This is a genomic window from Salinivibrio sp. HTSP (assembly GCF_003390965.1).
Classification (GTDB): Bacteria; Pseudomonadota; Gammaproteobacteria; order Enterobacterales; family Vibrionaceae; genus Salinivibrio; species Salinivibrio kushneri.
Genome location: NZ_PXUD01000037.1, coordinates 1 through 57,218, shown reverse-complemented (window position 1 = coordinate 57,218; position 57,218 = coordinate 1). Strand labels below are relative to the sequence as shown.

Genomic DNA, 57,218 nt, shown 5'->3' with positions numbered 1-57,218 from the left:
GATAAATATATCGAATTAAATTTAAAAATGGTGCAGTTTTTATACAAAAACGCACAAGCAACGAGGCTTGTGCGTGAGTCGTGTCGCCATGGGGCGCTAGCTATCCGGGTGAGAGAAGCGGTCTCTTACGTGGCGCGCGAAGCCGCTGCCCGCCTCTTGGTAGATATTAAAGGCTTCATCCACGCCAAGTGCTTTAAGTTGATCAAGCTCGTCTTGGTACTTAGCAATGGCGGCAACCTTGCCATTAAATCCCGTTTGCCGAATTTGCTCGAGCGCCAGTGTATTGGCATGGCTATGAGGCATGGCGAGCAGAATGAGCGAGATATTGCCATCAGACACCGCCCGCGACCAAAAGTCGGGGTCGGTTGCATCGCCTAAAATGACACGTCGTCCTTCTTGCTGATGACGCGTCACCGAGTCTTCTCGTGTGTCAATCCCTACAATCGGTTGGTGGTGTGTGGTGGCAAGTTCGTCGTAGGCACCTGAGCCAATGCGTCCCATCCCGAGTACCAATATATTGGCATCACCGAGATTGATTTGTTGATCACTGGGGTGAAGCTTGTCGGGGGCACGTTCAGGCAGCCAACGTGACGCCCACCCATACAGCTGGTTACTAAAGGTATTGAGGGGAGCGGAAAAGGCAAAACTGAGTGATACCGCAATGGCGATGGAAACCAGGATCGGGCCGGGCATCAGTCCTGTTTTATACGCCAAGCCACCCACTATAAGTCCAAACTCGCTGAAGTTGAATAAGGTGAGCGTGGTGAATAAGGCCGTACGAACGCGATATCGAAAGCCGCTGACGATCCAGTAGTAGAGTACGCCCTTGATGGGCAGTAATAACATCAAGATCAGTGCAAAACTAAAGCTCTGCCAGGTAGGCTGCTCGGATAAGCCAATGTTGAGGAAAAAGCAAACCAGAAACAGCTCTTTCATATTAAACAGTGATTTGGCCATTTCGGATGCACGTGGGTGACTGGCAAGCAGCATACCGAGAATAAGCGCGCCCAAGTCGGGCTTTATGCCGACGGCCTCAAACAGCCCCGCACCAGCTACAAGGGCCAGGAACACGGCATAAAGAACCAAGATTTCACCGTGACCTGCCTTGTCCAAAAGCTTACCCAATAGCGGTTTTAGCAGAGGTAAACCAAAGAGGAGGAGGGCGGACAGTTCGGGGGTTTTGCCCGATGTAGTGGTGAGGAAAATCACGGCAAAGATATCTTGCATGATCAGCATACCGATGGCCAAGGTGCCATAGGTGGCATTCAGCTCCCCTTTTTCTTGCAGCGCTTTGATGGCAAAGACGGTGCTAGAAAATGAAAGCGCGAAGCCAAGCAGCAGCATCTCAGATAGACTCATGCCTGACAGCATAGGAATGCTCAGTGCTTTAAGGCCCATTAGCGCGAGGGTAAAAAAGGCGGTTGTCAGGACATTATGGGCCGTGGCCCCAAACCAGATTTCTTTGGCAAGCAAGGTTTTGACATCAAGCTTTAAGCCGATAGTAAACAGCAGCAAGGTGACACCCAGATCGGCCAACTGCGTGATCACCGGTGTCGACTGGTAGCCCATGGCATGCAGGACAAAGCCCGCGATAAGAAAGCCAACCAATGGCGGGAGATGACAGCGCATTAATGCATAGCCACTGATAAATGCGGCGGAAATAAAAACCAGTTCCATATCTTGTACTTATTCTAAAGTTGAGTGAGACAAGGCGTTGTCGCTAACGTGGCTATAATGTACACGTTTTGTGGTCAGTATGTGAATGTAAAATCAGGAAGCGTGAGAACCGACAGCATAGTGACAGTGGCGGTGAAGCGCCGATCGACGAAAGCTTCCAGCCTTTTGCTGCATGGGTGACATAAACAGATTGACTTAAAAAAGGTGACTCAAGACAGGGTGCTGACTGAGTGATTAGAGGCGTGATGCAATAGGCGGGATGGAAAAAGAGGGGAGTGCTCGACTCCCAGTGAGTATGCCGGTGTATCAGCGAGGCTTTATGCGTACGCTCATCGCAGGTAGATAAAGCCTGACTGGTGTCAGCCAGGCAATTTCGGCTTTCTGACTAACGCCTTACTCTTCTAGCAACTCTTGTAGGAGCTCACCGTTAAGCATTGCGCGTTTAACCAAGGAAAACGCGGCCATTGTCGGCTGAGCCTCTAGGTCGGCGCTAACAATCGCCAGCTTTTCGTGGAAACTTGGCAATGATTGATTCTCGACACAGCGCTCAATGGCAGGGAAGACCACACTTTTTGCTGCAGTAATCTTGCCCGCAATGACCACCAGCTGTGGGTTAAATAGATTGACGGTCATCGCGATCGCTTTACCCAGATGATTACCGACTTTCACCAATACTTGGCGCGCCAACTCATCACCTTGTTCTGCGGCTTGGCAAATCGCTTCGATAGTCAGACTTTGATCATAACTGAGGCTACTGGGATGCCCTTGTGCAAGCAGCTGTTGCGCGTGTTCAATGATCGCTTCGTTCGACGCCACGGTTTCTAAGCAGCCAAAGTTGCCACACTGACACTTTTTACCCAGTGGATCGATCTGTACATGACCAAGTTCACCCACATTCCGGTTCTGGCCAAGAAAAATTTGCCCATTGACGATGATCCCCGCGCCAGTACCATGATGCACACTGACTAGCATAGAGTCGTAATAGTCTTGGCTCGCCCCAAAGTAGTGCTCCGCTAATGCTTGTCCGCGGATATCGTTGCCAACGAAAGCCTGCACACCAAATTCTTCGCGCAAGGTATCAGCAAGCGCAAGTTGTTTAATATTGATGTTGGGCATGTATTCGACCACCCCTGAATCAGGGTCAACCAGGCCAGGCATCACTACGGATATCGCAATCAGTTCTCGGAGTGCGTGTTGGTGCGTTTCCAAAAACTGACTAACGATATGAATCAAGCCTTGAACAAGCTCGTCTTGATCATGGTACTGGAAGGTTTCGCCGTGTTCAGCCAACGAGGCACCACTTAAGTCATACAAAGACAACTCAATAAAGTGACGACCCAGTCGTACCGCAAGGGTATGAAAGGGCGCACACTCGGTGGTGAGAGAAATGGCACGACGTCCGCCTGTCGACGCTTGTTGTGCCACTTCTTTAATCAGACCTCTTTCTAACAGTTGGCGGGTAATTTTGGTCACACTTGCCGGCGCCAATCGGCTTACATCGGCAATTTGTATGCGTGAAATAGGCCCTTGTTGATCAATTAATCGATAAACGGCAGCTCCGTTAAGTTGCTTTACAAGATCGACATTCCCGATTTTTCCGCCAGTCATAGGTGTCCTAGCTTTGTAGATATTGTCCGTTTACGATCGTCGCTTGAACGTTGATTGCTCGGTCGAAAATGGCAAGATTCGCAACTTTCCCCGGACGAATGCTGCCATAGTGTTGTTCGATACCGATTGCGCGAGCGGGATAGAGCGTAGCCATCCGCAAAGCTTCATCCAAGGCGATCCCTACATGCTCAACACTGTTATAAATCGCTTGATCCATCGTCAGAGCCGAGCCGCCAAGCGTGCCATTTTCATCAACACACTTACCGTCACGGTAATATACTTTCTTACCTACAAAAATAAAGTGATCCATGTCGGCTCCTGCTGGTGCAACCGCATCCGTAACCAACACTAATTTCTCACCTTTTACTTTATGTGCGAGACGAATGTTAGGGTATGAAACGTGAAAGCCGTCAGCAATCACGCCAGTGTAAACATCCGGTGTATCGTAGATAGCACCGACGACGCCTGGCTCACGGCCTGATATAGAGGTCATCGCGTTAAACAGGTGCGTGGCAAAGGAAATGCCATGGGTAAAGCCTTGCTTAGCTTGTGCGTAAGTGGCATTGGTATGGCCAGCAGAAACCACGATACCAGCTTGCTTAAGGGCTTGAATATGTGACGCAGGTGCCAATTCAGGCGCGAGGGTGACTTTAGCAATCACATCCGCATTGTCGCACAAGTAGTTGATCATCTGATCGTTGCTTGGACGAATATAGTCAGCACTGTGTATCCCCTTTTTTTCGATATTCAAATAAGGGCCTTCAAGGTGTAACCCCAGCGCCTGATGGGGGTGCTGTTGTTGGTACGTCCGCATGGCGCTGATGGCGGCTTGCATATCGGCATCAGAGCTAGTGATCAGGGTGGGGAGAAAATTGGTGCAACCTGACTTAAGGTTAGCCTGATGCATGGTCGCGATGGTGTCAGGCGTAATGGCATCATTAAACATCACCCCGCCACAGCCATTAAGCTGAAGGTCAATGAAGCCTGGGCTGACTAATGCACCGTTGAGCGCACGCGTGGCAATATTATTGGGTAGGGCGTCTTGTCGACAGACGGCGTCAATCAGGCCTTCTCGAATCACGATGGCATGATCATCCAACACCTCATGGCCGGTAAAAATCCGGCAGTGAGTTAACGCATACATGCTTCAATTCCTTATAAATGGTGTATATTTTGGGCTTCAAGCTCTTGAAAATACTTCACAGTTTTTACTTTTAGTTCTGCTGTTGAAGGCGCATCACACACAATCATCGCTTTTGGGTGCAGTTGTAGCGCTGATACTGTCCATAAGTGGTTCACTGAGCCTTCCACCGCGGCCTCAAGTGCCTGGGCTTTATTGTGTCCTGTCACCAAGATCATGACTTCTTCTGCATCTAATAAGGTGCCGACACCAATAGTGAGCGCATGCTTAGGTACTTGATTGATATCATTATCAAAAAAGCGAGAGTTTGCCACACGGGTATCCTCGGTCAAGGTTTTGATCCGTGTTCTTGAGGCTAATGATGACGCAGGTTCATTAAACGCAATATGACCATCGTTACCCACACCACCCATAAAGAGATGGATTTTGCCGTATGCCTTGATTTTTTCTTCATAGCGTTGGCACTCGGCATCGACATCGGTCGCATTGCCATCAAGCAAGTTGATGTTTTTTTCTTGAATATCAATATGGTTAAAAAAGTTTTGGTACATAAAGGTACGATAGGCTTGTGGGTGATCAGCAGGGATCCCACAGTATTCGTCCATATTAAAGGTCACCACGTGCTTGAAGCTGACTTCACCTTGCTGGTGGAGTTTTATGAGTTGCTTATAGGTGTTGAGTGGCGTCCCACCCGTGGGTAAGCCCAGAACAAAGGGGTTATCGGCAGTCGGCGAAAACGTGTTGATGGTATCAACGATATAGCGAGCCGACCATAGGCCGACTTGTTGGCTGGTTTGTAAAGGAATGAGTCGCATGGGTCACCTCGTTCTATCAATGCGCAGTTCTTGGCCATAGCATAACGGATATGTTTATTTATTTTCATCATAAAATAAGTTTTATGATCAGGCTAACAATTTTCTCTGTATATGGGGTGGTTTGGTGATGATTCTCACAAATAATGCGGGTTTAATTTGCGAGGCGAATTTATTGACATAAACTGCAATTGACTAACATTGCTTTACAAAAGAAGTGATTTAAAAAAGTCCTTGGACAAGCGTTCAAGTTAGATGTCTAACCGCGTAGCGAGCGCTAGCGTGGTGGACACAGAAGAATATAAAGGGGGAACGACGGTGAATATTCTTGGTTATGCACAACGTATAGGTCGTGCGCTGATGGTACCGGTTGCGGTATTGCCAGCAGCTGCGATCTTGATGGGGGTTGGCTACTGGCTTGACCCAACTGGATGGGGTGGAAACAACGCCTTAGCTGCTTTCTTGATTAAATCAGGGGCAGCGATTATCGACAATATGTCAGTGTTATTTGCCATTGGTGTGGCGTATGGCATGTCAAAAGATAAAGACGGCGCCGCCGCTCTGGCAGGGTTTGTTGGCTTTATGGTTATCACTACACTCTGTGCGCCTGATGCGGTGAGTCAAATTGGCTTGGTCGATATTTCAGTCGGCAACAATGAGCTTGCTTTTAGCAAAATCAACAACCAGTTTATCGGTATCTTGATCGGCGTGGTGTCCGCTGAGCTGTATAACCGCTACAGCGGGGTTGAATTGCCAAAAGCGTTGGCGTTCTTTAGCGGCAAGCGTTTGGTGCCGATCTTAGTCTCAGTGGTGGCGATCATCATCTCATTTGTATTGATGTTTGTCTGGCCTGTTCTTTTTGGTGGCTTGGTTCACTTTGGCGAAAGCATCACCAATCTGGGTGCGGCGGGTGCCGGTGTGTATGGCTTCTTTAACCGCCTACTTATCCCTGTTGGTCTGCACCACGCGCTTAACGCCGTGTTCTGGTTCGATACCGTCGGTATTAACGACTTGGGCCGCTTCTGGATGGGAGCACAAGGCCTTGAAACAGGCGAAGCGATTAAAGGGACCACAGGCATGTACATGGCAGGCTTCTTCCCCGTCATGATGTTTGGTCTTCCAGGTGCTGCACTTGCAATTTATCATACTGCGCGTCCTGAGAATAAAGCGCGTGTTGCGTCTATCATGATTGCCGCTGGCTTTGCGTCTTTCTTTACTGGGGTGACTGAGCCGCTCGAATTCTCATTCTTGTTTGTCGCACCTTTGTTGTTTGTGTTGCATGCGCTGTTAACGGGTATTTCACTGTTCATCGCCGCCACTTTCGACTGGACGGCAGGCTTCGGCTTCTCGGCAGGGTTAGTTGACTTGGTGTTGTCATCGAAAAACCCGGTGGCTAACCAGTGGTACATGCTACCTATTTTGGGCCTTGTGTTCTTTGCGCTCTACTATGTGTCATTCCGTGCCGCGATTTCAGCCTTGAACCTGAAAACGCCAGGCCGAGAAGATGACGCAGTAGAAAGTGCACCGGCGAGCGCCAATACGGGTGAAGCGAGCGATAATCGCGAACTGGCACGTAAGTACCTTAAAGCCCTTGGTGGTCATCAAAACCTCACATCAATTGATGCTTGTATTACCCGTCTGCGTCTGTCGGTTGCCGACCGCGAGGTGGTTGATGAAGCGAAATTGAAAGCGATTGGGGCGATGGGGGTCGTCAAGCTTGGCGAGAATAACTTGCAGGTCATTCTTGGCCCCCTAGCAGAAATCATTGCCGGTGAACTGAAACAAATCCCAGAAGATGAAGATTTGTCAAAAGTCGCGCTGCCTTAAATGGGGTACAGCACCACAATAATCTGAACAACGCGCCCAGCTAACAGCTGGGCGCTTTTTTAGGTGCGCTGTCACCATTTTCGAGCAAAAAAGTAACAAATAGGCCTGCACCGCGATGACAATGACAACAACGGGTTGAGTCGCAGCGCGGAATAGGAGATCATAGTGCCTATGTAGCTTTAAAATTCGCATTTTTGATACGAGGTAACCTTGATGAGTGATGCTGAAGCTCGTCCCACCAACTTTATTCGCCAAATCATTGATAAAGACTTGGCGGAAGGGAAACACACAGCGGTCGTGACACGTTTCCCGCCTGAGCCGAATGGCTATTTGCACATCGGCCATGCCAAATCAATTTGTTTGAACTTCGGGATCGCACAAGACTATCAGGGTGAATGTAACCTGCGTTTTGATGATACCAATCCAGAAAAAGAAAACGTGGAATACGTTGAATCTATCAAGCGTGACGTCCAATGGTTGGGCTTTGACTGGGCAGGAGAGGTGCGTTACTCCTCAAACTATTTTGACAAGCTTTATGGCTACGCGGTTGAGCTGATTGAAAAAGGGTTGGCATACGTTGAAGAGCTGACGCCCGACGAGATCAGAGAGTATCGTGGCACATTGACCGAGCCGGGCAAGCACAGCCCTTATCGTGAACGCTCGGTTGAAGAGAATTTGGCACTGTTTGAAAAAATGCGAGCGGGTGAGTTTGCCGAAGGTAAGGCCTGTTTGCGTGCTAAAATCGATATGGCGTCCCCCTTTATGGTGATGCGGGATCCGGTTTTATACCGTGTTCGTTTTGCGCACCATCATCAGACTGGCGACAAGTGGTGCATTTATCCAATGTACGACTTTACTCATTGCATTTCAGATGCACTGGAAGGGATCACGCATTCTTTATGTACCCTCGAATTTCAAGATAACCGACGCCTATACGATTGGGTATTGGAAAACATCACTATCGACTGTACGCCGCACCAATATGAGTTCAGCCGCTTGAATCTCGAGTATACCGTGATGTCTAAACGTAAGCTGAACCAACTGGTGGAGGAGCAGTTAGTGAACGGTTGGGATGACCCGCGTATGCTGACTATTTCAGGCTTGCGTCGTCGGGGTTACACGCCTGCCTCCATTCGTGAGTTTTGTCAGCGTATTGGTGTGACTAAGCAAGATAACACCATTGAAATGAGTGCGCTTGAATCTTGCGTGCGTGATGACTTAAACGAAAATGCACCACGCGCCATGGCGGTGCTCGATCCCATTAAACTGGTGATTGAAAACAAAGCCGATGACGTGGAGTGGCTTGATGCACCCAACCATCCCAATCAGCCAGAGATGGGGACGCGCCAGGTGCCATTTTCGCGTGAGATCTGGATTGAGCGAGAAGACTTCCGTGAATCAGCCAACAAGAAGTACAAGCGACTGGTACTGGAGAAGGAAGTACGTTTGCGCAATGCCTATGTGGTAAAAGCGGAGCGTTGTGAAAAAGACGATGAGGGCAATATTACCACTGTATATTGCAGCTATGATCCAGACACCCTCGGTAAAGATCCTGCCGATGGGCGAAAAGTGAAAGGCGTGATCCATTGGGTTTCTGCGGCTGAGGCGTTACCCGCTGAATTCCGTTTGTATGACCGCTTATTTACGGTGCCAAATCCGGCCAGCGCAGACAACTTCGCGGAAACCATTAATCCTGAGTCGTTACAGGTACAGCATGGCTTTGTCGAGCCAAGCATGCAAAATGCGCCTGTCGAAAAGGGCTATCAGTTTGAGCGTACAGGCTATTTTTGTATAGATAATAAAGATAGCCGTAAGGATGCGCTTGTCTTCAACCGGACGGTGAGCCTACGTGATACCTGGGCGAAGATAGAAGGTAAATAATAAAAAGCCGGCGTGATTATCACGCCGGCTTTTTTAAGACACATATTACTGATTTAGTCAGCGTTGTGAATGGATGGATCGGCTTTGCAGTCACCTTCCTGACAGTGGCCATACAAATACAAACTATGATTTGTTAGTTGCACATTAAAGCGCGCGGCGATTTCTTTCTGACGCTCTTCAATCAAATCATCAGAAAATTCAATCACTTTACCGCAGTCAAGGCAGACCAGATGGTCATGATGATGCTGGGTCGCCAGTTCAAATACGGACTTGCCGCCCTCAAAGTGGTGACGCGTGACAATGCCTGCATCATCAAATTGGTTCAGTACGCGGTACACGGTCGCTAGGCCAATTTCTTCACCTAGGTCGATTAATTTCTTATACAGGTCTTCGGCACTGATGTGCTGGCAATCTGGCTGTTGCAGCACTTCTAGGATCTTGAGCCGTGGAAGGGTGACTTTGAGCCCAGCTTGCTTCAACGCCTGGTTATTGTCTGACATGTGTATCTACCTGTTTTCTGCCTGAGTTAAGACAGTTGGATTAGCAAGGAAAATATCTTATAAGCCTATCAAAATTGCACTGCTCTCGCTACTCTCGACATGCGTTCTTAGGGGGAAAATTGATCATTTGTGGTTGCATCAATGTTTACGAGATGTGAATATTATCTGGTTAGACCAGATAAGGATGTCAACTTACATGTATCGCTTCTACAAACCACGTATTGTTAAGTGGGCACTTAACAGCTGGCCACCATTTTGGGGCGCAGGGATCCATATTGATGCCATTAGCCAGGATTTTAAACGTGTCAATATGCGCTTGAAACTCCGCTGGTGGAATAAAAATGCTAACCGTACCCAGTATGGCGGTAGTATCTTCTCCTTGACTGATCCTGTCTATGCGCTGATGTTAATGGGCATTCTCGGTCCTCAGTACCATGTGTGGGACAAGCAAGCTGATATCAATTTTATTAAGCCGGGAACCACGGACTTGTACGCAGATTTTGTGATCAGCGATGCGGTGTTAACCGATATCCAACAACAAGCAGGACGGGGCGATAAGGTGTTGCCAGAGTTCGTGGTACATGTGAAAGATGCAAATGGTGACGTGGTCGCGGAAGTAAAGCGCACCCTATACGTGAGGAAGAAACGTCAGTATCGAGATGCAGCCAGCAAACAAGCTGCATGACCGACCCGTTTGCGTTGAATTAGACAAAAAACGCCAAGGTTGAGCATCCTTGGCGTTTGATAAGCAAAACTTAGTCTTCAAGCTCTGCTAAACACATTTCTTCATAAACTTGTTTTACCCACTTGCTTACACGCTCGTCGGTCAGTTCAGGTTGGCGATCTTCATCCACACACAAGCCGACAAAGTGGTTGTCATCAACCAACGCTTGCGACGCTTCAAATTCATACCCTTCAGTTGGCCAGTGACCAATGATGGTAGCGCCTTTCGCTTCAATGATGTCGCGGACGGTGCCCATGGCATCACAGAAGTATTCTGCGTAATCTTCCTGGTCGCCACAGCCGAAAATAGCCACGAGTTTTGTTGAGAAGTCAATTTGCTCTAACTCTGGGAAAAAGTCATCCCAGTCGCACTGTGCTTCACCGTAATACCATGTCGGAATACCGATCAGCAGCAAATCGAAGTTATCAATATCTTCTTTGCTGCTTTTCGCGATATCCTGCACGTGAACCATTTGTTTGCCTAACTGCTTTTGAATGGTTTTTGCAATTGCTTCCGTGTTTCCCGTGTCACTACCAAAGAAGAGACCTACACTCGCCATATAAAAAACACCCGTTTTGTCAGTGGGTTGCTGTTTGCAACTAACTCGAATTAAAGAAAAAGCGTCGCTTTTTCAAACCTATATGATTAACCAGTGACTTCAGTGCTAGGGTTAGCCGATGCCGACCCCCTCCCAAACCAACTGAATCACACCTTTTACGATAAAGCCGACACAGCCTAGTGTGAGCACAAACCAGACGATCCGTCGGCCGAATACTGGCACATTGCCCTCACGTAACACGTCTTTAATTGCCATGCCGATAAAAAAGAAAATCGCGGCGAAGACGAGATCTAGACCTATTTTCTCGAGCAATTGAAAGTGCTCGTAAAGCATGCGTGCCTCCATTGAGCACCGACTTATGCGGCGCAATATATCACAAGGGTCACTTAACTGTTAACGCTCGCTCGGCATTAAAAAACGTTCGATGACGTTGGCAACCACCGCTGGCTTTTCAGCATGTAGCCAGTGACCCGTGCCTGCCACCATATGTGCTTTTGAATGCGGAAACTGAGCGATAATGGCCTCGCGGTGGTCTGGCAGAATGTATTCAGAGTTCTGCCCTTTGACAAACAGAGTGGGGCCTGCATATTGGCCAAAATCTGTCCACCCCATGATGTCACGATAGCCGTGATAAAGATTATCAATATTGAAGCGCCAGGCGTAGTGACCGTGATCGGTTTTATAGAGTGATTTCAATAAAAATTGGCTCACACCTGGATTTTCGATCGTTTCATTCATGATGGTTTGCGCTTGCTGACGGCTTTTCAGTGTCACCCTTTGCGTCTGATGTAATGCCTTGAACACGTTGTCATGGCGGTTAACTTGATAATCGACTGGGGCAATATCCATCACCACCAGTTGTTCGACGCGCTCAGGGAAGCGCTGAGCGACGGCCATCGCCACTTTGCCACCCATTGAATGGCCGACGATAATGGCTGACTCAAGCTGTTGTGCATCCATCCACGCGATCACGGCATCGGACTGGCTTCGATAATCTGTGTCCTGTGTATGATAGGAGCGACCATGGTTAGGTAGATCAATTTGATAGACACAAAAATGCTCGGATAGTGTCTTGGCGAGCCCGCCTAAATTATCGAGATCACCAAATAAACCGTGGATCAATACAAGCGGTGAGCCCTCACCGCGAGACTTTCCGTTTAATAACACGTTGCTTTTCTCTCAGATTACTGGCTTTAACGTAGAGTATACCTATCTATCTCTGTATAATCGCCCCGTTAAACGATAAACAGGACGCGATGAAAAACAATGAAGACGATAGAGGTTGACGACGATCTATACCGGTATATTGCCAGCCAAACTCAGCATATTGGCGAAAGCGCATCAGACATCCTGCGTCGCTTATTGCTGTCGGACTCGGCACCGCAGCCCACTCAGGCTGCGCCGACGACGCCCTCTCGTTCTAGCGGTATTGTTGTCAGTAAAGATGCTGGGCGCAGTGCGTCCGTCGATCGTGTCAAAGCGATGCGAACGTTATTGATTTCAGATGAGTTTGCGGCCCAAGAACGAGCGATTGGTCGTTTCATGCTGATCCTCACCACCTTATACCGTGTTGACCAACAAGGATTCGCAGATGGTATGGCGCTAAAAGGGCGTACCCGTCTGTATTTTGCCGATAATCCACAAACTTTATTAGAAAGCGGCAAAACCACCAAACCCAAGCAGATTCCAGAAACACCTTTTTGGGTCATCACCAACACGAATACTGGCCGTAAGCGTCAGATGGTGGAGCAGCTTATGGAAAAAATGCAGTTCCCGAGTGATTTGACTGAGAAGGTTGTGAACGCGATTTAATCTATGCCACTCATGGGAGAAGAGAATTATGGCAGTGCATCCTCAAGCCGGACAGCGCGCGAACCCGCAAGATTTGTGTGATATTCCGGCGCTTGTGACGCGTTTTTTCCAGACTCAACCACGTCCAGGTCATCCGTCGCAACGTGTTGCGTTTGGGACGTCAGGCCACCGTGGAAGCGCGTTGAACACCACATTTAATCGCGACCATATTCTCGCGATTGCACAAGCAATTTGTGATGAGCGCAGCGCGCGCGGTATTTCTGGCCCTGTCTTTGTAGGAAAAGACACTCATGCGCTTTCCGAGCCCGCCTTCGGTGCCGTGGTTGAAGTATTGACGGCCAATCAGGTACAGGTTATTGCGCAAGCCGAGCAGGGCTATACGCCAACGCCGGGCATTTCTCAACAAATTCTGGCTTATAACCGTGATCATGCTGAGCAAGCGGATGGGATTGTGATCACCCCTTCACACAATCCGCCGCAAGATGGTGGCATCAAATACAACCCGCCCCATGGTGGCCCAGCAGAAGGCGAAATCACAAAATCGATTGAAGCACGCGCCAACGACTATATTGATGCTGGCTTAGAAGGCGTTCAACGATTGGCTATCGACGAAGCACGGGCAAGCGCTTACTACCAAGAGCAAGACTTAGTGACGCCTTATGTCGCAGGGCTGGAGCGTGTCGTTGATATCAAGACCATTCAGGCGGCAGGATTAAAACTTGCCGTCGACCCTTTGGGGGGAGCCGGGATCCGCTATTGGCAGCAAATTGCCGCGCATTATCAACTCGATATTACCCTGATTAATGATCATGTCGACCCAACCTTTGGCTTTATGCCTCGCGATGGTGATGGTGTGATTCGTATGGATTGCTCTTCAGCATACGCCATGGCTGGACTCCTAGCGTACAAGGACGATTATGATTTGGCATTTGGTAATGATCCAGATTTCGATCGCCATGGCATTGTGACTCCGGCTGGCTTGATGAATCCTAACCACTATTTAGCGGTGTGCATCGATTATTTATTCCGTCACCGTCCGCAGTGGTCAGCCGATTTAGGCGTGGGTAAGACCCTAGTGTCCAGTGCGATCATTGATAAGGTGGTTGGCGATCTCGCCCGTCCGCTGGTTGAAGTGCCCGTCGGCTTTAAATGGTTTGTGCCTGGTTTGAGTGAAGGAACGCTTGGCTTTGGCGGAGAAGAAAGTGCTGGCGCCTCATTCTTAACCTTTGATGGGCAGCCATGGTCAACGGATAAAGATGGTATCATTCTTTGCTTACTGGCGGCAGAAATTCTGGCGGTAACAGGACTTACACCGCAGGCGTACTATCAAAAACTCGCCGGCAAGCATGGCGATCCAGCCTATAACCGATTACAAGCGGTTGCCAATGCAGCGCAAAAGCAGGTGCTCAGTCAGCTCAATCCCGCTATGGTGACGGCAGAGACCTTAGCCGGTGATCCCATTACCGCCAAACTGACGCATGCGCCGGGCAATGGCGCTGCTATTGGCGGTTTGAAAGTGGTCACAGAATTTGGCTGGTTCGCAGCGCGCCCCTCCGGGACAGAAGATATTTACAAAATCTACTGTGAAAGTTTTAAAGGCGATGAGCATTTGCGTTTGATTGAACAAGAAGCGCAACAAATTGTTGATCGTGTGTTCAATGAGCAAGGTGTTTAGCGAGCCGCTTCTGTGTTTCGCGGCGAGCAAAACGACGCGCACTGGCAAAGTGCGCGTTTTTTTTAGCGAGAGGGCGGTGGCGGCATATTGGCGGGCCAGTCATTTGGCACCACGAACCAAGGGGTGAGTGAGTCGTCTAATAAGTGACAGGTTCGAGAGAGTCCCTTAAGTGAAGCGCGCTCTAGCTTGGGTAGATCCGCAAAGTCGGGCAGTGATAGCCATTGATCGCGGGCTAGTACGGCAAATTCCCTATCTGTTGGTAATGCTTCTGGCCAACACCACCATCCCCCAATGCTGTCATGATTGACGGGGGGCCACTCTGGCAGGAGCCGCTCGCTGTGATAATGGCGGTACAACCTTCCTTGCACCATCAAACGCTTCTCACTCGGTTGCCAGTGTGGATATTGCTGACAAAAGCTTGGGTGGCTGGATAGCGCCAATTGGTGGTCAAGCATTCGTGCCACTTTGATATCCAATGCATCCTTGGCATTGGGGCCTAACCAACGGTTGTCATAGGCGAGGTAGAATTTTACCGCCACCTCCCAGTGCTCTAGTCGCCCCTGATATCTGACTAAAAAGTCGATGGCACCTCGCGTCTTGCCACCTTCATTAATTTGTATTTCCTCAGCTTCTAACCCCAAATACGGGTGACAACCAATGAGCTGATTGAGCAGCCACTGATAATAAAAGCCGATACGCTTTGGCCCCTTATAGGGAGAGGGAGATGGCAGTAATTTGTGTTGCCAAAGATGATGAGGCACAACCGGGAAGTGCTTGTCGCTGAGTAGTGAGAGCTGATTTTGTAACCAGCTAAAATCGGCGTTAATTTGGGCTCGGTTACTAAATAAGGGATAGGTGTCACTCATGATGTAATTTTATTACCTTGTTAAAAGACTGTTAAAGCTGAATCTGGTAATTTTTGGGTGAAAAATCACCATTTATGTAGTAAAAAAACAAAACGGGTGGTACACTACGTCCATACTTGCAAACTGGTCAGATGAGTGAGGTAGATTATGTATACACCGTTCGATAAAACCCGTGTTGTGTTACGCCGCTGTGCGGTTGTGATCGCGGGCATCACTTGCCTGCCAACACTGATTGCGCCGCCAATGGCATCGCGTTTATATAGCCATTTACACCAAGTCTGGCTTAAAGACAGTACCAAGCCTGTTTGGTTGGCTGAATCGGAAAAAGCCGGCGGGTTTTTCTAGTCCGTCACTGATGAGTGGCCATATACCCGCGGAACAAATTCGTGATATTCAGTCAGCGGTGAGACACGGTCTCACCGCTTTTTTTATGTTTGCTTGTCAGGTTACACTGTTGCCATTGTCTCGCAAGTGAATGTGAATGCTATGAATAATTTTGAACTGGAAGCATTGCTCAACGCCGAACTAAAACCGGATAGCATTAAAGACTACAGCCCGAATGGTCTACAAGTGCAAGGGCGTGATGAGATAAAAACAATCGTCACCGGGGTGACGGCCTGCCAAGATTTGATTGACGCAGCGATTGAGCAGAACGCGGATGCCATCTTGGTGCACCATGGTTACTTCTGGCGCGGCGAACCACAGCAAATTCGCGGCATGAAGTACCAACGGATCAAGAAGTTGATTGAATACGGTATCAATCTTTACGGTTATCACTTGCCGTTGGATATTCACCCGACGCTGGGTAACAACGCGCAACTTGCCAAGCGTTTAGGCATTGAGCTGCTTGGGGGACTGGAGCCTGACAATCCTGTCTCGATTCCTGTTTATGGAAAGCTTTCAACCCCTATGACGTTGGCACAGTTTGAGCAACAAGTGGCCACGGTGCTTAACCGGGCGCCCCTTGTGATTGACGGTGGCCAACAAACGCGGATTGAAACCGTCGGTCTGTGTACCGGTGGCGCGCAAGATTTTATCGACTTGGCCGCTTCACAAGGGATGGATGCGTATCTGTCGGGTGAGATTTCTGAGCGCACGACCTTTTCGGCGCGCGAGCAGGGTGTGCATTACATCGCGGCAGGGCATCATGCAACGGAACGGTATGGTGTGAAAGCGCTAGGGGAGTGGCTGGCAGACCAGCATGGTTTGAATGTGCACTTTATTGATATCGACAATCCAGCATGACGCCTCGGCATTGAGGCTAAGTGCGATGAAAGGTAGACGCAGCCATGTGATAAACTGCCGATGATAAACAAAAAGCCGCCTGTTGGCGGCTTTGTTATATGAAATTCGCGCTTTAGCTGCGCTTATCCATTGGGGTAAATTCGCGTTGCGTATACCCAGTGTAAAGTTGACGCGGGCGTCCGATTCGCTTGTGCGGGTCGGTATGCATCTCATTCCAGTGGGCAATCCAGCCTATGGTACGAGACATCGCGAAGATCACTGTAAACATCGATGTAGGGATCCCGATTGCTTTCAGGATAATGCCTGAATAGAAATCAACGTTCGGGTAGAGTTTCTTATCGATAAAGTAATCATCTGACAATGCGATACGTTCCAGCTCCATCGCTACATCTAGTAGTGGATCCTGAATTTGCAACTCGTTAAGCACCTCATGGCAGGCTTCACGCATCACAGTTGCGCGTGGGTCATAGTTCTTGTAAACGCGATGACCAAAGCCCATCAGACGGAACGGATCGTCTTTGTCTTTCGCGCGAGCAATATACTCAGGAATGTTATCCACATGCCCAATTTGCTCAAACATACGCAAGCACGCTTCATTCGCACCGCCGTGGGCGGGTCCCCATAACGAGGCGATCCCAGCCGCAATACAAGCAAATGGGTTAGCCCCTGAAGAGCCTGCCAGACGTACCGTTGACGTTGATGCGTTTTGTTCGTGATCGGCATGCAGGGTAAAGATCTTATCCATTGCGCGCGCGACCACTGGGTTCACTTCATATTCCTCGCATGGGGTGGCGAACATCATATGAAGGAAGTTTTCCGCGTAATCGAGATCATTACGTGGGTAGATAAATGGCTGTCCGATTGAGTATTTGTAACACATTGCAGCCAGTGTCGGCATTTTCGACAACAGACGGAACGCCGTGATCTCACGGTGTTGGTCGTTATTGATGTCGAGAGAGTCGTGATAGAACGCGGCCAGAGCACCTACAACCCCGACCATAACGGCCATTGGGTGAGCGTCACGGCGAAAGCCGTGGAAGAAGCTCGCAATTTGCTCATGCACCATGGTGTGGCGCACGATCATTGAGCGAAACTCATCATATTGCTTCGTTGTAGGGACTTCACCGTAGAGCAGGATATAACAGACTTCTAAATAATCAGCGTTATTGGCAAGTTGATCTATCGGGTAACCGCGGTGCAGCAATACGCCAGCGGCGCCATCGATGTAAGTGATCTGCGAGTCGCATGACCCCGTTGCGACAAAACCAGGATCAAAGGTGAAATAGCCTTCGTTTACCAGCTTGCGCACATCAATGACTTCTGGACCGACGGTGCCCTCGATAATCGGCAGTTCGATTGGTGCTTTCCCTTCAATGTGTAGGGTAGCTTTCTTCTCTGCCATAACAATCTCCTTTGTTATTTTATAATCCCATCCAGGATACGGACTCGACTGTTGTACCGATCGGCCCCAATGATGTCAATTTTTAACCTATCGATGTGTGCGTCAGTTAATAACTTATTTGCAATGCGCGTTAAATATCTGTTGTGAGATTCCGGTCAATTTTGTACGTTTGTAATTGTCTGTTACGCCACGTATACTTTTTCGAGGTCTCTGGGCAGATCAGTATCCTAGAGCGTTTAGGGACTCAAACACCTTTCCTAACTGACGTGATCCATTCGCCAAGAATTGCAGTTATAAGCAATAAGGTACATGAAGCGCGTTACGCAGATGTTGCAGGTCTTACGCTTTGAGTACTGAGGTTCAGAGAGTGTAATAACTATAAATGCTCAATGGAGCTGAGTGGGCAATATCGTGAAAGAAAGAAAGTCAAGACCCGTAAACCTCGACCTCCAGACGATTCGTTTTCCGATAACAGCGATTGCGTCTATATTGCATCGAGTGGCAGGTGTCATCACCTTTGTCTCGATCGCCGTCCTCCTATGGCTGCTTAGCCTGTCTCTCTCTTCTCCTGATGGATTTCAATCCGCTGCTGCCATTGTCGATAGCTTTTTCGTCAAATTGATCCTCTGGGGCATTTTGACGGCGCTGGCTTATCACATTGTCGGTGGGATCCGTCATTTGATCCAAGACATGGGTTATTTTGAAGAACTGGAGTCTGGCGTGCAAAGTGCGCAGGTTGCATTTGTTATCACTGGCGTGTTGTCTGTGTTGGCGGGGGTTTTAGTATGGTAACGAAAAACATCTCATCGGTCGGGCGCAATGGCGTGCACGACTATGTGCTGATTCGCGCCACTGCGATTCTCATCACACTTTACACACTTTATATGGTCGGTTTTGCCGTTTTTGGCCCTGAGATTACGTATACCTCATGGACAGCGTTTTTCGGCCAGACCAGTACCAAAGTCTTTACCATGTTAGCCCTGGTCTCCGTGCTGATTCACGGCTGGATCGGAATGTGGCAAGTATTGACTGACTATATTAAGCCAGCCTTGCTGCGTGGCATGTTGCAACTTGGCGTTGTGGCCGTGCTACTGATCTACGTTTTTGCCGGTTTCTTTGTATTGTGGGGTGTGTAAGTGAGTATTCCAGTTCGCGAATTTGACGCAATTGTCATTGGCGCAGGCGGCGCAGGTATGCGCGCCGCACTGCAAATATCAGAGCAGGGCCTAACCTGTGCGCTGTTATCTAAAGTGTTTCCAACCCGCTCTCACACCGTGTCGGCGCAGGGTGGTATTACGGTAGCACTGGGTAACTCCCACCAAGATAACTGGCAGTGGCACATGTACGACACGGTAAAAGGCTCAGACTACATTGGTGACCAAGACGCCATTGAGTACATGTGTAAGACGGGCCCGCAATCAGTGATTGAGCTAGAGAAGATGGGGTTACCCTTTTCTCGGTTTGAGAATGGGTCCATTTATCAGCGTCCGTTTGGTGGCCAGTCTAAAGAGTTTGGTGGCGAGCAAGCTGCACGCACCGCGGCGGCAGCTGACCGAACCGGGCACGCACTGCTGCACACCCTGTATCAGCAAAACATTAAAAATAAGACCACCATCTTCTCTGAATGGTATGCGCTTGATTTGGTGAAAAACCAAGATGGTGTGATTGTTGGTGCGACCGCCATGTGTATGGAAACGGGCGAGATTTGCTACTTTAAGTCCAAGGCAACGGTGCTGGCGACAGGGGGAGCAGGTCGTATCTATCAGTCAACCACCAATGCGCACATCAATACCGGTGATGGCGTGGGTATGGCGCTGCGCGCGGGCGTGCCCATGCAAGACATGGAAATGTGGCAATTTCACCCAACCGGCATTGCAGGCGCGGGTGTATTGGTGACAGAAGGTTGCCGCGGTGAAGGCGGTTACTTGCTCAATAAAGATGGTGAGCGTTTTATGGAACGTTATGCGCCTAATGTTAAAGACCTCGCAGGTCGTGACGTTGTGGCGCGCTCGATGATGATCGAAATTCGAGAAGGGCGTGGTTGTGATGGGCCATGGGGACCGCACCTGAAGCTCAAGCTGGATCACTTGGGTAAAGACGTGCTTGAGTCTCGTCTTCCCGGTATTCTCGACTTGTCTCGCACCTTTGCGCATGTTGATCCTATCAAAGAGCCGATTCCGGTAATCCCAACCTGTCACTACATGATGGGAGGCATTCCAACGCAGGTGTCTGGTCAAGCGATCAAGCAAGACCCACTTGGCAATGACATTGAAGTACAAGGTTTGTTCGCCTGTGGTGAGATTGCGAGTGTGTCTGTGCATGGTGCGAACCGCTTGGGCGGCAACTCACTGCTGGACTTGGTTGTCTTTGGCCGCGCGACAGGCCTTCATCTCGGGGAGACACTCGCCGCACAAGTAGAAGCGCGCGATGCGAGTGAGTCAGACATCGAGGCGTCCCTGGCGCGTGTTAATCGTTGGAATAGCACTCAACAGGGTGAAGATCCGGTTGAGATCCGCAAAGACTTGCAAGCTTGTATGCAAGAAAACTTCTCCGTGTTCCGAGAAGGCGAGGCCATGGAAAAAGGGCTGAAAGAGCTGAAGGAAATTCGTGAGCGACTCAAGTCGGCGCGTCTTGATGACACGTCAACCGAGTTCAACACCCAGCGCGTCGAATGTTTGGAGCTGGAGAATTTGATGGAAACCGCGTACTCAACAGCGGTGTCAGCCCATTATCGTACTGAAAGCCGTGGCGCACATGCGCGTTTCGACTATCAAGATCGCGATGATGAGAACTGGCTATGCCACTCCATCTATAACCCAGAAACCGAAGCTATGTCGAAGCGCGACGTCAATATGGCGCCAGTGCACCGCGAGGCTTTCCCACCGAAAGTCCGCAGTTACTAAGGGGGTCGAGAACGATGAATGTTAAGTTTTCTATCTATCGCTACAACCCAGATGTAGATAATGCGCCATACATGAAAGACTACACGCTGGATGTGCCTGAAGGGTCTGACATGATGCTGCTGGATGCGCTCATCCAGCTGAAAGAGCAAGATCCTACGTTGGCTTTCCGCCGCTCGTGCCGAGAAGGTGTCTGTGGCTCTGACGGCGTCAATATGAACGGTAAAAATGGCCTTGCGTGTATCACGCCGCTGTCGTCACTGATGGACAAGTCGGAAATTGTGATTCGCCCGCTACCTGGTCTACCGGTCGTGCGAGATCTCATCATTGATATGGGACAGTTCTATGAAAACTACGAGCGTGTCAAACCCTATCTGATGAATGATGAAACGCCACCGTCGCGAGAGAACCTGCAAGCGCCGGAAGATCGCGCTGAATTAGACGGTTTGTATGAGTGCATCATGTGTGCATGCTGTAGTACCGCATGCCCTTCATTTTGGTGGAACCCTGACAAGTTTGTCGGGCCAGCGGGCTTGCTTGCTGCGTACCGCTGGTTGGCGGATAGCCGTGATACAGCAACCGAAGAGCGGTTATCTGATCTAGACGACGCTTTTAGTGTCTTCCGTTGCCACGGGATCATGAACTGTGTCAGTGTATGTCCGAAGGGGCTGAACCCAACGAAGGCAATTGGGCATATCAAGTCTATGCTGATTCAGCGCGGCGTTTAAAACGCACAACCAATAACGTAGATAAAAAATGCCCCGTCCTTGGACGGGGCTTAATAACAGGTAACCCGGCCTCAGACCGGTGTTTGGATAAATAACTAGTGGTTAAGGGATAACAATGCAAAATGGCGTGATGAAGGCTTGGATAGAGTCTTCTCATTTGGCTGGCGCCAATGCAACGTACGTAGAAGATCTCTACGAAATGTACCTCAGTGACCCGGAGTTAGTTGATCAAGAATGGAGAGCGGTCTTCGACCAGCTACCAGTGGTGAGTGACACCGCGGTAGAACAACCCCACTCTCGTGTTCGTGATTACTTTCGACGCTTAGCTACCGATACATCGCGTGCAAGTGCTTCAGTCAATGATCCAGACGTAGACGCGAAACAAGTTAAAGTTCTCCAACTGATTAATGCTTTCCGTTTCCGCGGCCACCAACAGGCCAGCCTAGATCCGCTCGGACTATGGAAACGTAAACCCGTACCAGATCTGTCGCCTGCTTTTCACTCTCTTAATGAGCAGGACTTCAACGAAACCTTCAACGTCGGCTCATTTGCGATTGGTAAAGACAATATGCAATTGGGTGAGCTGTATGATGCACTTGAAAAGACCTATTGTGGGTCGATCGGTGCAGAATACATGCACATTACCGATACCGAAGAAAAGCGCTGGATCCAAGGTCGCCTGGAGTCTGTGGTTGGACAGCCGCAGTTTACCGAGCAAGAGAAACTGACCTTTTTGGAAGAGCTCACCGCAGCTGAAGGCCTCGAACGTTATCTGGGGGCCAAATTCCCCGGCGCTAAGCGGTTCTCTCTTGAGGGCGGTGATTCGCTGATCCCGATGCTGAAAGAGCTGATTCGCCACGCAGGTAGCGAAGGCGCACGAGAAGTCGTGGTCGGTATGGCTCACCGTGGCCGTCTCAACGTGCTGGTGAATGTGCTAGGCAAAAAACCCTCTGAGTTGTTCGACGAGTTCGCGGGTAAGCAAGACGATACCTGGGGCACGGGCGATGTGAAGTATCACCAGGGCTTTTCATCTGACTTCGCGACACCGGGCGGTGATGTGCACCTTGCCTTGGCGTTTAACCCTTCACACCTTGAAATTGTCAATCCAGTGGTGATGGGGTCTGTGCGTGCTCGTCAAGACCGATTAGAAGACAATACTGGGTCGAGTGTCCTCCCGATCACCATCCACGGTGATGCGTCTATTGCTGGGCAAGGGGTGGTACAAGAGACCTTCAACATGTCGCAAGCGCGAGGCTTCCAAGTCGGCGGCACTGTGCGCATCGTGGTCAATAACCAAATTGGGTTTACCACGTCGAATCCGGCTGATTCACGCTCGACGCAATACTGTACAGATATCGCTAAGATGGTGCAGGCGCCTATTTTCCACGTCAATGCCGACGATCCCGAAGCGGTGGCTTTTGTCTCGCGCTTGGCACTCGATTTTCGCAATGAGTTTAAGCGTGATGTGGTCATTGATTTGGTTTGTTACCGTCGCCACGGCCACAACGAAGCGGATGAGCCCAATGCGACTCAGCCGATGATGTACCAAAAGATCAAAAAGCATCCCACTCCGCGTAAGCTGTATGCTGATGTATTGGATCAACAAGGTGTCGCTAACCTCGAAAAAGCCACGGAGATGATCAATGAGTATCGTGATCTTCTCGACAGTGGTGAGTGCGTGGTGAAAGAGTGGCGACCCATGGTGTTGCATTCTGTCGACTGGACGCCTTATCTAGGCCACGATTGGACGGTAGAGTGGGCCAATAAGTTCGATGCTAAGCGCCTGAAAGAACTGGGCCATCGTATTTGCCAACTGCCAGACAGTCATAAGCTCCACAGCCGTGTTGCCAAGCTCTACAAAGATCGCAAAGCGATGGTAGAAGGCGAAAAGATGGTTGATTGGGGGATGGCTGAGACCCTTGCTTATGCCACCTTGGTCGATGATGGCAAACGTATCCGGATTACGGGTCAAGATTCAGGCCGCGGTACCTTCTTCCACCGTCATGCGGTGCTTCATAATCAAGAAGATGGCAGCACGTATTTGCCACTTGCGAATATCCATGACAAACAAGGGCCATTCGAGATCTTCGATTCCGTGTTATCGGAAGAAGCGGTACTGGCATTTGAGTACGGTTACGCAACGGCAGAGCCAGGCGGTTTAACCGTGTGGGAAGCGCAGTTTGGTGATTTCGGCAATGGTGCGCAAGTAGTGATTGACCAGTTCATCAGTTCCGGTGAACAAAAATGGCGCCGGATGTGTGGCCTGACCATGCTGCTTCCTCATGGCTATGAAGGGCAGGGACCTGAGCACTCGTCAGCACGTTTGGAGCGTTACTTGCAACTGTGTGCTGAGCAAAACATGCAAGTCGTTGTGCCATCGAGCCCCGCGCAGGTCTACCATATGTTGCGTCGGCAAGTGGTGCGCCCCATGCGTCGTCCTTTGATCGTGATGTCACCCAAATCGCTGTTACGTCACCCACTGTGTGTGTCTAACTTGGAAGATCTGACCGAGGGCGACTTCATGCCTGCCATTGGCGAGATGGATGACCTTGAGCCAAGCAAAGTGAAACGCGTGGTGATGTGCTCGGGCAAAGTCTATTATGATTTGCTACAAGCACGCCGAGAGCAAGAGATTGATAATGTTGCCATTATCCGTATTGAGCAGCTTTATCCATTCCCTCTAGAAGCGGTAAAAAATGCGATTGCGCCTTATAGCAATGCGAAAGACTTTGTATGGTGTCAAGAAGAGCCACAAAACCAAGGGGCGTGGTACAGCAGCCAGCACAACTTCCGTGCAGCCTTACCCAAAGATGCCACGTTAACCTATGCCGGACGCTCGGCATCGGCATCACCTGCGGTAGGTTATATGTCTGTACACCAGAAACAACAAAAAGCGTTAGTTCAAGACGCTCTGACCCTAAAGTAAGAACTAGAACATTAAGGATAAATACGATATGACAATCGACATTCTGGTTCCCGATTTACCCGAATCTGTGGCTGACGCAACCATTGCCACATGGCACAAACAGCCAGGTGACTCGGTAACCCGTGACGAAGTACTGGTTGATATTGAAACAGATAAGGTCGTGCTGGAAGTGCCTGCCCCTGCTGATGGGGTGTTGGAGTCCATCATTGAAGATGAAGGGTCAACCGTATTAGCGAAACAGGCCATCGCTAAGATCAAAGAAGGTGCTGTCGCAGGTGAGCCAACCAAAGACGTTCCTGCACAATCAGAGTCTTCACCTGATAAGCGCCATACGGCTTCTCTTGAGGAGGAGACGAACGACGCGTTAAGTCCCGCGGTACGTCGTTTGCTCGCGGAGCATGATCTCTCAGCAGACGCAGTGAAAGGCACAGGCGTGGGTGGACGCATTACGCGAGAAGATGTTGAAGCACACCTTAAGAGCCAGCCAGAGCAGAGTGAGCAAAAAGCACAAAGCCAAGACGTGCCACCGGTGGCGGAACGCGGCGAGAAGCGTGTGCCAATGACGCGTCTGCGTAAGCGTGTCGCTGAGCGCTTGTTAGAAGCGAAAAACAGTACCGCGATGCTCACCACGTTCAACGAAGTGAACATGAAGCCAATCATGGATCTGCGTAAGCAATACCGTGACAGCTTCGAAGAGCGTCACGATATTCGCCTCGGCTTTATGTCTTTCTATGTCAAAGCGGTGGTAGAGGCCTTGAAGCGTTACCCAGAAGTCAACGCGTCCATCGATGGTGATGATATCGTTTATCATAACTATTTTGATGTCAGCATGGCGGTATCCACACCACGTGGCTTGGTCACACCAGTGCTGCGCGATTGCGACAAGCTGGGCTTTGCGGATATTGAAAAGGGCATTCGCGATTTGGCGATTAAAGGCCGTGATGGCAAGCTCACCGTTGATGAACTGACAGGCGGTAACTTCACGCTCACCAATGGCGGTGTGTTTGGCTCATTAATGTCAACGCCGATCATTAACCCTCCTCAAGCAGCCATTCTTGGCATGCACAAGATCCAAGACCGCCCGATGGCGGTGGATGGCAAGGTCGAAATCTTGCCGATGATGTACCTCGCGCTTTCTTATGATCACCGTTTGATTGACGGTCGTGAATCGGTAGGCTTCTTGGTGACCATCAAAGAACTTCTAGAAGACCCAACACGTCTGCTTCTGGACGTTTAATGGCGTTTCCCCGTGTTGGCGGGGGCGTCATTTTGAGGGGACGGAGGTCCCCTCACTTGGAAAGCAAAAAGACACAATAATGGACACTAACACGGATAGAACATCATGAATCTGCACGAATATCAGTCAAAGCAGCTGTTCGCTGAATATGGTCTACCAGTTTCAGAGGGCTATGCTTGCGATACTCCACAAGAAGCTGCCGAAGCAGCCGATAAAATTGGCGGAAACAAATGGGTAGTAAAATGCCAAGTCCACGCCGGTGGCCGTGGTAAAGCGGGTGGTGTAAAACTGGCCAACTCCAAAGAAGAAATCCGCGAGTTTGCGCAACAATGGCTAGGTAAAAACCTGGTGACCTTTCAAACCGACGAAAACGGTCAACCCGTAAGCAAAATTTTGGTTGAGTCATGCACTGATATTGCCAAAGAGCTTTATCTGGGTGCGGTTGTCGATCGCGGCTCTCGTCGTGTTGTCTTTATGGCATCGACTGAAGGCGGTGTTGAAATCGAGAAGGTGGCGGAAGAAACCCCTGAGCTAATCCATAAAGCATCGATCGATCCGCTCGTGGGTCCTCAGCCATACCAGGGCCGTCAACTGGCGTTTAAATTGGGCCTAGAAGGTGAACAAATTAAGCAGTTTACCAAAATCTTTGTGGGTATCGGCCAGCTATTTTTGGATAAAGATATCGCATTGGTTGAGGTTAACCCTCTGGTTATTACTGACCAAGGTAACTTGCACTGCTTGGATGCGAAATTGGCCATTGATAGCAACGCTGTTTATCGCCAGCCAAAGGTACGTGCAATGCACGACCCGAGCCAAGATGATGAGCGAGAGGCCCACGCCGCACAGTGGGAGCTTAACTATGTTGCGCTCGACGGCAACATTGGCTGCATGGTTAACGGCGCGGGCTTGGCCATGGGCACCATGGACATTGTTAATTTACACGGTGGCAGCCCAGCTAACTTCCTCGATGTGGGCGGTGGCGCGACCAAAGAGCGCGTAACAGAAGCGTTTAAAATCATTCTGTCTGACAGCAACGTCAAGGCTGTCTTGGTGAATATCTTCGGCGGTATTGTGCGCTGCGATCTTATCGCAGATGGCATCATTGGTGCGGTCGAAGAAGTTGGCGTTAAAGTTCCTGTGGTGGTTCGCCTCGAGGGAAATAATGCTGATGTCGGTGCCAAGAAACTGGCCGATAGTGGTTTGAATATCATTGCGGCAACATCGCTAACCGAAGCCGCTCAAAAAGTCGTTGCTGCCGCGGAGGGTAAATAACAATGTCAGTGCTGATTAATAAAGATACCAAGGTGATCTGCCAAGGTTTTACAGGTGGACAAGGTACGTTTCATTCAGAGCAAGCGATTGAGTATGGAACACAAATGGTCGGCGGTGTATCACCGGGTAAAGGCGGTACGACGCACCTAGGTTTGCCGGTGTTTAACACGGTGGCCGATGCGGTCGAGGCGACAGGTGCGACCGCATCAGTGATTTATGTCCCTGCCCCTTTCTGTAAAGACGCGATCCTAGAAGCGATCGATGCCGGTATCGAGCTGATTGTATGTATTACCGAAGGTATCCCAACGCTGGATATGCTGGAAGTAAAAGTGAAGCTAGATCAAGCAGGCGTGCGGATGATTGGCCCTAACTGTCCAGGTGTGATCACCCCGGATGAGTCTAAGATCGGCATTATGCCAGGCCACATTCATCAGTCTGGCAAAGTGGGTATTGTGTCACGCTCAGGCACATTGACCTATGAAGCCGTCAAACAAACCACTGACGAAGGCTTTGGCCAGTCTACCTGTGTCGGCATTGGTGGGGACCCTATCCCAGGCTCAAACTTTATCGACATTTTAGAAATGTTCGAAAAGGATCCGGCGACCGAGGCGATCGTGATGATCGGTGAGATTGGCGGGACAGCAGAAGAGGAAGCGGCGGCTTACATTAAAGCCAATGTGACCAAGCCCGTTGTGGCTTATATTGCTGGGGTAACGGCACCTCCAGGTAAGCGCATGGGTCATGCGGGAGCAATTATTTCTGGTGGTAAAGGAACCGCAGACGATAAATTTGCTGCCCTAGAAGCAGCGGGCGTTACGACCGTTAAAAGCCTGGCTGATATTGGTAAAGCATTGCGCGAAAAAACAAGCTGGTAAGCCAGACAAGGTAATCGCATCAATTAAAGCCGCTCTGATGAGCGGCTTTGTTATGCAATCAACTTTGTTGTTATGAGTTTGAACGACTGGGTAGTAGTTGAGCCAACATAAAGACACTGGCTGCTGCCACCACCACAGACGGGCCTGCAGGCGTGTCATAAAACCAAGAGCCTGCCATGCCTAGCATCACTGCAGCCATCCCAATGAGACTAGCAAACGAGGCCATTTGCTCTGGGGTTGACGCGATGCGCCGTGCCGTTGCCGCCGGGATGATTAACATGGAGGTAATAATCAATGCCCCGACAAATTTCATCGCCAGCGCAATCACCAAGCCAATGAGTAGCATCAATAACAGCCGCAGCTTTTCTACCGCAATACCTTCTACCTTGGCAAGCTCTTCGCTGACGGTCATCGATAGCAGTTGCTCCCAGTAATAGGCCAACACCCCCAGTGTTAGGCAGGCACCGATCGCTAACCATGTAAGATCAGCAAACGAGACCGCCAACAGGTCGCCAAACAAATAAGCCATGAGATCGACGCGCATATTGTCTAAAAAACTCACCGAGACCAGCCCCAGTGACAGGGCACTGTGAGCCAATATACCGAGCAAGGTATCAGTAGAGACCAGATGTTGGCGCTGTAGTCCCACCAATAAAACCGCTAGGAGTAAACAGGTGATCACGAGTGCGAGGTTTAAGTCGATTTGTAGCAAAAAGCCTAACGCTAACCCGAGCAGTGAGGCGTGAGCGAGGGTATCGCCAAAGTACGCCATCCGCCGCCAGACCACAAATGAGCCCAAAGGGCCGGCAATGGCGGCGATCAATAAGCCGCCCATGATAGGGGCAAGTAAGAACTCAATCATGATGATGCTCTTGGTGTTCGCAGCTTACAGGTTGCCCTGCAAGATCATGTTTATGATGATGATGGTGGTGGTAGAGCGCAAGTTGCTCACTGGTTTGGCGACCAAACATTGCCACATAAGAAGGGTGCTGCGAGATAGCATCGGGCTCACCGGAGCAGCAGACATGATGCTGCAAACAAATCACTTCATCGGTTTTGGCCATGACTAAATGCAAGTCATGTGAGACCATGAGTACTGCGCACCCAAGGCTATCGCGCAACTGGCTAATCAGGCTATACATCTCCAACTGACCACTGACATCAACCCCTTGTACTGGTTCATCTAACACGAGCACATCAGGGTGCTTTAAAATCGCGCGGGCGAGCAGCACGCGTTGGGTTTCACCGCCAGAGAGAGTATGCATATTCGCATATTGCAAGGATTCGGCATTGACTGTTTGTAGCGCGTGGCTAATCTGCGCATTGGTATAACGTGTGCCGAGACGAATAAAGCGATCAACCGTGAGTGGCAGGGTTTGATTCAACTGCAACTTCTGAGGCACATAACCGATTTTTACGTCTCGGGCTATCTGTACTTTGCCAGCGCTCGGCTTAACTAAACCGATCAGTGCTTTAACAAGCGTTGATTTTCCTGCGCCATTGGGGCCAATTAGCGTGGTAATTTGCCCACGCTTTAGTTGCATTGAAACCTTGTCCAGCACATGGCGGCCATTGAAGGTCACCGTCACCGCATCGAGCGAGACTAGCGAGTCAGTCATAGTGAAAAAAGCATTGTGAATTAGAATTGTTATATTATAACATTTATCGCCAGTGAGAAAACATAAGAATGAGAGGAAAGATGACTGCGCGTATTATTGGGGTATTTATTGCACTACTACTGGCATTGCCCGCGCAAGCCACTTCGGTAATGACATCGGTCAAGCCATTACAGCTGATCGCGGCAGGGCTTGTGACACAAGACGATACCGTCGATGTGTTGTTGCCGCCGGGAGCGTCACCGCATAGCTATGCCCTAAAGCCATCGGACATACGCGGTTTAAACCAAGCGGATGTGATGGTTTGGGTGGGACCCGAGCTAGAGCTTTTTCTGTCTAAATTGTTGGAAGATAAACCGTCGGTATTGACCTTGACGCAGGTCGAGAATATGCCTTTGCGCCATTTTGATGGCGGGCACCATCATCATCATGGTCACGATCATGGCGAGCACAATATTGACCCGCACCTTTGGTTGGGACCAAAAACGACCCGAGTCGCGGCGCAAGCCATTACAGACGCACTGATTGAGGCCGCGCCTGATAAAGCAGAGCAATATCAGGCCAACCTGACTCGCTTTAATGAACAGCTTGATCAAACCGTTGCCGATATTCAGCAAGATCTCGCCAGCCGTATTCAATCAGGGTATTTTGTCTTCCATGATGCCTATGGTTATTTTGAGGATGCTTTTGGCCTCGAAAAAACAGGCCATTTTACGGTTGATCCCAGTCAAAAGCCTGGGGCGAAAACCCTGGTGACGATTCGCCGAGGTTTGCTTAATCATGATGCGACCTGTATCTTCACTGAGCCGCAGTTTAATCCCGCACTGATTGATGCTGTGACACGACATAATGACGTCAGTGTACTTGCCTTAGATCCATTGGCGACATCCATTCCGGTAGCGCCTGATAGCTATCAGGTGTTTTTAAAAGATTTAGGAAATCGTTTCACACGTTGTTTAAAGCATGAAACTACTGACTAACTGGCTCGCTGTGACAGCCAGACTTCCTCGCCAGCACAAGCTGGCCCTTGCGTCATTATCTCTTTTGGTTGGCGCTGCCCTCATGTGGCAGCCCCATCCTTTTTCTCCCAAAGAACGGCAACCGTTGCCGGCGGTCAATCAACACCAAGCGCCGGCGACAGTGGATCACAGTGAACCGATTGAGCAAAGCATGGATGCAAACGATCCTGCTTTGAGTGTGCCTGAAGACGCACTCGAGCAAGACATCACATCTGAGGCGCCCCGTGTTCATCATCACACCGTCGCGGCAGGGGATACACTCGGCGAGATTTTCTCACAGTATGGTCTGTCTATCGGTCAGCTTTACCAAATGCTGGATGTGAACGATAAAGCTGGCGATATTCGCCGCGGACAAAAAATGGAATGGCAAGTTGACGAGGAAGGTCGACTGCTGACGTTCACCGTTTATCAATCGATTAAATACCGCGACTATTACCAGTTCGAACAAGGTACCGTTGACTATCAGCGCTTGGAAACCAAAGGCGAGTTTGAGAGTGTGACCTTGATAGGACGGGTGAACAGTAGCTTTTATCAGCAGGCGCGCCAAGCTGGGCTCACACCTAATCAGATTCAAAATCTGGTCTCGGCGTTACAGTGGCGTTTTGACTTTGGACGTCAATCTCGTCGCGGCGATCAGTTTGCGGTACAAGTAAACAGAGAGTTCATCGACAATAAACCCGTGTCATCGGGTAAGGTCACGGCCATGCTCTACAAATCGGGAGGTCGAGACATTTTTGTCTATCGTCATCATGATGGACGCTTTTATGATCAGCAAGGGCAGAGTCTGGATCGCGCGCTCCGTCGTTATCCCACCGCGAAGCGCTATCGTATTAGCTCATCGTTCAACCCACATCGTAAACACCCGATCACCGGGCGTATTTCACCGCATAATGGCACTGACTTCGCGACGCCAGTCGGTACCTCAGTATTGGCCGCCGGTGATGGTGTTGTCGTTAAAGCACGCAAACATCGGTTAGCAGGTAATTACGTGGTGATCAAACACGGGCGTGAGTATTCTACCCGATACTTACATTTAAACCGGATTTTAGTGAAGCCGGGCGATCATGTGTCGATGGGGCAGAGAATTGGTTTGAGTGGTAATACCGGTCGCTCAACGGGGCCTCATCTTCATTTCGAATTGCTCAAATATGGCCACCCAGTCAATGCGATGAAGGTGCCGCTGCCTGAAGCGCACCCGGTTCCTAATGACGAGCGTAGGGCGTTTCAGCGTCAAGCTAAACGTGCCCATCAGGCGTTGGCGCAGCGATTAAATGGGTAATGAGTGTCAATTATGTGAGGCCTAGCTCACATTTAGGGTTGCAGGGTTTTATTTAGAGGCAGGTCGCACGACACTACGTCACTGAATCCTGCAACCTGTCTCTCTTCTCGTACATGAAACGCCAATGTCTCTGTTTGTTATGGCTGGCTCTCATCTTTCCTTGCCTACCTTTGCAGGCGCATGATGCGTTGCTCTCATCGTTTCAGTCATACGGCGGTCTTAATGGCCTCGGTGATGTCCGTGATGTGGCGGTGCAGTCATCTGGCGGTATGTGGCTGTTGGATAACCAAGGACGCATTCATTTTTTTGATGGCCATCAGCGCCATCCACTCAACGATGCCCTGACCTTGCCTGATGAAAAGATACTGACCATTGCGTATGCTCACCAGGCGCTTTGGATGGCAGGGAGAGAACATGTTTATCGTTTCCAGCCAAGTACCAATACGCTTACCGCTTTCCCATTGCCCGATGCCGTTGCCCAGACGCGCACTGATTCTGCGCCTCACCCCCGCCAATCGCCACGACTGGCGACGATCAATAATACGCTATGGCACATTCAAAGCGGCCAGATAAGCGTCTATCAACGGGAAGATAAGGCATTTCACGTGTGGCGAACGGGTCCGTGGCGTGCTGATAACGTTTGGTTCACTGCGGGCCATCGACTATTTGCGGTCGGGACAAGCTTATACCAACTCAGTGACGCGGGTGTGCGTCAACTGACACGCTTTTCTACGCCGATTACAGCGATCACGGCGAAACAAGACAGAGCCTGGATCAGTACCGAAAAGCGTGTTTATCTACTAGCATTGTCGGGCGATCAAGTAAAAGCACAACACGTGTTGAATACTCGTGGAGGCTACCAAAGAATGACGGTCGGCTCGGGCGGGTTGTGGGCCGCTAATCACAATGGGTTATTTCGACTTTCCCTCGATGGCGTCGCGACGCCGGCTTGGCAGCCAGGCGATCAGCGCATTGCTGGCCAAAGCATCACGTTTTTATGGGCAGATTTTGAGGGGGGAATTTGGTTTTCAACCGATCAGGCGACACGTTATCGTGCGCCGGGCCAGCGTTGGATCACGCATCAACACCGCGTCTTTCCCAGCGTGTTTACCCATGGTTTTATGGCGCAAAGTAACCCTTGGGCGCTAGAGGGGGACAGTTGGCGCGATTTAAGTGGGTATCGCACTCTACCGTCGCCCTCGGTCGTACCAAGCGACAAATACCTCAGTGCTACCCGAGACGCTCAGCGCCTTTGGTGGTCAACACCGTCAGGTACGCAAGGGATTAATACGCTAACAGGGGCAAGCATCGTCATCCCCGATCGGTTGGCAACCTTGCCCGCTGAGCATTTATATACTGATGCCGAGGGCACAATCTGGTTATCGGTTGACGACCAGGTGATGCGCTATTGGCCGGACACACAGACGTTGGTTAGTTATGGCACACGATGGCAGACTCATCACGCGGGTAAGGTGTTAGGCTTTTACGATGATGGTCGCGGCAGTGTTTGGATCCGTGATCAGCATGGGTTAACACGGTATCGAGAGGGGCAGTTTAAGTCGATACCTTTGGCAAAAGACCGGCTGCCTGTGCAGGATATGTATACCGATGAACGAGGTCGTTTATGGTTCACCAGTGCGCGCGGTGTATATCAATACGATCCTAGCGCTGCAGACGCCGCATCATTGGTTTATTTATCGCTACCCGATGAGCGATTCCACTGTGTCACGGGTAACCGCGATGGCATATGGGCCTACAGTAACCAAGCATTGGTACACATTGCTCCGCGAGGGTTTGTGCGCACATTTCGTCTCCCCTCTGAGGCAGAAAAAGTAGCCTGTTACGCGACCCAAGCCCATCAGCTCACGCTGCTGGCAGGGGATTATATCTACCAGGTAGATACTGACCAATTGGCGTTTTCTTTGCGTAAACCGCCAAACGTCGTGATTGGCGCTGTTTGGCAGCAACGTAAGCGTTGGCGTATTGGCCCTCGACAGCAAACGGCGGTGACATTACTCGAGCAAAGCCCCGCCTATCTCGCGTGGGGGAGTTGGCCACCAGAACGACAAGTGACACGCGTACATTATCAGCTCGTGCCTTATCAGCACGCTGGGCAGCCAATGGCTGATAAACTGGCTGCTTGGCAGCAAACCGGTAGTGATACGATTTCCTTGGCCAATATGGTGGGCGGGCACTATCAATTACGTATTGCTATCCCGCGTGATGGCGCCTCCCATACTGTGTTAGACATCTCTGTCTCTCTGCCTCTATTGCCTCACATTATCAATGGCATGGTCCTGGCCTGCTTTGTGAGCCTGGTGCTTGCGGCTGTCATCTTAGCCTTGAGACAACGTCACTTGTCGGCGGTGCACATAGACACATCGAGCGTGCCCACATCTGGGTCGCGGGATGACATCTCAGCTACCACATATCCTCTTGGATGTGAATCGCCCTCATCACTGGCGCTGGATTCAGACCAAGCCAATCAGCGGTGGGCCGCCGAGTTTGAGAATGTTATCGCGGCCAGGTACCAAGATCCTGACTTTTCAATGGCTCAGATAGCCGGCGCGTTAGCGATGTCAGAGCGTAATTTGCAACGTAAGTGTCGACAGTATTTTGGTGTGACAGTGACCTCTTATGTGACGCAGAAACGGCTGAGTGATGCCGCTACGCGCTTGCAGCATGGCCATGCCGTGGCGGATGTGGCTGAAGCTTGTGGCTATCGCGATCCGGCCTATTTTAGCCAACGGTTTAAAAGCTACTTTGGTGTTAGTCCCTCGCATTATCGATGCGCGACGACTGATGTGACCGTGGCAGATATCGATGACTAGCGCCGGTGTGAAACCTCAGGTAACGAAATACGTGTAAAAGAAAACGTGGCATAACCGGGGAGCCATGCCACGGGTGTCAACGACACCTTCGCTTGCTGCCGAGGGCGGGGAACCACCCTGGTAAAAAAGGGGCTGGTCAGACGTGTTCTCCCTTAACCAGTGACGTCAATATACCCTAATGTGAGCGGGTATTGTTATGACGAAACCGCCAATCTTATTTTGATAGGTATGCGGTTAACCTATTGATAAATAATTACTTATGCCGTTTTTCTTTTGGTTTTGACGAAAATAACGAAGTGCACTTACGTCTTGATGACTAATCCACTGGCGGCGAGGGTCTCTCTCAGCTGGTCGATAAGGGGCTGGGTTTGTTCTCGAGGACGATGCCCCACTTGTAGGTGGCCCCAAATCGGATTTGGCCATACCGGATCCGTTTTAAACCGAGCAACATGATGGAGATGGAGCTGGGGAACCAGGTTGCCAATCGCGGCGATATTGAGCTTGTCAGGGTAAAATAAACGCTCAAGACAGCGCGCGACTATGGCTGACTCTTGCCACAGCGATTGCTGCTCAGTATCGTCAAGGTGGTGAATTTCTTCGATATCCCGCTTACGTGGGATCAGCAAAAGCCATGGACCAATATCGGCATGCGCAAGCCGTAACTGACAAAGTGGGAAATCACCGACATACGCGCTATCGGCGGCTAATCGTGAGTGGAGAACAAAGGACATATAAACTCCTGATTGAAATGCGAGTGCTTAGCTTACATCACAACTTGCTTTTGGGTCACAAACTCCTCACCGAATAGGCGGATTCGCCTCATAAGAAACAAAAAGCAAGTACGCTTAACACAATGTTGAAAGCTAAATGTGTCGACGAATGCGAGAGGAGGTGGCATGCACTATCAAGACGTCCTAGCTTTTTGGTTTGGCGACGAGCGTAGTGAGTCGGTTCCTTCGTCCGCCGCGCAGGCACGATGGTTTGGCGGTCGCCAAGACGTTGATGATGCGATTCGCGAGCGATTCCAATCTTGGGTCAGTGCCGCTGGCGCGGGCACATTAAATGACTGGGCCCAGATCCCAGAGGGGCGTTTGGCATTGATTATTCTGCTCGATCAATTCCCCCGAAACTTATATCGCGGGTTGGCAGCCGCCTATCGATATGATGCCTTGGCGTTGGCGCTATGTAAGGCAGGGCTGGCGAAAGGCGACGACCAAGCCTTAACGCCGCTTCAGCGGGTGTTCTTCTATCTCCCCTTAGAGCATGCTGAAGAAGAAACAGACCAAGAAGAAGCATTGTTTCGGTTTGATCAACTGCGTCAGCAAGTGAGTGGGGAGGCAACGGCTTGGTTCCAACAATGCTTTGATTATGCACGCCAACATTACGACATCATCGCCACCTTTGGTCGATTTCCTCATCGCAATGCGGTGATGGGACGGTTATCGACCCCCGAGGAACGGTTATGGCTTAGCGAAACGGATCAGCATTTTGGTCAGGGATAAAAAAGCGCCCACTTGCAACAAGTGGGCGCAGCGCTTCTGTGCTTATCCGAACAACACAGATAAGCCAACCTGGTTACATGCGCTCTAGCGTGTCGATCCCCAACAGATCTAAGCCTTGCTTGATGGTCTTGGCCGTCAATGCCGCCATTCTGAGGCGGCTTTGGCGAGTGTCCCCTTCAGAAAGCAAGATAGGGCACGCTTCGTAGAAGCTGGAGAATAAACCAGCCAGCTCAAACAGATAGCTACACATCAGGTGAGGTTGACCCTCGAGCGCCACCGATTTAACCGCTTCTTCAAACTGAAGCAGTTTGGCGACCAGCGCTTTTTCTTTCTCATGCTCAATCAGCATTTCACCGTCGAGCGCATCACGGTCAACCCCAGACTTGGCAAAGACTGACGCCACACGGGTATAGGCATACTGCATATAAGGGGCGGTGTTGCCCTCGAAGGCCAGCATGTGATCCCAGTCGAAGATATAGTCTGTGGTACGATGCTTTGACAGATCGGCATATTTGACGGCTGCCATCGCCACCGTGGTTGAGATATCGCGCTGCGTCTCAGCATCCATCTCAGGATTTTTCTCAGCGATCAGCGCTTTAGCACGTGTTTCTGCTTCATCGAGTAAGTCAGCAAGACGAACGGTGCCACCTGAGCGTGTCTTAAAGGGTTTACCGTCTTTGCCGAGCATCATGCCAAAAGCGTGGTGCTCAAGGCTGACCGAGTCCGGCACATAGCCAGCTTTGCGTACAATGGTCCACGCTTGCATCAGGTGCTGGTGCTGGCGTGAGTCAATAAAGTAGAGCACACGGTCGGCATTGAACTGCTCGTAGCGATATTTAGCGCAAGCAATATCCGTGGTGGTATACAAATAGCCACCATCACGTTTTTGGATGATCACACCCATTGGCTCGCCGTCTTTGTTTTTGTACTCGTCGAGAAAGACAACTTGCGCGCCATCGTCTTCTACGGCAATCCCTTTGGCTTTTAAGTCTTCAACAATACCGGGCAGCATATCGTTATACAGACTTTCACCCATCACGTCTTTATTGCTCAATGAGACATTCAGGCGATCATAGTTACGTTGGTTTTGCTCCAACGTCACTTTCACCAGTTTTTCCCACTTTTCTTTGCAATAGGCATCGCCGCGCTGCAGGCGAACCACGTAGTCGCGCGCTGTTGCAGCAAAGGCGTCATCTTCATCGTAACGGGCTTTGGATTCACGATAGAAGTTTTCGATATCGCCAAGCTCCATGGAAATATCGTCACCGCGTGACTCGTGTAATTCTAAGTTGGCAATGAGCATGCCGAACTGGGTTCCCCAGTCACCTAGGTGGTTGGCGCGGGTGACGTTGTGACCCAAAAACTCCAGTGTGCGTACGACAGCATCACCAATAATGGTGGAGCGAAGGTGGCCAACGTGCATTTCTTTTGCCACGTTGGGGGCTGAATAGTCCACCACAATATTTTGTGTGTCTTGTTTGTCGACACCGAGGCGTGCGTCCGACAGGGCGGCATCGGCTTGCTTTGCCAACCACTGATCATTCAAAAAGATATTGATAAACCCAGGACCAGCGATTTCTGTTTTACTCGCCACATCACCTAAATCGAGGGCGTCCAACACTTTCTGGGCAAATTCACGGGGATTTGTACCGAGCTTTTTGGCTGCGCCCATCACACCATTGGCTTGATAGTCACCAAATTGTGGCTTCGCAGACTGACGCACTGCCGCTGGCGTGCCCTCAGGCGCACCCGCCGCAACCATCGCGGCAGACACTTTTTCGTTAAGAAGACTTTGAATATTCACTTGCTTACCTTTACTACTAGCCGGGCTGATTATGAATGACCCGTTTTGTGGGCTTCCAGCTTATTAATACAAGAATCCGCCAACACTGCACTGCCACGTAACCAAGCGTGCAAACACAGTGTTGGCGGGATGCTGTATTGTTGCGAACCATGACGTCAATCGACGCGGATTATCCCTAATGATACCCATAAAACAGCAGGCATTGGCAATAGTTATTCAACACCATCCTTGATATCTTTCGCGACTGGAAGACAACGAGCACCTTAAAACCTTGAGAGGTCACTGTGCATGATGCCAGCAATTGGACATCCCTGATGCGAGATCAAGCAGCTTTTACAGATAAAATCAATCAGTTGCTAGAAGTACTGGCCTTTCATCCTTATGCACTCGCGCCAATCATTACCAGCGAAGCCAGTGCTTAAGCACTGGCTCAACCAATGTTGTCGTTTTACAAGATCACGGTTTTATTGCCATGGACAAACACACGGTCCTCGGTGACAGACTCGATGGCCTGACTCAATACGCTCTTTTCTACATCTCGACCCGCTTTGGCCATATCTTGTGCGCTAAAGCTGTGATCAACATGAATCACGTCTTGGCCAATAATCGGTCCCTCATCTAAATCATTAGTGACAAAATGCGCCGTCGCGCCAATGATTTTAACCCCACGCTCGAATGCTTGGTGGTAGGGACGGGCCCCGATAAACGCAGGCAAAAAGCTGTGATGGATATTGATGATGCGATGCGGATACTGGGCGACAAAGTCAGGTGTCAGAACTCGCATGTATTTCGCGAGAATAATGTAGTCAGGCTGATGGGATTGAATCGCTTTGAGCATCGCTTGCTCGTGCTCTTCACGACTCAGACCTTCATGGCTGACATAATGAAAAGGAATATCAAAGCGCTCAGTCAGATGTTGTAGTTTGTCGTAATTACCCACCACTGCGGCAATATCAATCTCGAGCGAGCCATCATAAGCTTTCATTAGAATGTCGCCGAGGCAGTGGGATTCTTTGGTGACCATGATGACGACGCGTTTGCGGCGCGAGCTAATCAGCTGGCGCTGGCTGCCAGGCGGTAGCGCATGGTCAAGGTCGAGAAGCAGGGTGTGATCGTTAAAAATCCCCTCTAGCTCAGTGCGCATATAAAACTGCCCAGTGACATTATCAACATACTCTCGGTTGTGAATAATGTTGAGCTGATGTTTATAGCAAATGTTGGTGATGGTCGCGATGAGCCCTTGAGCGTCAGGACAGTCCGTGAGAAGTGTTTTTCGTTCCATGTTGGTCGTGTACTGCTGATGACTAAACCCTCGGTTGTACCCTGTCTCAGCCGCAAGGTCAAAGTGATTTTACGATGCGTCACGGGTTTCTCAGGGGAGTGGTTTCATCCCGTAGAGGGGTTTGGCATAATGGCGGCTTTCCCCCTGTGTATTTATACAATGATCCGTAAGGTTTTCTCAGACAACGGTGCGCTGGCTAAAGCGATTGATGGTTTTGTGCCTCGCCAGCCGCAAACAGATATGGCGATTGCTGTTGATACGGCCATTCGTGACCAAGGCCAGCTCGTGGTGGAAGCGGGCACAGGAACCGGGAAAACCTATGCCTATCTCGCCCCTGTTTTATTAAGTGGTAAAAAGGCCATCATCAGCACTGGCTCGAAAAATCTGCAAGAGCAGCTTTACCACCGTGATTTACCGCTGATGAAGTCAGCCTTGGGCTACACAGGGACGACCGCCTTATTGAAAGGTCGCGTTAATTACCTGTGTCCAGAGCGACTCGAGCGACAAATTAGTGAGTGCCATCGTCCCGACAGCGAGCCTGGGCAATTGAGTCAGCTGGTTAAAATTCGTGAGTGGTCGTCGTATACCGAGTCGGGGGATCTGAGCGAGTGTGACGCACTGGCTGAAGATAGCCCCCTGATCCCTGTAGTGACGTCTACCAATGACAATTGCCTTGGTAAAGACTGTCCAAGCTATGAAGACTGTTATGTGGTTAAAGCGCGGCGTCGTGCGATGGATGCCGACGTGGTGGTGGTTAACCATCACCTCTTTTTGGCTGATGTGGCCATCAAAGAAACGGGGTTTGGCGAGTTGATCCCAGAAGCAGACGTGATGGTGTTTGATGAAGCGCACCAGCTGCCCGATATCGCCAGTCAGTATTTTGGTCAATCGCTATCTAGTCGACAATTGCAAGATGTTGCCAAAGACATTCATATCGCCTATCGCACTGAGCTACGGGATACGCGTCAACTGGAAAAAGTCGCTGATCGCCTTTCGCAAGCGGCGATGGATATGCGCTTGGTGATGGGCGAGCCCGGATATCGAGGTAATTGGCGTGAACTTCAGGCTTCGCCCACGGTTGAAAAAGAGTTGGTACGATTGGCTGACGCGCTCGAACTTGCCCATGATGTAGTGAAGTTATCCTTGGGGCGAAGCCAATTACTTGACGCTGCGTTTGACCGGATTACCTTATTTAAAGCGCGGCTTGCACGCTTAAAAGACACCTCAATCACCGGGTACTCCTACTGGTACGAATGTACGCGGCATCACTTTAGCCTCAATATTACTCCCTTATCGGTGGCGGATCGCTTTCGTGAGCAAATGGCCGAACAGGGGGGCGCTTGGATTTTTACCTCCGCGACCTTGGCCGTTGAAGGGGACTTTGCGCACTTTAACCACCGCCTAGGGATTGACGCTAAGCAGCAAATGACGCTGGAAAGCCCCTTTGACTATCCCAATCAGGCGAGGCTTTGCGTGCCCCGACACGTGCCGGAAACCAATAGTTTTCGTCGAGCCAACAAACTGGCCGCATTATTGGGACCGGTGATCGAACGTAACCAAGGGCGTTGCTTTTTCCTATGCACGTCGCATCAAATGGTACGAGAGCTATCAGCCCTGTTTCGTGAGCATCTGTCATTGCCCGTCCTCATGCAAGGAGAGATGCCCAAGCAGCGCCTATTGGCAGAATATTTGTCGTTGGGCAATGCCTTGCTGGTGGCGACGGGCGCCTTTTGGGAGGGCATTGATGTGCGTGGGCAAGCGCTTAGTTGTGTGATCATCGATAAACTCCCATTTGCCTCCCCCGATGATCCTTTATTAAAAGCACGAATAGAAGATTGTAAATTGCAAGGGGGCGATCCCTTTGCTCAGGTACAGATCCCCGAAGCGGTGATCACCCTAAAACAAGGGGTGGGGCGTCTTATTCGGGATCAACAAGATTTTGGTGCACTGGTTATTTGTGACAACCGATTGGTGACCCGCGCATACGGCGCAACCTTTTTGCGCAGTTTGCCGGCGATCCCTCGCACGCGGGACTTACACCACATCGACGATTTTTTGTCGGGCAGTGACACCAACAGCAACATAATGAACTCGTATTCATTCGATCAACCGATAGAGGGTTAAATGACGCTACGAATATTGGCCGTAGATACGGCGACCGAAAACTGCTCTGTCGCACTGTGCTGTGATGACCAGATTATCACGCGCAGCGAAATTGCACCGCGTGAGCATACCAACAAGATCCTCCCCATGGTTGATGAAGTATTGGCAGAAGCGGGGGTTGAACTGGCGCAGTTAGATGCGCTGGCGTTTGGCCGCGGGCCAGGAAGCTTCACCGGTGTGCGTATTGGCATTGGTATTGCACAAGGTTTAGCGTTTGGGGCGGATGTACCCATGATTGGTGTCTCAACATTGGCGGCGATGGCAGCACAAAGCTATCGGCTACACAACGCGACCCAAGTACTGGCGGCGATTGATGCGCGTATGAGTGAACTCTATGTCGGCCAATATCGGCGGACTGACACTGGCGCATGGCAGTGTGTCGGTGAAGAGAGGGTCGTCGCCCCGGAAGCACTCACCCCTGACTGTACTGAGGGAGTGTGGACATTGGCAGGAACCGGCTGGGCAGCCTATCCTGATCTAGCCGCTCGCTTGGCATTGCAGACGGCGTCGTCAGAGGTGTTATACCCCCAAGCACAAGATATGCTGGAGATTGCTAAGCATGCGTATCATGCGGGAGACATGGTCGCAGCGGAACTTGCTAGCCCCACATATCTGCGGGACAAAGTCACTTGGAAAAAGTTACCCGGGCGCGAATAACCCCCATGAGGCCGGCAGCATAGGACGTGAATATGGTATCGATTAACGGTGTATCCTCCCCACAGACAAACCGGCCTAACCACCCCCAGCGCACAGGCAAAAAGCCGCAAACCACGCGCAAGCAAACGCCCAAGACGACACAGGTGGCTAAGGCGGTGCGCCAACGTGTCGATCCCGCCGCGATTGCGCAAGCCGAGCAGGCGAAGCAAGAGTACGTGCAATATGATTTGCCGGACGGTCGCGGCCGTCAAGCGATGGCTTCCTATTTCGCGGTGTTAAATCAAGCCAGGCGAGAGGAACTGATCAACTTAGTGGGCGTCGATATCTATGTATGATGTGGCGTGAAAGGAGCCTGATATGAAATCTTACTTGTTTGCCTTATGCGGCGTGCTATTACTGAGTGGCTGTACCAGTTTGCCTGAGTCATTAAAAGGCCGGATGGACCAGCCCGTGACCGAATACCCGGTGGTCGCGAAAATGACCCAAGCAAATCAAGGAGAAGAGGTACGCCTGGGTGGCTTGATTGTCGGGGTGAATAACCGTGAGCAGGACTCCGTGGTTGAAATCGTGGCCTTGCCCACGTCGACAGCGGGTCGGCCTGATATCGATGCCTCGTCACTGGGGCGCTTCAAAGCGATTTTTACTGGCTTTATTGAACCGGCTGATTATGCCAAAGGCCGGCCAATAACAGTGTTGGGCGATTTTCAGGGCCGTCAGGCGGGAAAAGTGGGGGATTACTCCTATGATTACCCCGTGCTTAGGGTAAAAGGACATCAGCTTTGGGATATTGAACAGCATGTGGTTGATGATGACAGACCTTATTGCTACGGCTTGTACTGCTCCCGAGTGCGCATTGGCGTTGGCACGGGACGGGTGCAAAGCGTGATTAGTTTACCTTATTAGCCCTCAAATGGGATCGTGATGATGACACCGCCATTGACGGAGACATTCGAGGCATTATTGGCGTCTGATCCGGCAGTACTCGGGTTATCGTCTGGCTTAACGCCGACCTCGATGCGACTTAATGATGTGACAGTGGCAGCGGCAATACGCCCGGCGACCGGCTTAGCGCCAACATTGGTTTTTTTACATGGTTGGCAAGACAACCTGGCGAGTTTTCATTCGCTGATCCCCATGCTGCCCCAAGACTACGGGTTACTGATGTTTGATTGGCCTGGGCATGGTTTGTCTGAGCATAAAGCCGGGGATTATCATTACCCGTTTTTCGATTATCTCGACAGTTTGCATCAAATCCTTCACCAGACACCTTGTTCGCAATCGGAGAATTCGCAATCGGAGAAAACAGGGCCCGTCATATTGGTGGGGCATTCATTGGGAGGCCTAGTGGCCAGCTGTTATGCAGCCAGCTTTCCAGCATCAATCGCGGGGGTTATCTCGATAGAAGCATTGGGGCCTATTGTTGAGCCTGAACATAAAATCACCGAACGCATGGCGAAAAGTCTTAATCAGCGCTTAAATTCAGTGCAAAAAACACCACGTCTCTTTGATTCTGCGATGAAGGCGCTACAATTGCGCGCATCCATTAATAAAGTCGCCGGTCAGTTATTGATGCCACTGGTTGCTCGCGGGATTGAGACATGCAGCCATGGTGTGCGTTGGCGTCATGATCCCAAACTTGGTGGTGAGCCCCTGTATCGCATGGCGCCCGGCCATGGAGAGTCGATTATTCGAGCGATTGAATGCCCTGTGCTGGCGATTCGCGCGACAGATGGGTATCCTGCGCTTCGCTCTGCCGATGCCGCGCAACGAGCCACGTGGTTTAAGCAATTGACACTCATTGAGATCCCCGGGACACACCATTGTCACCTTCAGCAACCGCAACAAACTGTGTCGTTAATAACGGATTTTGTGACCAAAATTCAAACGCGCACTTAAAATGCTCGTGTAAAAATAATGTTAACGCTATGGTGGGCAGGTTAAACACCTGTTTGAATTATGCCTCGCGTCGATCGAAGCAGGCAAAATAGCCTGCAAGTTAACACATAGGAGAAAGCCAGTGGAAAAGGTATGGCTTAATCGTTACCCGTCGGACGTGCCGGCGGAAATAGATCCAGATGCCCATCGCTCTTTGGTCGAGATGTTTGAACATTCTGTCCAGCAGTACGCGGATCAAACTGCCTTCATAAATATGGGGCAGGTCATGACATTTCGTAAACTGGAAGAGCGCAGCCGTGCGTTTGCTGCCTATCTACAAAACGAGCTGAAACTGAAAAAAGGCGATCGCGTTGCCATTATGATGCCGAACTTGCTGCAATATCCGATTGCCTTGTTTGGTATTTTACGAGCCGGTTGTGTGGCCGTGAACGTGAACCCGTTATACACCCCTCGTGAGCTTGAGCACCAATTAACGGATGCCGGAGCAAAAGCGATTGTGATTGTGAGTAACTTTGCTCACACGCTAGAGAAAGTGGTCGACAATACGCCGGTTAAACATGTGGTACTGACCAGTTTGGGCGAACAGTTGCCACGTGCCAAAGGGACTCTGGTTAACTTCGTGGTCAAATACGTCAAAAAAATGGTGCCTAAGTATCATTTGCCGCATGCCACCTCCATGCGCCAAGCGCTGCGCCGAGGCCGACGTATGCAATATGTGAAGCCTTTTTTGAAAGGCGAAGACATTGCGTTTTTACAATATACCGGTGGCACCACGGGGTTGGCGAAAGGCGCCGTACTCACTCACAGAAATATGCTGGCTAACGTTTATCAAGCTAAAGGGACGTATCAGCCGGTACTTAATGCAGGTGAGGAGTTAGTGGTCACCGCATTGCCGCTTTATCACGTCTTCGCGCTCACGGTGAATTGCCTATTGTTTATTGAAATGGGTGGGCAAAATCTACTGATCACCAATCCACGCGATATTCCAGGTTTTGTCAAAGAGCTACAAAAGTACCCGTTTACAGCCATCACAGGTGTGAACACGCTGTTTAATGCGCTGCTTCATAACGAAGACTTCCATGAGTTGGACTTTTCTAACTTGCGCTTGACCGTCGGTGGTGGCATGGCCGTGCAAAGGGCGGTCGCGGAAAATTGGAAAAAGCTGACGGGCAAGCATCTGCTTGAAGGATACGGGTTAACGGAATGTTCGCCACTGGTAGCGGCCTATCCTTATGATTTACGTGACTACAACGGCTCCATTGGATTGCCCGTGCCATCGACCGAGGTGCGCATCGTCGATGATCAGGGTGACGATGTGGCGGACAACCAGCCGGGTGAGTTGTTAGTGCGTGGCCCGCAAGTGATGCAAGGGTATTGGAATCGTCCAGAGGCGACACGAGAAAGTATCGACGAACAAGGTTGGTTAGCCACTGGTGATGTGGTGCAGTTCGATGATGATGGTTTCTTGCATATTGTCGATCGCAAAAAGGACATGATCCTTGTCTCTGGTTTTAATGTGTATCCCAATGAAGTGGAAGATGTCGTTGCGTTGCATGACAAGGTGCTAGAAGTTGCCGCCATTGGCCAGCCAGATGAGAATTCTGGGGAAGTGGTTAAAATTTGTGTGGTCAAAAAAGATCCGTCGCTTACGCGAGATGATCTTGTGGCGCACTGTCGCAAACACCTCACTGGATACAAGGTGCCACGGGTAGTGGAATTTAGAGATGAACTGCCTAAAACCAATGTGGGTAAAATTCTGCGTCGAGAGCTACGCGATGAACCACAAGCCACCGAGCAAAAAGCGTCAGCTTAATGCGAACCGAACCAGAAAAGGGTAAACTGTCGATAACGACTCACGAAATGCCGGCCTCGCCGGCATTTTCTTTATGGGCTTTTTTGTGAACTATCAACAAATCACCACCGATCAACAGCTGGTCGATATCTGCGCACATTTTCGAGACCAAGCCGTTGTGATGCTTGATACCGAGTTTGTCCGTACGCGTACCTTTTATGCACAACTGGGGCTGGTCCAGATTTATGATGGCGAGCAACTGGTGCTGGTTGACCCGCTAGCCATTGATGATCTTTCCCCGTTATGGGCGCTGTTGACTGACACCCAGGTCACCAAGGTGTTACATGCGAGTAGCGAAGACTTAGAGGTTTTTCAGCACTACGCGGGCGTATTGCCCTCTCCCATGATAGATACCCAAATCGTCGCCGCTTTTTTAGGTCATGGCGTCTCCGAGGGCTTTGCAAGCTTGGTAGAGCGTTATGTCGGCGTGAGCTTAGATAAAGGAGAGTCGCGCACTGATTGGTGTGCACGTCCCTTAACCGAAAAGCAACAACAGTATGCGGCCGCTGATGTCTATTACTTGCTGCCGCTTTATCAAGCGCTGACGCAAGCCCTATCCGATACGCAGTGGCATGACGCCATGGTAGAAGAGTGTGGTCTGTTGTGCCGTAAAAAGCAGTGGGTAAAGCCGGATGAAGCGGCTTATCTCGATATTAAGTATGCGTGGCAGCTTAAGCCTCAACAGTTAGCGGTATTGCAAACCCTTGCCAAGTGGCGAGCTAAGGAAGCGCGTCGCCGGAATATGGCTCTTAACTTTATCGTTAAAGAGCAAAACCTCTGGAAAATGGCGCGTTATGGTATTCGTACCGTTGAGCAAATGAACGAGCATGGGTTCGACAAATTTGAAGTACGCTATCACGCGCAAACCTTGATAAAGTTGGCAACCCAAGCGGATAAAACCCCGTTAGCCAAATGCCCGCCGGCCATCACACGTTTAGTTGATGAACCCGGGTATAAGTCGGTGATTAAAGCGATGAAGGAGCAGGTGCAAGCCCAGGCCGATAGATCAGGCTTAGCGCCTGAGTTTATTGGCTCCAAAAAGCAGCTTAATCAATTGATTACTTGGGTATGGAGAGAGGAGTGTCAAGAAGATAAACGCCCTGACTTAGCCTCGGGGTGGCGCTTTCGGTTAGTAGGAGAAACATTGCTGACGATGATCCCTAACGCCCCAGGGGCATCGTCATCATCTCGCGCATAAACAAAAGCGGTGGCCTTGAGCCACCGCTTTCTGTATTCGCCCGTTGTGATTGAGAGCTAGCTCTCTTTTCCCTCTTCGGGCAAGGTGACGTTCAGCTCCAAGACGGACAGATCATCATCGCCTTGTTCGAGGCTGACAGACACCTGGTCCGGTGCGATATCTACGTATTTTCGGATCACATCTAGAATATCTTGCTTGAGCTGGGGCAAATAAGTCGGCGCAGGGCTATCCGCACTGCGACGCTCGGCAACAATGATTTGTAAACGCTCTTTGGCAATATTGGCCGACTTTTTCTTTGATGGGCGGAAGAATTCAAGCAGTGCCACATTAGCCTCCGAATAAGCGTTTTAGGAAACCTTTGCGCTCTTCCTCAATAAAGCGGAAGGGGCGCTCTTCACCCAGCAGGCGCGCAATAGCATCTTCATAGGCTTGGCCGGCATCAGACTCTTGATCCAGTACCACTGGCTCACCTTTGTTAGAAGCGTGCAATACAGACTGACTTTCAGGGATGACCCCTAACAGTGGAATACGCAGGATATCTTCTACATCCTCAACACTGAGCATTTCACCGTTGGTCACACGCGCGGGGTTATAGCGAGTGAGTAATAAGTGATGTTTTACCGGATCCTCGCCGTTTTCTGCGCGGCGTGACTTAGAATCGAGAATACCAAGAATACGATCAGAGTCGCGCACGGATGACACTTCTGGATTTGTGGTCACAATCGCTTCGTCAGCAAAATACAGCGCCATTAATGCGCCGGCTTCAATGCCTGCGGGTGAATCACAAATAATGTATTCAAAGCCAAGTTCATCCATGTCTTTTAAAACGCGCTCGACACCTTCTTTCGTTAACGCATCTTTGTCGCGCGTCTGAGAGGCTGGCAGAATAAACAAATTTTCTACGCGTTTGTCTTTAATGAGTGCTTGATGCAGATTGGCTTCGCCGTTAATGACGTTAACAAAATCGTAGACCACGCGGCGCTCACAGCCCATCACCAAATCGAGGTTACGTAGGCCAATATCAAAATCAACCACGGCCGTTTTTTTGCCTGTCATGGCCAACCCGGTCGCCAATGCCGCACTCGATGTTGTTTTACCAACACCGCCTTTACCGGAGGTAATTACAATGATTCGTGCCATTCCTCTTCCTTATTCTCTTATAGCGTGAGGGGGTCAATGTGTAAGCTTTCTTGATTAAGCGAGACCATAGAAGGCCGCTCTATATGTTCTGATGGAATTTTATCACTGAGCCAATAGCTTCCTGCTACCGACAATAATTCTGACTGAAGGTTCTGACAATAAATACGCGCTTGTTTTTGTCCACTTGCACCGGCAATGGCTCGGCCACGCAAAACGCCATAGATATGAATACTGCCATCGGCAATCACTTCCGCGCCGGCACTCACATGATTGAGGATCACCAAGTCGGCGTTTTTTGCATAGATTTGCTGACCTGAACGCACAGGGGCGGTGACCACTTTTGCAGGCGGCTGAATCGGATCGGCAACTCGGGATTGCTTGCTCGACTTGAGCACGGCTAATTGTGCATCCAGCGCAAGCTCACGTGTATCATTGTGGGTGACGCCGGTCAGCCCAACGAGAATCATGCCTGTGGCTTGTAAGCACTGCTTTAAGACACCGATATCAGGGCATTGTGATAGACGGCTAATGTCAGCGACAACAGGAGCGCCTTGAAAAAAGGCCGGTGCTTGAGTGACTTTCTCTGTCAAAACATTGGCAGCGGCAGCAAAATTATCGTCAACGAGGTGGAGGACGGAAAGGGTAAAGGTAGAGCCTTTCAACTCCGGTTGTTTGAGCATGTTATTCGATCCCGGTTTTGTCATTTAAACACGAGTCAGACGCGCATTATCAGACGTTGGATAGCATGGTATATTCACAGCGCCAATGCGGCAAGCAGGGTTTGCCGTTGATGCGGCATTTCTCCCTTTAATGGTGTTTTTTTAACATTTGAATGAGAAATGGCAGCAGAAACGTGTTTTGACACACTTTGCTGCAAAGCTTAACAAACCTTTACCCCAAGATGACAATCTATCGCCTGTAATATGGCACGCTCATGAGGACTTTTGAGATGTATTGCGCAATTTATCGTAGTAAAAAGAAAGAAGGCACCTATCTTTATCTTGCAGAGAAAGATAAATTTGATGATGTGCCCGAGGCACTCATGAATAGCTTTGGGCAGCCCGAATTTGCCATGATGATCAACTTAGACAAGCGCGATAAACTGGCAGCAGTTGACATCAATAAGGTTAAACAAAGCCTGCAAAGTGATGGCTTTTTTGTGCAATTGCCTCCGCCACCTGACGCGGCATTGCAGGCCATTCGTAATAAAAACGAAAAACTGTAAAAAGGATGACTATGCGCAAAGGTATGATTTCAGCCTCTATCGCGGCGGCACTCTTGGTGAGCCCTGTGATGGCCAAGCCCGGATTCGAGCAGTATGTGACCACCTTAAAAGCCGAAGCACGTGAGGCGGGCATCAGTGATGCGTTACTTGAGCGTGCCTTTAAGGACGTTAAATACCATGAGCGTGCAGTCAGCTCCGATCGAAATCAACCTGAGCGACGTCTCACGCTGGATGAGTATATTCCGCGTGCTGTGCCTGATTGGAAAGTCGCTCAAGCGAAACAACTGTATCGTGAACATTATGACACTTTGAAAGCCATTGGTGAGCAGTACCAGGTTCAGCCGCGTTTTATTGTGGCTTTATGGGGTGTAGAAAGTAATTTTGGCAAACTTCAGGGTAGTTATAATGTCATTGAAGCCTTATCAACATTAGCCTTTGATGGCCGTCGTGAGGCTTTTTTTCGCAAAGAGACCATGGCCGCACTGACGATATTAGAGCAAGGGCACATTGCGCCTGAAGCGATGAAAGGCTCTTGGGCTGGGGCGATGGGTCAATGCCAGTTCATGCCGAGTTCTTTTATTAACTATGCGGTCGATGGAAACCAAGATGGCAAAAAAGATATTTGGCAAACGGAAGCTGATGTCTTTGCGTCTGCTGCAAATTATTTAAAAAAAGCGGGATGGGATGATACCTACACGTGGGGACGGCAGGTCCAGATCCCTGAAGGCATCGATCGTACTTTGCTTGGCACCAACAGTGAGAAAGCACACTCATTGAGTGAGTGGCAGACGCGTGGGGTACGGCGAATGAATGGTCAGGCGTTACCGGCCGTCGATATCAACGCTTGGTTGATTCAGCCTGATGATGGTAAAGGCAGGGCTTATCTTGTTTATAATAACTACCAGAGCTTATTGAAATGGAATCGCTCGCACTACTTCGCGTTAGCGGTGAGCCATTTGGCGGACAGAATTAAATTTGGTTAAGGGATAAAAAAAAGAGGCTGAGCGCCTCTTTTTTTATGCGGGAATATGGACTTAGGCTTCCTGACCTGGGATGAGGAAGTCTTCCTGCTTGGCCGCGCCGCTTTCAATCGCTTCGCGAATCACTTTAGGCATACGGCCTTGGCCCGTCCAGGTTTTTTGTGAGCCATCTTCGCCCGTATATTGATATTTTGCTGGACGTGTGGCGCGTTTACCCGATGCTTTACTCTTCGAAGTACCACCTAACAATGCTACGATTTCTTCTGGGCCAATACCGTCGGCTTCTAACATAGCACGGTATTTTTCTAACTTCTCTAAACGTTCTTTTTCTTTTGCCTCGGCTTGACGGTCAAGCTCTTTACGCTCTTCAACAACCGTTTGAAGTTTTTCTAATGCTTCATTAAGTTGTTCGGTTGACATTTCTTTGGCAAGTGCGCGCAAGCTACGCAAATTGAGTAAGGCTTTCATTGCATCAGACATTATTGGTTCCTATTTGATTTATATGTTAATTGAAAGAATGATAGCAGTATAATTGAAATATACAATATGGCTTATATTAATACGTCATATTGCGCATTAATTGCAAGTTAACTGCAAATTTGACTTTAATTCTATTGTCTTTTTGAAGCGAATGTCTAAAAAAATAGAAGATGAGACGTATTTTATTGGCATCGCGTAAGCTGGGGTTTAATCGATGCTTTTTCAACCATAAAGAGTTGCGATGGTAAGCACGTTGTGTAGAATGCACCACGCTTAACGTAGAGGTGCGTTGTTTATCAGTCGTGCGCAAGAGGGTGATTCCGATGAGAGTGCATAAAAGGAAGCAACGCCGAAGCCAATCAGGTCATCACACCGATTGAGCTGGGGCTGTTACCGAATAGGGGCAGCACTGCCATAGTACTTGGAAATACACTATGGAGCGCTACTGTATGTAGGAGGCAAGCTGTTTGCCGTGTGATACCACGCCTTACCGTCTTCATTTCTGCAGTAGATCTCCAACCACCTGGTTGACACTGAGATCATGAACTTAACAGATTTTTCTTCATCCGCTTTATCTCTGCTTCCCCCTTTATTGGCTCTGGGCCTCGCGATTGCTACACGACGGGTTTTATTGTCCTTGGGTATGGGAATCGTACTGGGTACGGTATTACTGACCGATTTTTCTATCCTCTCTTCCGGACAGTACCTGCTTGAGGTGATTACTGGGCTATTTATCGCTGATGGAGGCTTAAATAGTTGGAACTTAAGTATTCTCGCGTTTCTTATTTTACTCGGGATGATCACCGCGCTTCTGTCTCTTTCTGGAGGTACCCGCGCGTTTGCCAATTGGGCGCAAAGCCGGATCAAGAGTAAACGTGGGGCGAAACTGCTCGCGGCGTTTCTCGGCGTATTTATCTTTGTTGATGATTATTTCAACAGCTTAGCGGTGGGGGCCGTCTCTCGTCCCGTCACAGACAGGTTTCACGTCTCTCGAGCGAAACTGGCTTACATTCTTGATTCCACAGCCGCCCCTATGTGTGTGATCACGCCGGCATCAAGCTGGGGGGCTTATATCATTACCGTGATTGGCTCTATTTTGGTGGCACATGGCGTCACGGATTACACGGCGCTAGGGGCATTTGTCACCATGATCCCAATGAACTTTTATGCCATTTTTGCCTTGCTGTTAGTGTTTGCGGTGGTTTGGTTTCAACTGGATATTGGCCCGATGCGTCAGTTTGAATATCAGGCGAAAAAAGGCAGCCGACTGGGCGATGAAAGTGAAAACTGCGCTGATATTTGCGACGACCTAGGGATTGAGGAAAGTGATAAAGGCAGCGTGGCTGATTTGGTTGCCCCCATTATTGTACTCGTCGTGGCGACGGTGGGTGCAATGTTATATACCGGCGGGTTGGCATTGGCAGCCGAAGATCAATCCTTTTCTCTGCTCGGGGCGTTTGAAAATACCGATGTCGGGATGTCATTGCTATGGGGTGGACTCGCGGGTTTAGCCGTATCCTTGGTGATGACAGCGAAACAAGGTATAGCGATATCAAATATTGCGAAAACCCTTTGGGTGGGCGCAAAGTCTATGTTTGGCGCTATCCTCATTCTGTTATTTGCTTGGTCGATTGGTCATATTATTGGCGACCTACAAACAGGTCAATATTTGTCGTCCTTAGTGGAGGGGAACTTACCAGCGCAACTCTTGCCTGTAGTGCTCTTCTTGTTGGCGGCAGTGATGGCCTTTGCCACAGGGACGTCGTGGGGAACGTTCGGTATTATGCTTCCTATCGCGGGCGATCTTGCCGCGGCGACAGACATTGCACTGATGCTACCTATGCTCTCAGCAGTATTGGCAGGGGCGGTATTTGGCGATCATTGCTCACCGATTTCTGATACCACTATCTTGTCTTCAACAGGGGCACGATGTGGACATATTGACCACGTCGCGACTCAGCTCCCTTATGCCATTGGTGGGGCGATTGTCTCAACCGTCGGCTTCGTGGTGTTAGGCTTTACCGCGTCACTTCTCTGGTCATTGGTGGCGACCGTGTTTGCGTTCGTTGCACTATGTGCTGGGTTAATGTGGCTTAAAAAGCGCCCGTGTAAATTGGTCGGTTAATTATCTAGCCTCGCCTTGGCGGGGCTTTTCTTTTTCTGCTAGTGCGGTAGCATGCCTGTTTATTTAATCCAGCTCGCCCAAAATGGGCATTACGTGTAGAGACAGTTATGGCTCAGTTATACTTTTATTATTCGGCAATGAACGCGGGTAAGTCGACCACCTTGTTACAATCGGCCTTTAACTACCAAGAGCGCGGTATGCAGCCTCTACTTTTTACCGCCGCGATTGATAACCGCTATGGGGTTGGAAAAATCAGTTCGCGAATTGGCTTAGAAGCTGATGCTCACCTGTATGACAATCAAACGTCGCTGTTCGAGCACGTCGCGACCATCTTGGCGCAAGAGAAAGTTGACTGTTTATTGATTGATGAGAGCCAATTTTTAACTAAACAGCAAGTGCTCGAGTTGACTGATGTGGTGGATAAGCTGCGGATCCCCGTATTGTGCTACGGATTAAGAACAGATTTTCGTGGTGAGCTGTTTGAAGGGTCACAATACTTGCTGGCGTGGGCCGATAAGCTCGTTGAACTGAAAACCGTGTGTCATTGTGGGCGTAAAGCGAGTCGAGTCATTCGCCAAGATAGCGAAGGCAATGCCATTGCCGATGGTGATCAGGTGGTGATTGGAGGCAATGAACGGTATGTCTCTGTGTGTCGCCGGCATTATAAACAGATGCTCGGCTTACTCTAGACAGGATTGAGTGCGGTAAAGAACAACAAAGGCGAGCCGTAAGCTCGCCTTTTCTATTTGGCCGACCGGATTCAGCGCTATTTCGCCGCTTCTTGATCGACTGGCACAATTTCACTGGCATGGTAGCCTTTGGGTCCTTCCTGAACCTCATAGTTGACGGTTTGTCCCGCCTTTAATGTCTTATATCCGTCCATCTGGATGGTAGAGTAGTGGGCAAACACATCGCCTTCCCCTTCTACCGGACAAATAAAGCCAAATCCTTTTGCATTGTTAAACCATTTTACTGTACCAGTTTCCATGCGACACATCCTTCTTGCATCAAACTTTGCATACCTGTGATAAACGCGTTCATTTCACCTCGTCAATTTGACCAGCGCGGTACTGTCGCACCCTCGCCCGTGCCAATAAACAGAAGTGATATGGTGAGTTTATCGACCACATGTTTCACTTTAGTAGATACTTTTAGGCAGTCAAGTGTGGGGTATAACTTATAACAGTAATGTAATATCAAATCGAAAAAGTGTGAGGAAGTGGCAATTATTCATTCAGAAACAGACATCTTAGTTGCATAGTTTTTTAGGGTTTTCTCCGGATGTTTTCGCTATTAAAAAAGTGTGATTGCAGTGATAGATACGCGATAACAGGCCGTAACTATTACTTTTTATTCTAATAACTGGCTTTTTTCCCCCTTAAGTGTATGGATTAGTGTGAGCGCTATTGGCATGATTCACGCAGTCTGCCTGCTTAAAAATGAAAATGAAGTGAATATTCTCGAGTCGAGAGAGGCGTATGTCTATGCTCACCTATCACGCTTGATGCGATCCGCTAACCGGCTTGTCGTTAGTCGGCATGCCTTAATTTTTATGCATTCTAGTGCAGGCACGAATGGTAGGTTTTTGTCGTATTCAGTGAACGAAATTCTGCGCGAGAGACTAGTGTGTAATACGGTGATTAACAATTGCTCAGGCAAACGATGTTCGCAATGAAAAGGTTGCTGGAATACAATCTGTGGCTTAACTTTAAGTATAGGTGGACGGGAAACGTGGATGGCAGTAGTGCCCCGCCACATCTCTTACCGAGACACCCTAACAATGCATTGAATGAGTTATGAGTAATTGGAACCAGTGGGGTTTGCCTGACGCGGAGGCCGAAGCGTCAGAAAAAACAAAGTTGCAACCACCATCAATGTACAAGGTGGTGCTAAATAATGATGACTATACTCCGATGGAGTTTGTGATCGATGTGCTCCAGACGTTTTTTGCCATGGATGTGGACAAAGCGACGCAAGTCATGCTGACGGTGCACTATGAAGGAAAAGCGGTCTGTGGCGTATTTACCGCCGAGGTTGCTGAAACGAAAGTGGCACAGGTAATGATGTATGCCAAAGAGCATGGCCATCCGCTACTGTGCACGATGGAGAAAGCTTAGCCGGCTCCATCACGCTTTAGCGCGGTTTTTGAGGGAGGTGCCTTTATGCTTAACAAAGAACTTGAAGCCAGTTTGAATGGCGCGTTTGCACGAGCGCGTGAAAAACGCCACGAATTCATGACGGTGGAGCACCTGCTTCTCGCGTTGATCGATAATGCGGCCGCGCACGATGCGCTGGTCGCGTGCCGTGCAGATTTGGAGGCGCTGCGCAAAGAACTTGATGCGTTTATTGAGCAAACCACACCGCTAATCCCTGCGGACGATGAGTCGCGGGAAACGCAGCCAACGCTAAGCTTCCAGCGCGTACTCCAACGAGCTGTTTTTCATGTGCAGTCATCCGGTCGTAGCGAAGTAAGCGGGGCGAACGTATTGGTGGCGATCTTTAGCGAACAAGAATCCCACGCCGCTTATCTGCTTAAAAAGAACGACGTGAGTCGCCTTGACGTAGTCAACTATATCTCTCATGGCACCACGAAAGATGAAGGCGACGATCTACCCAGTAGTGACATGGGGGCTGATGAGGCCGGTGCGGAGCCGGGTGAAGATCGTTTGGAGAACTTCGCAACCAACCTCAATCAGCTCGCACGTGTTGGCGGTATTGATCCACTCATCGGTCGTGATAAAGAGCTCGAACGCACCATCCAGGTATTGTGTCGCCGTCGCAAGAATAACCCCCTGTTGGTTGGCGAAGCCGGGGTCGGTAAAACAGCGATTGCGGAAGGGCTCGCGTGGCGCATTGTTGAAGGGCAAGTGCCAGATGTGATCAAAGATTGCGTGATTTATTCGCTCGATATTGGCTCTTTGCTCGCGGGCACCAAATACCGTGGCGACTTTGAAAAGCGCTTTAAATCGATCTTAAAGCAACTCGAAAAAGAGGATCACGCGGTACTCTTTATCGATGAGATCCACACCATCATTGGCGCTGGTGCGGCGAGTGGTGGCCAAGTCGATGCCGCAAACTTGATTAAGCCGCTATTGAGTAGCGGAAAGTTACGCTGTATTGGCTCGACGACCTACCAAGAGTATGGTTCTATCTTCGAAAAAGAGCGGGCACTGGCGCGCCGTTTTCAGAAAATCGATGTGGTTGAGCCCTCTATTGATGACACCACCAAGATTTTGATGGGTCTGAAGCCGAAATATGAGGCTCACCACGAAGTGCGTTACACCAACAAGGCGATTCGTGCCGCGGTCGAGCTGTCGGCAAAATACATTAATGAGCGTCATTTGCCAGATAAAGCGATCGATGTGATCGATGAGGCGGGGGCGCGGTGCCGGATGGCGCCAGCCAGCAAACGCAAGAAGACGGTCAATGTCCCTGACGTTGAGAGTATGATTGCGAAAATGGCGCGTATTCCCGAGAAGTCGATTTCGTCGTCCGATAAAGACGTGCTGCAATCACTGGATGATAAGCTCAAAATGCTGGTGTTTGGTCAAGATACTGCCATCACGGCGCTGTCTGAAGCGATCAAGCTGAGCCGCGCAGGCTTGGGCGATGAGAACAAACCGGTCGGCTCGTTCTTGTTTGCCGGACCTACCGGGGTTGGTAAAACCGAGGTCACGGTACAATTGGCTCGCGCCATGGGTATTGAGCTGCAGCGCTTTGATATGTCGGAGTACATGGAGCGTCACACAGTGAGCCGCTTGATTGGCGCGCCCCCAGGCTATGTGGGGTACGATCAGGGTGGGTTGCTGACTGATGCGGTGATCAAGCACCCATACAGTGTGGTGCTGCTTGATGAAATCGAGAAAGCGCATCCAGACGTGTTTAACTTGCTCTTGCAAGTAATGGACAATGGCACTCTGACTGACAATAACGGGCGCAAAGCCGATTTCCGCAATGTCATCTTGGTGATGACCACTAACGCCGGCGTCGCCGAGACGGTGCGTAAGTCTATTGGCTTGATTCAGCAAGATCACAGTCATGATGCGATGTCGGAAATTAAGAAGGTGTTCTCGCCAGAGTTCCGTAACCGCTTGGACAACATCATTTGGTTTAACCACTTGAATGAACAGGTTATCTTGCAAGTGGTAGATAAGTTCATTGTTGAGCTACAAGCTCAACTGGACGCCAAAGGGGTGTCGCTTGAGGTGACGTCAGAGGCTAAGCGCTGGCTAGCGGAAGAAGGCTATGACAAGGCAATGGGCGCACGGCCGATGGGACGTGTTATCCAAGATAACTTGAAAAAGCCACTGGCTAACGAGCTGCTGTTTGGCTGTCTGGTTAACGGGGGGACAGTTCGTGTGGTATTGAAAGATAACCGATTGGACTTCCAATTCAGTGATCAAATGGAGCCGGCTTAATCGGTTCGAGAAAAAGCAAAACCCGGCATCGCTGCCGGGTTTTTTGTTTGCCCAGCGAAGCTGGCAAACCCGTCAGGTTGAAAG

Annotated in this window: 52 protein-coding genes and 1 riboswitch; of the genes, 32 read left to right on the top strand and 20 right to left on the bottom strand. The window is 50.0% G+C overall.

Annotated features, from left to right (window positions below):
- Positions 1 to 96: 96 nt before the first annotated feature.
- The 4 genes from C7A19_RS08225 to nagB form a co-directional block, all read right to left on the bottom strand.
- Positions 97 to 1,677, bottom strand: coding sequence for a cation:proton antiporter family protein (locus C7A19_RS08225; protein WP_069361396.1), 1,581 nt, complete (start codon positions 1,675 to 1,677; stop codon positions 97 to 99).
- A 393-nt stretch (positions 1,678 to 2,070) separates the two neighbouring features.
- Positions 2,071 to 3,285, bottom strand: coding sequence for an ROK family protein (locus tag C7A19_RS08220; RefSeq protein ID WP_069361397.1), 1,215 nt, complete (start codon positions 3,283 to 3,285; stop codon positions 2,071 to 2,073).
- 7 nt (positions 3,286 to 3,292) lie between these two features.
- Complete coding sequence (gene nagA, locus C7A19_RS08215; protein ID WP_077599322.1) at positions 3,293 to 4,429, bottom strand: N-acetylglucosamine-6-phosphate deacetylase; 1,137 nt, start codon at positions 4,427 to 4,429, stop codon at positions 3,293 to 3,295.
- Positions 4,430 to 4,440: 11 nt separating this feature from the next.
- On the bottom strand, positions 4,441 to 5,241 hold the full coding sequence (gene nagB / locus C7A19_RS08210) for a glucosamine-6-phosphate deaminase (protein ID WP_077485551.1): 801 nt from the start codon (positions 5,239 to 5,241) through the stop codon (positions 4,441 to 4,443).
- A gap of 315 nt (positions 5,242 to 5,556) precedes the next feature.
- Between nagB and nagE the strand changes: the two genes are divergently transcribed.
- Together nagE and glnS are read left to right on the top strand one after the other, a co-directional pair.
- Positions 5,557 to 7,065 (top strand): N-acetylglucosamine-specific PTS transporter subunit IIBC, encoded by a 1,509-nt coding sequence (nagE, locus tag C7A19_RS08205; RefSeq protein ID WP_116644677.1) that lies wholly within the window; start codon positions 5,557 to 5,559, stop codon positions 7,063 to 7,065.
- A gap of 213 nt (positions 7,066 to 7,278) precedes the next feature.
- Entirely contained in the window at positions 7,279 to 8,946 is a 1,668-nt protein-coding gene (glnS, locus tag C7A19_RS08200) for a glutamine--tRNA ligase (protein WP_077456604.1), read from the top strand.
- A 53-nt stretch (positions 8,947 to 8,999) separates the two neighbouring features.
- Here the strand turns inward: glnS and fcrX are convergent, their stop codons facing one another.
- Complete coding sequence (gene fcrX / locus C7A19_RS08195; protein ID WP_069361401.1) at positions 9,000 to 9,446, bottom strand: ferric iron uptake transcriptional regulator FcrX; 447 nt, start codon at positions 9,444 to 9,446, stop codon at positions 9,000 to 9,002.
- Positions 9,447 to 9,630: 184 nt separating this feature from the next.
- Here fcrX and C7A19_RS08190 point away from each other — a divergent pair, with 184 nt between their 5' ends.
- Positions 9,631 to 10,131, top strand: coding sequence for a DUF4442 domain-containing protein (locus tag C7A19_RS08190; RefSeq protein ID WP_077456602.1), 501 nt, complete (start codon positions 9,631 to 9,633; stop codon positions 10,129 to 10,131).
- Between the two features lie 70 nt (positions 10,132 to 10,201).
- On the opposite strand, the gene fldA is transcribed toward C7A19_RS08190, so the two are convergent.
- From fldA to C7A19_RS08175, 3 genes are all read right to left on the bottom strand, one after another.
- Positions 10,202 to 10,729: a flavodoxin FldA gene (gene fldA, locus C7A19_RS08185; protein WP_046073566.1), complete on the bottom strand. Its 528-nt coding sequence runs from the start codon at positions 10,727 to 10,729 to the stop codon at positions 10,202 to 10,204.
- A gap of 111 nt (positions 10,730 to 10,840) precedes the next feature.
- Complete coding sequence (locus C7A19_RS08180; RefSeq protein ID WP_021022467.1) at positions 10,841 to 11,062, bottom strand: DUF2788 domain-containing protein; 222 nt, start codon at positions 11,060 to 11,062, stop codon at positions 10,841 to 10,843.
- A 60-nt stretch (positions 11,063 to 11,122) separates the two neighbouring features.
- Positions 11,123 to 11,896, bottom strand: coding sequence for an alpha/beta fold hydrolase (locus tag C7A19_RS08175; protein ID WP_116644676.1), 774 nt, complete (start codon positions 11,894 to 11,896; stop codon positions 11,123 to 11,125).
- Between the two features lie 99 nt (positions 11,897 to 11,995).
- On the opposite strand from C7A19_RS08175, the gene seqA reads away from it, so the two are divergent.
- Together seqA and pgm are read left to right on the top strand one after the other, a co-directional pair.
- Positions 11,996 to 12,541 (top strand): replication initiation negative regulator SeqA, encoded by a 546-nt coding sequence (gene seqA, locus C7A19_RS08170; RefSeq protein WP_077456598.1) that lies wholly within the window; start codon positions 11,996 to 11,998, stop codon positions 12,539 to 12,541.
- Positions 12,542 to 12,569: 28 nt separating this feature from the next.
- Positions 12,570 to 14,216: a phosphoglucomutase (alpha-D-glucose-1,6-bisphosphate-dependent) gene (pgm, locus tag C7A19_RS08165; RefSeq protein WP_116644675.1), complete on the top strand. Its 1,647-nt coding sequence runs from the start codon at positions 12,570 to 12,572 to the stop codon at positions 14,214 to 14,216.
- A gap of 62 nt (positions 14,217 to 14,278) precedes the next feature.
- On the opposite strand, the gene C7A19_RS08160 is transcribed toward pgm, so the two are convergent.
- Positions 14,279 to 15,082, bottom strand: a complete 804-nt coding sequence (locus tag C7A19_RS08160) for a DUF1853 family protein (RefSeq protein ID WP_116644674.1) — start codon at positions 15,080 to 15,082, stop codon at positions 14,279 to 14,281.
- Between the two features lie 147 nt (positions 15,083 to 15,229).
- Between C7A19_RS08160 and C7A19_RS08155 the strand changes: the two genes are divergently transcribed.
- Both C7A19_RS08155 and C7A19_RS08150 read left to right on the top strand, forming a co-directional pair.
- Complete coding sequence (locus C7A19_RS08155; RefSeq protein WP_116644673.1) at positions 15,230 to 15,427, top strand: DUF2517 family protein; 198 nt, start codon at positions 15,230 to 15,232, stop codon at positions 15,425 to 15,427.
- 141 nt (positions 15,428 to 15,568) lie between these two features.
- On the top strand, positions 15,569 to 16,327 hold the full coding sequence (locus C7A19_RS08150) for a Nif3-like dinuclear metal center hexameric protein (RefSeq protein ID WP_116644672.1): 759 nt from the start codon (positions 15,569 to 15,571) through the stop codon (positions 16,325 to 16,327).
- Between the two features lie 112 nt (positions 16,328 to 16,439).
- Here C7A19_RS08150 and C7A19_RS08145 read toward each other — a convergent pair whose 3' ends face one another.
- Positions 16,440 to 17,729 carry a citrate synthase gene (locus tag C7A19_RS08145; protein ID WP_077485567.1) on the bottom strand — a complete coding sequence of 430 codons (1,290 nt, stop codon included), beginning with the start codon at positions 17,727 to 17,729 and terminating at the stop codon, positions 16,440 to 16,442.
- A 399-nt stretch (positions 17,730 to 18,128) separates the two neighbouring features.
- On the opposite strand from C7A19_RS08145, the gene sdhC reads away from it, so the two are divergent.
- The 8 genes from sdhC (at position 18,129) to sucD (ending at position 27,667) form a co-directional block, all read left to right on the top strand.
- A complete protein-coding gene (gene sdhC / locus C7A19_RS08140; RefSeq protein WP_116644671.1) occupies positions 18,129 to 18,521 on the top strand; it encodes a succinate dehydrogenase cytochrome b556 subunit in 393 nt (130 codons plus the stop codon).
- The gene (gene sdhD, locus C7A19_RS08135) at positions 18,515 to 18,865 is read left to right on the top strand and encodes a succinate dehydrogenase, hydrophobic membrane anchor protein (RefSeq protein WP_077485571.1); all 351 of its coding nucleotides are present in this window, start codon (positions 18,515 to 18,517) and stop codon (positions 18,863 to 18,865) included. Before sdhC ends, sdhD begins: the two co-directional genes overlap by 7 nt.
- Positions 18,866 to 20,632 (top strand): succinate dehydrogenase flavoprotein subunit, encoded by a 1,767-nt coding sequence (gene sdhA, locus C7A19_RS08130; RefSeq protein ID WP_116644670.1) that lies wholly within the window; start codon positions 18,866 to 18,868, stop codon positions 20,630 to 20,632.
- A gap of 14 nt (positions 20,633 to 20,646) precedes the next feature.
- Positions 20,647 to 21,357: a succinate dehydrogenase iron-sulfur subunit gene (locus tag C7A19_RS08125; RefSeq protein ID WP_046073555.1), complete on the top strand. Its 711-nt coding sequence runs from the start codon at positions 20,647 to 20,649 to the stop codon at positions 21,355 to 21,357.
- Between the two features lie 115 nt (positions 21,358 to 21,472).
- Complete coding sequence (gene sucA, locus C7A19_RS08120) at positions 21,473 to 24,283, top strand: 2-oxoglutarate dehydrogenase E1 component (RefSeq protein WP_116644669.1); 2,811 nt, start codon at positions 21,473 to 21,475, stop codon at positions 24,281 to 24,283.
- 28 nt (positions 24,284 to 24,311) lie between these two features.
- Positions 24,312 to 25,520, top strand: a complete 1,209-nt coding sequence (gene odhB / locus C7A19_RS08115) for a 2-oxoglutarate dehydrogenase complex dihydrolipoyllysine-residue succinyltransferase (protein ID WP_116644668.1) — start codon at positions 24,312 to 24,314, stop codon at positions 25,518 to 25,520.
- A 105-nt stretch (positions 25,521 to 25,625) separates the two neighbouring features.
- A complete protein-coding gene (gene sucC / locus C7A19_RS08110) occupies positions 25,626 to 26,792 on the top strand; it encodes an ADP-forming succinate--CoA ligase subunit beta (protein ID WP_069361414.1) in 1,167 nt (388 codons plus the stop codon).
- Between the two features lie 2 nt (positions 26,793 to 26,794).
- A complete protein-coding gene (gene sucD, locus C7A19_RS08105) occupies positions 26,795 to 27,667 on the top strand; it encodes a succinate--CoA ligase subunit alpha (RefSeq protein ID WP_046073551.1) in 873 nt (290 codons plus the stop codon).
- Positions 27,668 to 27,737: 70 nt separating this feature from the next.
- Here the strand turns inward: sucD and znuB are convergent, their stop codons facing one another.
- Positions 27,738 to 28,529 (bottom strand): zinc ABC transporter permease subunit ZnuB, encoded by a 792-nt coding sequence (gene znuB / locus C7A19_RS08100; protein WP_069361415.1) that lies wholly within the window; start codon positions 28,527 to 28,529, stop codon positions 27,738 to 27,740.
- Complete coding sequence (gene znuC, locus C7A19_RS08095; protein ID WP_069361416.1) at positions 28,522 to 29,286, bottom strand: zinc ABC transporter ATP-binding protein ZnuC; 765 nt, start codon at positions 29,284 to 29,286, stop codon at positions 28,522 to 28,524. Before znuC ends, znuB begins: the two co-directional genes overlap by 8 nt.
- An 80-nt stretch (positions 29,287 to 29,366) precedes the next feature.
- On the opposite strand from znuC, the gene znuA reads away from it, so the two are divergent.
- The 3 genes from znuA to C7A19_RS08080 all read left to right on the top strand — a co-directional run bounded on the left by znuA (position 29,367) and on the right by C7A19_RS08080 (position 34,412).
- Complete coding sequence (gene znuA, locus C7A19_RS08090) at positions 29,367 to 30,263, top strand: zinc ABC transporter substrate-binding protein ZnuA (protein ID WP_116644667.1); 897 nt, start codon at positions 29,367 to 29,369, stop codon at positions 30,261 to 30,263.
- Positions 30,247 to 31,581: a murein DD-endopeptidase MepM gene (gene mepM / locus C7A19_RS08085; RefSeq protein WP_116644666.1), complete on the top strand. Its 1,335-nt coding sequence runs from the start codon at positions 30,247 to 30,249 to the stop codon at positions 31,579 to 31,581. Before znuA ends, mepM begins: the two co-directional genes overlap by 17 nt.
- A 134-nt stretch (positions 31,582 to 31,715) precedes the next feature.
- Complete coding sequence (locus tag C7A19_RS08080) at positions 31,716 to 34,412, top strand: AraC family transcriptional regulator (protein WP_162300259.1); 2,697 nt, start codon at positions 31,716 to 31,718, stop codon at positions 34,410 to 34,412.
- Positions 34,413 to 34,714: 302 nt separating this feature from the next.
- Here the strand turns inward: C7A19_RS08080 and C7A19_RS08075 are convergent, their stop codons facing one another.
- Entirely contained in the window at positions 34,715 to 35,143 is a 429-nt protein-coding gene (locus C7A19_RS08075; RefSeq protein ID WP_116644664.1) for an HIT domain-containing protein, read from the bottom strand.
- A gap of 165 nt (positions 35,144 to 35,308) precedes the next feature.
- Between C7A19_RS08075 and C7A19_RS08070 the strand changes: the two genes are divergently transcribed.
- Positions 35,309 to 35,914: a DUF924 family protein gene (locus tag C7A19_RS08070; RefSeq protein WP_077608041.1), complete on the top strand. Its 606-nt coding sequence runs from the start codon at positions 35,309 to 35,311 to the stop codon at positions 35,912 to 35,914.
- 73 nt (positions 35,915 to 35,987) lie between these two features.
- On the opposite strand, the gene argS is transcribed toward C7A19_RS08070, so the two are convergent.
- Together argS and purU are read right to left on the bottom strand one after the other, a co-directional pair.
- Positions 35,988 to 37,718, bottom strand: a complete 1,731-nt coding sequence (argS, locus tag C7A19_RS08065) for an arginine--tRNA ligase (RefSeq protein WP_116644663.1) — start codon at positions 37,716 to 37,718, stop codon at positions 35,988 to 35,990.
- A gap of 448 nt (positions 37,719 to 38,166) precedes the next feature.
- Positions 38,167 to 39,000 carry a formyltetrahydrofolate deformylase gene (gene purU / locus C7A19_RS08060; RefSeq protein WP_069361423.1) on the bottom strand — a complete coding sequence of 278 codons (834 nt, stop codon included), beginning with the start codon at positions 38,998 to 39,000 and terminating at the stop codon, positions 38,167 to 38,169.
- A 159-nt stretch (positions 39,001 to 39,159) separates the two neighbouring features.
- Here purU and C7A19_RS08055 point away from each other — a divergent pair, with 159 nt between their 5' ends.
- The 7 genes from C7A19_RS08055 to rnd all read left to right on the top strand — a co-directional run bounded on the left by C7A19_RS08055 (position 39,160) and on the right by rnd (position 46,766).
- Positions 39,160 to 41,124 carry an ATP-dependent DNA helicase gene (locus C7A19_RS08055; protein WP_116644662.1) on the top strand — a complete coding sequence of 655 codons (1,965 nt, stop codon included), beginning with the start codon at positions 39,160 to 39,162 and terminating at the stop codon, positions 41,122 to 41,124.
- A complete protein-coding gene (gene tsaB / locus C7A19_RS08050) occupies positions 41,125 to 41,820 on the top strand; it encodes a tRNA (adenosine(37)-N6)-threonylcarbamoyltransferase complex dimerization subunit type 1 TsaB (RefSeq protein WP_077459557.1) in 696 nt (231 codons plus the stop codon).
- Between the two features lie 32 nt (positions 41,821 to 41,852).
- Entirely contained in the window at positions 41,853 to 42,155 is a 303-nt protein-coding gene (locus C7A19_RS08045) for a hypothetical protein (protein ID WP_069361426.1), read from the top strand.
- A gap of 22 nt (positions 42,156 to 42,177) precedes the next feature.
- Positions 42,178 to 42,723 carry a Slp family lipoprotein gene (locus C7A19_RS08040; protein ID WP_069361427.1) on the top strand — a complete coding sequence of 182 codons (546 nt, stop codon included), beginning with the start codon at positions 42,178 to 42,180 and terminating at the stop codon, positions 42,721 to 42,723.
- Between the two features lie 18 nt (positions 42,724 to 42,741).
- Positions 42,742 to 43,716 carry an alpha/beta hydrolase gene (locus tag C7A19_RS08035; RefSeq protein ID WP_235614278.1) on the top strand — a complete coding sequence of 325 codons (975 nt, stop codon included), beginning with the start codon at positions 42,742 to 42,744 and terminating at the stop codon, positions 43,714 to 43,716.
- Positions 43,717 to 43,837: 121 nt separating this feature from the next.
- Positions 43,838 to 45,529 carry a long-chain-fatty-acid--CoA ligase FadD gene (fadD, locus tag C7A19_RS08030; protein ID WP_116644661.1) on the top strand — a complete coding sequence of 564 codons (1,692 nt, stop codon included), beginning with the start codon at positions 43,838 to 43,840 and terminating at the stop codon, positions 45,527 to 45,529.
- 85 nt (positions 45,530 to 45,614) lie between these two features.
- Positions 45,615 to 46,766 carry a ribonuclease D gene (rnd, locus tag C7A19_RS08025; RefSeq protein ID WP_155522559.1) on the top strand — a complete coding sequence of 384 codons (1,152 nt, stop codon included), beginning with the start codon at positions 45,615 to 45,617 and terminating at the stop codon, positions 46,764 to 46,766.
- A 56-nt stretch (positions 46,767 to 46,822) separates the two neighbouring features.
- Here rnd and minE read toward each other — a convergent pair whose 3' ends face one another.
- Genes minE through minC form a run of 3 tightly spaced genes read right to left on the bottom strand, consistent with a single transcriptional unit; the run spans position 46,823 to position 48,586 of the window.
- Positions 46,823 to 47,092, bottom strand: a complete 270-nt coding sequence (minE, locus tag C7A19_RS08020) for a cell division topological specificity factor MinE (RefSeq protein WP_046073536.1) — start codon at positions 47,090 to 47,092, stop codon at positions 46,823 to 46,825.
- A gap of 1 nt (position 47,093) precedes the next feature.
- The gene (gene minD, locus C7A19_RS08015) at positions 47,094 to 47,906 is read right to left on the bottom strand and encodes a septum site-determining protein MinD (RefSeq protein ID WP_069361429.1); all 813 of its coding nucleotides are present in this window, start codon (positions 47,904 to 47,906) and stop codon (positions 47,094 to 47,096) included.
- 17 nt (positions 47,907 to 47,923) lie between these two features.
- Positions 47,924 to 48,586, bottom strand: a complete 663-nt coding sequence (minC, locus tag C7A19_RS08010) for a septum site-determining protein MinC (protein ID WP_116644659.1) — start codon at positions 48,584 to 48,586, stop codon at positions 47,924 to 47,926.
- Positions 48,587 to 48,855: 269 nt separating this feature from the next.
- Between minC and C7A19_RS08005 the strand changes: the two genes are divergently transcribed.
- Entirely contained in the window at positions 48,856 to 49,131 is a 276-nt protein-coding gene (locus C7A19_RS08005; protein ID WP_069361431.1) for a YcgL domain-containing protein, read from the top strand.
- A gap of 11 nt (positions 49,132 to 49,142) precedes the next feature.
- The gene (locus tag C7A19_RS08000) at positions 49,143 to 50,114 is read left to right on the top strand and encodes a lytic murein transglycosylase (RefSeq protein WP_077485596.1); all 972 of its coding nucleotides are present in this window, start codon (positions 49,143 to 49,145) and stop codon (positions 50,112 to 50,114) included.
- Between the two features lie 51 nt (positions 50,115 to 50,165).
- Here C7A19_RS08000 and C7A19_RS07995 read toward each other — a convergent pair whose 3' ends face one another.
- Positions 50,166 to 50,591 carry an H-NS family nucleoid-associated regulatory protein gene (locus C7A19_RS07995; RefSeq protein ID WP_116644658.1) on the bottom strand — a complete coding sequence of 142 codons (426 nt, stop codon included), beginning with the start codon at positions 50,589 to 50,591 and terminating at the stop codon, positions 50,166 to 50,168.
- A gap of 271 nt (positions 50,592 to 50,862) precedes the next feature.
- Positions 50,863 to 51,044: riboswitch (Lysine riboswitch) on the top strand.
- Positions 51,045 to 51,132: 88 nt separating this feature from the next.
- Here C7A19_RS07995 and C7A19_RS07990 point away from each other — a divergent pair.
- Entirely contained in the window at positions 51,133 to 52,716 is a 1,584-nt protein-coding gene (locus C7A19_RS07990; RefSeq protein ID WP_077458011.1) for a Na+/H+ antiporter NhaC family protein, read from the top strand.
- A gap of 107 nt (positions 52,717 to 52,823) precedes the next feature.
- Positions 52,824 to 53,405 (top strand): thymidine kinase, encoded by a 582-nt coding sequence (locus tag C7A19_RS07985; protein WP_046073529.1) that lies wholly within the window; start codon positions 52,824 to 52,826, stop codon positions 53,403 to 53,405.
- Positions 53,406 to 53,482: 77 nt separating this feature from the next.
- Here C7A19_RS07985 and cspD read toward each other — a convergent pair whose 3' ends face one another.
- Positions 53,483 to 53,704: a cold shock domain-containing protein CspD gene (gene cspD, locus C7A19_RS07980; RefSeq protein WP_046073528.1), complete on the bottom strand. Its 222-nt coding sequence runs from the start codon at positions 53,702 to 53,704 to the stop codon at positions 53,483 to 53,485.
- Positions 53,705 to 54,512: 808 nt separating this feature from the next.
- Here cspD and clpS point away from each other — a divergent pair.
- Both clpS and clpA read left to right on the top strand, forming a co-directional pair.
- A complete protein-coding gene (clpS, locus tag C7A19_RS07975; protein ID WP_069361435.1) occupies positions 54,513 to 54,833 on the top strand; it encodes an ATP-dependent Clp protease adapter ClpS in 321 nt (106 codons plus the stop codon).
- A gap of 45 nt (positions 54,834 to 54,878) precedes the next feature.
- Positions 54,879 to 57,134, top strand: coding sequence for an ATP-dependent Clp protease ATP-binding subunit ClpA (clpA, locus tag C7A19_RS07970; RefSeq protein WP_116644657.1), 2,256 nt, complete (start codon positions 54,879 to 54,881; stop codon positions 57,132 to 57,134).
- Positions 57,135 to 57,218: the final 84 nt, after the last annotated feature.

Excerpts from the sequence above, each read along its gene's own strand:
- C7A19_RS08190 (WP_077456602.1), top strand. The coding sequence starts at position 9,631 with ATGTCAACTTACATGTATCGCTTCTACAAACCACGTATTGTTAAGTGG.
- odhB (WP_116644668.1), top strand. The coding sequence starts at position 24,312 with ATGACAATCGACATTCTGGTTCCCGATTTACCCGAATCTGTGGCTGAC.
- sucC (WP_069361414.1), top strand. The coding sequence starts at position 25,626 with ATGAATCTGCACGAATATCAGTCAAAGCAGCTGTTCGCTGAATATGGT.
- minD (WP_069361429.1), bottom strand. The coding sequence starts at position 47,906 with ATGGCACGAATCATTGTAATTACCTCCGGTAAAGGCGGTGTTGGTAAA.
- znuC (WP_069361416.1), bottom strand. The coding sequence starts at position 29,286 with ATGACTGACTCGCTAGTCTCGCTCGATGCGGTGACGGTGACCTTCAAT.
- C7A19_RS08225 (WP_069361396.1), bottom strand. The coding sequence starts at position 1,677 with ATGGAACTGGTTTTTATTTCCGCCGCATTTATCAGTGGCTATGCATTA.
- clpS (WP_069361435.1), top strand. The coding sequence starts at position 54,513 with ATGAGTAATTGGAACCAGTGGGGTTTGCCTGACGCGGAGGCCGAAGCG.
- sucD (WP_046073551.1), top strand. The coding sequence starts at position 26,795 with ATGTCAGTGCTGATTAATAAAGATACCAAGGTGATCTGCCAAGGTTTT.
- seqA (WP_077456598.1), top strand. The coding sequence starts at position 11,996 with ATGAAGACGATAGAGGTTGACGACGATCTATACCGGTATATTGCCAGC.
- C7A19_RS08220 (WP_069361397.1), bottom strand. The coding sequence starts at position 3,285 with ATGACTGGCGGAAAAATCGGGAATGTCGATCTTGTAAAGCAACTTAAC.
- minC (WP_116644659.1), bottom strand. The coding sequence starts at position 48,586 with ATGCTCAAACAACCGGAGTTGAAAGGCTCTACCTTTACCCTTTCCGTC.
- C7A19_RS08145 (WP_077485567.1), bottom strand. The coding sequence starts at position 17,729 with ATGGCAGAGAAGAAAGCTACCCTACACATTGAAGGGAAAGCACCAATC.
- C7A19_RS08155 (WP_116644673.1), top strand. The coding sequence starts at position 15,230 with ATGTATACACCGTTCGATAAAACCCGTGTTGTGTTACGCCGCTGTGCG.
- C7A19_RS08160 (WP_116644674.1), bottom strand. The coding sequence starts at position 15,082 with ATGAGTGACACCTATCCCTTATTTAGTAACCGAGCCCAAATTAACGCC.
- sucA (WP_116644669.1), top strand. The coding sequence starts at position 21,473 with ATGCAAAATGGCGTGATGAAGGCTTGGATAGAGTCTTCTCATTTGGCT.
- glnS (WP_077456604.1), top strand. The coding sequence starts at position 7,279 with ATGAGTGATGCTGAAGCTCGTCCCACCAACTTTATTCGCCAAATCATT.
- fldA (WP_046073566.1), bottom strand. The coding sequence starts at position 10,729 with ATGGCGAGTGTAGGTCTCTTCTTTGGTAGTGACACGGGAAACACGGAA.
- C7A19_RS08000 (WP_077485596.1), top strand. The coding sequence starts at position 49,143 with ATGCGCAAAGGTATGATTTCAGCCTCTATCGCGGCGGCACTCTTGGTG.
- purU (WP_069361423.1), bottom strand. The coding sequence starts at position 39,000 with ATGGAACGAAAAACACTTCTCACGGACTGTCCTGACGCTCAAGGGCTC.
- C7A19_RS08045 (WP_069361426.1), top strand. The coding sequence starts at position 41,853 with ATGGTATCGATTAACGGTGTATCCTCCCCACAGACAAACCGGCCTAAC.
- C7A19_RS08005 (WP_069361431.1), top strand. The coding sequence starts at position 48,856 with ATGTATTGCGCAATTTATCGTAGTAAAAAGAAAGAAGGCACCTATCTT.
- clpA (WP_116644657.1), top strand. The coding sequence starts at position 54,879 with ATGCTTAACAAAGAACTTGAAGCCAGTTTGAATGGCGCGTTTGCACGA.
- cspD (WP_046073528.1), bottom strand. The coding sequence starts at position 53,704 with ATGGAAACTGGTACAGTAAAATGGTTTAACAATGCAAAAGGATTTGGC.
- nagB (WP_077485551.1), bottom strand. The coding sequence starts at position 5,241 with ATGCGACTCATTCCTTTACAAACCAGCCAACAAGTCGGCCTATGGTCG.
- znuA (WP_116644667.1), top strand. The coding sequence starts at position 29,367 with ATGACTGCGCGTATTATTGGGGTATTTATTGCACTACTACTGGCATTG.
- C7A19_RS08040 (WP_069361427.1), top strand. The coding sequence starts at position 42,178 with ATGAAATCTTACTTGTTTGCCTTATGCGGCGTGCTATTACTGAGTGGC.
- C7A19_RS07985 (WP_046073529.1), top strand. The coding sequence starts at position 52,824 with ATGGCTCAGTTATACTTTTATTATTCGGCAATGAACGCGGGTAAGTCG.
- tsaB (WP_077459557.1), top strand. The coding sequence starts at position 41,125 with ATGACGCTACGAATATTGGCCGTAGATACGGCGACCGAAAACTGCTCT.
- mepM (WP_116644666.1), top strand. The coding sequence starts at position 30,247 with ATGAAACTACTGACTAACTGGCTCGCTGTGACAGCCAGACTTCCTCGC.
- C7A19_RS07990 (WP_077458011.1), top strand. The coding sequence starts at position 51,133 with ATGAACTTAACAGATTTTTCTTCATCCGCTTTATCTCTGCTTCCCCCT.
- C7A19_RS07995 (WP_116644658.1), bottom strand. The coding sequence starts at position 50,591 with ATGTCTGATGCAATGAAAGCCTTACTCAATTTGCGTAGCTTGCGCGCA.
- C7A19_RS08075 (WP_116644664.1), bottom strand. The coding sequence starts at position 35,143 with ATGTCCTTTGTTCTCCACTCACGATTAGCCGCCGATAGCGCGTATGTC.
- C7A19_RS08125 (WP_046073555.1), top strand. The coding sequence starts at position 20,647 with ATGAATGTTAAGTTTTCTATCTATCGCTACAACCCAGATGTAGATAAT.
- C7A19_RS08150 (WP_116644672.1), top strand. The coding sequence starts at position 15,569 with ATGAATAATTTTGAACTGGAAGCATTGCTCAACGCCGAACTAAAACCG.
- C7A19_RS08070 (WP_077608041.1), top strand. The coding sequence starts at position 35,309 with ATGCACTATCAAGACGTCCTAGCTTTTTGGTTTGGCGACGAGCGTAGT.
- C7A19_RS08055 (WP_116644662.1), top strand. The coding sequence starts at position 39,160 with ATGATCCGTAAGGTTTTCTCAGACAACGGTGCGCTGGCTAAAGCGATT.
- nagA (WP_077599322.1), bottom strand. The coding sequence starts at position 4,429 with ATGTATGCGTTAACTCACTGCCGGATTTTTACCGGCCATGAGGTGTTG.
- fcrX (WP_069361401.1), bottom strand. The coding sequence starts at position 9,446 with ATGTCAGACAATAACCAGGCGTTGAAGCAAGCTGGGCTCAAAGTCACC.
- C7A19_RS08035 (WP_235614278.1), top strand. The coding sequence starts at position 42,742 with ATGATGACACCGCCATTGACGGAGACATTCGAGGCATTATTGGCGTCT.
- pgm (WP_116644675.1), top strand. The coding sequence starts at position 12,570 with ATGGCAGTGCATCCTCAAGCCGGACAGCGCGCGAACCCGCAAGATTTG.
- znuB (WP_069361415.1), bottom strand. The coding sequence starts at position 28,529 with ATGATTGAGTTCTTACTTGCCCCTATCATGGGCGGCTTATTGATCGCC.
- C7A19_RS08180 (WP_021022467.1), bottom strand. The coding sequence starts at position 11,062 with ATGCTTTACGAGCACTTTCAATTGCTCGAGAAAATAGGTCTAGATCTC.
- sdhD (WP_077485571.1), top strand. The coding sequence starts at position 18,515 with ATGGTAACGAAAAACATCTCATCGGTCGGGCGCAATGGCGTGCACGAC.